This window comes from Cupriavidus oxalaticus, assembly GCF_016894385.1.
GTDB classification, from domain to species: domain Bacteria; phylum Pseudomonadota; class Gammaproteobacteria; order Burkholderiales; family Burkholderiaceae; genus Cupriavidus; species Cupriavidus oxalaticus.
In genome coordinates, this window is the sequence record NZ_CP069812.1 from 2,309,924 (window position 1) to 2,367,594 (window position 57,671).

General features: G+C 66.4%; 48 protein-coding genes, 1 tRNA gene and 2 pseudogenes (2 of these 51 running past the window's edge). 7 read left to right on the forward strand and 44 right to left on the reverse strand.

Annotation, left to right across the window (positions count from 1 at the left end; genetic code table 11):
- On the forward strand, positions 1-243 hold the final stretch of the coding sequence (gene fnr, locus JTE92_RS23070; RefSeq protein ID WP_063238060.1) for a fumarate/nitrate reduction transcriptional regulator Fnr. It extends 483 nt beyond the left edge of the window; only the last 243 of its 726 coding nucleotides appear in the window; its start codon lies off the left edge, out of view; it ends in the stop codon at positions 241-243.
- Between the two features lie 60 nt (positions 244-303).
- Here the strand turns inward: fnr and JTE92_RS23075 are convergent, their stop codons facing one another.
- From JTE92_RS23075 to ugpB, 18 genes are all read right to left on the reverse strand, one after another.
- Positions 304-549, reverse strand: coding sequence for a hypothetical protein (locus JTE92_RS23075; protein ID WP_063238061.1), 246 nt, complete (start codon positions 547-549; stop codon positions 304-306).
- Complete coding sequence (locus tag JTE92_RS23080) at positions 546-755, reverse strand: FixH family protein (RefSeq protein ID WP_063238092.1); 210 nt, start codon at positions 753-755, stop codon at positions 546-548. The genes JTE92_RS23075 and JTE92_RS23080 overlap by 4 nt, the downstream gene beginning before the upstream one ends.
- A 35-nt stretch (positions 756-790) precedes the next feature.
- A complete protein-coding gene (gene ccoG, locus JTE92_RS23085) occupies positions 791-2,263 on the reverse strand; it encodes a cytochrome c oxidase accessory protein CcoG (RefSeq protein ID WP_063238062.1) in 1,473 nt (490 codons plus the stop codon).
- Positions 2,264-2,312: 49 nt separating this feature from the next.
- Entirely contained in the window at positions 2,313-3,230 is a 918-nt protein-coding gene (gene ccoP / locus JTE92_RS23090; protein WP_063238063.1) for a cytochrome-c oxidase, cbb3-type subunit III, read from the reverse strand.
- 2 nt (positions 3,231-3,232) lie between these two features.
- Positions 3,233-3,397: a cbb3-type cytochrome oxidase subunit 3 gene (locus JTE92_RS23095; protein WP_010809472.1), complete on the reverse strand. Its 165-nt coding sequence runs from the start codon at positions 3,395-3,397 to the stop codon at positions 3,233-3,235.
- Positions 3,398-3,400: 3 nt separating this feature from the next.
- Positions 3,401-4,072 carry a cytochrome-c oxidase, cbb3-type subunit II gene (gene ccoO, locus JTE92_RS23100; protein ID WP_063238064.1) on the reverse strand — a complete coding sequence of 224 codons (672 nt, stop codon included), beginning with the start codon at positions 4,070-4,072 and terminating at the stop codon, positions 3,401-3,403.
- Positions 4,073-4,090: 18 nt separating this feature from the next.
- Positions 4,091-5,539: a cytochrome-c oxidase, cbb3-type subunit I gene (ccoN, locus tag JTE92_RS23105; protein ID WP_063238065.1), complete on the reverse strand. Its 1,449-nt coding sequence runs from the start codon at positions 5,537-5,539 to the stop codon at positions 4,091-4,093.
- 164 nt (positions 5,540-5,703) lie between these two features.
- Positions 5,704-5,850, reverse strand: coding sequence for a cbb3-type cytochrome oxidase assembly protein CcoS (ccoS, locus tag JTE92_RS23110; protein ID WP_063238066.1), 147 nt, complete (start codon positions 5,848-5,850; stop codon positions 5,704-5,706).
- 7 nt (positions 5,851-5,857) lie between these two features.
- Positions 5,858-8,413 (reverse strand): heavy metal translocating P-type ATPase, encoded by a 2,556-nt coding sequence (locus JTE92_RS23115; RefSeq protein WP_063238067.1) that lies wholly within the window; start codon positions 8,411-8,413, stop codon positions 5,858-5,860.
- 115 nt (positions 8,414-8,528) lie between these two features.
- Entirely contained in the window at positions 8,529-9,626 is a 1,098-nt protein-coding gene (gene zapE, locus JTE92_RS23120; protein WP_063238068.1) for a cell division protein ZapE, read from the reverse strand.
- Positions 9,627-9,717: 91 nt separating this feature from the next.
- Positions 9,718-11,142: a dihydrolipoyl dehydrogenase gene (lpdA, locus tag JTE92_RS23125; protein ID WP_063238069.1), complete on the reverse strand. Its 1,425-nt coding sequence runs from the start codon at positions 11,140-11,142 to the stop codon at positions 9,718-9,720.
- A gap of 153 nt (positions 11,143-11,295) precedes the next feature.
- The gene (odhB, locus tag JTE92_RS23130; protein ID WP_063238070.1) at positions 11,296-12,543 is read right to left on the reverse strand and encodes a 2-oxoglutarate dehydrogenase complex dihydrolipoyllysine-residue succinyltransferase; all 1,248 of its coding nucleotides are present in this window, start codon (positions 12,541-12,543) and stop codon (positions 11,296-11,298) included.
- An 87-nt stretch (positions 12,544-12,630) separates the two neighbouring features.
- Complete coding sequence (locus JTE92_RS23135; protein WP_063238071.1) at positions 12,631-15,483, reverse strand: 2-oxoglutarate dehydrogenase E1 component; 2,853 nt, start codon at positions 15,481-15,483, stop codon at positions 12,631-12,633.
- Positions 15,484-15,804: 321 nt separating this feature from the next.
- Positions 15,805-16,560, reverse strand: coding sequence for a glycerophosphodiester phosphodiesterase (gene ugpQ, locus JTE92_RS23140; protein ID WP_063238072.1), 756 nt, complete (start codon positions 16,558-16,560; stop codon positions 15,805-15,807).
- 1 nt (position 16,561) lies between these two features.
- Complete coding sequence (locus JTE92_RS23145) at positions 16,562-17,677, reverse strand: sn-glycerol-3-phosphate import ATP-binding protein UgpC (RefSeq protein WP_063238073.1); 1,116 nt, start codon at positions 17,675-17,677, stop codon at positions 16,562-16,564.
- Between the two features lie 39 nt (positions 17,678-17,716).
- Complete coding sequence (ugpE, locus tag JTE92_RS23150) at positions 17,717-18,565, reverse strand: sn-glycerol-3-phosphate ABC transporter permease UgpE (protein ID WP_063238074.1); 849 nt, start codon at positions 18,563-18,565, stop codon at positions 17,717-17,719.
- Positions 18,566-18,576: 11 nt separating this feature from the next.
- Complete coding sequence (gene ugpA, locus JTE92_RS23155) at positions 18,577-19,458, reverse strand: sn-glycerol-3-phosphate ABC transporter permease UgpA (protein WP_063238093.1); 882 nt, start codon at positions 19,456-19,458, stop codon at positions 18,577-18,579.
- 132 nt (positions 19,459-19,590) lie between these two features.
- Positions 19,591-20,907: a sn-glycerol-3-phosphate ABC transporter substrate-binding protein UgpB gene (gene ugpB, locus JTE92_RS23160; RefSeq protein ID WP_063238075.1), complete on the reverse strand. Its 1,317-nt coding sequence runs from the start codon at positions 20,905-20,907 to the stop codon at positions 19,591-19,593.
- A 181-nt stretch (positions 20,908-21,088) separates the two neighbouring features.
- Between ugpB and JTE92_RS23165 the strand changes: the two genes are divergently transcribed.
- Positions 21,089-21,880 carry an HAD-IIB family hydrolase gene (locus JTE92_RS23165; RefSeq protein ID WP_063238076.1) on the forward strand — a complete coding sequence of 264 codons (792 nt, stop codon included), beginning with the start codon at positions 21,089-21,091 and terminating at the stop codon, positions 21,878-21,880.
- 191 nt (positions 21,881-22,071) lie between these two features.
- Here the strand turns inward: JTE92_RS23165 and JTE92_RS30855 are convergent.
- The 5 genes and pseudogenes from JTE92_RS30855 to JTE92_RS23185 form a co-directional block, all read right to left on the reverse strand.
- Positions 22,072-22,287: pseudogene (locus tag JTE92_RS30855) on the reverse strand (helix-turn-helix domain-containing protein); the annotation flags it as partial.
- 194 nt (positions 22,288-22,481) lie between these two features.
- A pseudogene (ntrC, locus tag JTE92_RS23170) lies at positions 22,482-23,619 on the reverse strand (nitrogen regulation protein NR(I)); the annotation flags it as partial.
- Positions 23,620-23,693: 74 nt separating this feature from the next.
- Positions 23,694-24,872 carry a nitrogen regulation protein NR(II) gene (gene glnL, locus JTE92_RS23175; protein WP_063238095.1) on the reverse strand — a complete coding sequence of 393 codons (1,179 nt, stop codon included), beginning with the start codon at positions 24,870-24,872 and terminating at the stop codon, positions 23,694-23,696.
- A gap of 3 nt (positions 24,873-24,875) precedes the next feature.
- On the reverse strand, positions 24,876-25,433 hold the full coding sequence (locus JTE92_RS23180) for a hypothetical protein (protein WP_063238096.1): 558 nt from the start codon (positions 25,431-25,433) through the stop codon (positions 24,876-24,878).
- A gap of 151 nt (positions 25,434-25,584) precedes the next feature.
- Positions 25,585-27,000 (reverse strand): 3-hydroxylaminophenol mutase, encoded by a 1,416-nt coding sequence (locus JTE92_RS23185; RefSeq protein WP_063238097.1) that lies wholly within the window; start codon positions 26,998-27,000, stop codon positions 25,585-25,587.
- A gap of 490 nt (positions 27,001-27,490) precedes the next feature.
- Here JTE92_RS23185 and JTE92_RS23190 point away from each other — a divergent pair, with 490 nt between their 5' ends.
- Positions 27,491-27,955, forward strand: a complete 465-nt coding sequence (locus tag JTE92_RS23190; RefSeq protein WP_063238098.1) for a rhodanese-like domain-containing protein — start codon at positions 27,491-27,493, stop codon at positions 27,953-27,955.
- Between the two features lie 81 nt (positions 27,956-28,036).
- Here the strand turns inward: JTE92_RS23190 and JTE92_RS23195 are convergent, their stop codons facing one another.
- The 6 genes from JTE92_RS23195 to hrpA all read right to left on the reverse strand — a co-directional run bounded on the left by JTE92_RS23195 (position 28,037) and on the right by hrpA (position 37,031).
- Positions 28,037-28,861, reverse strand: coding sequence for a competence/damage-inducible protein A (locus JTE92_RS23195; RefSeq protein ID WP_063238099.1), 825 nt, complete (start codon positions 28,859-28,861; stop codon positions 28,037-28,039).
- A gap of 12 nt (positions 28,862-28,873) precedes the next feature.
- Complete coding sequence (locus tag JTE92_RS23200; protein WP_063238100.1) at positions 28,874-29,764, reverse strand: EI24 domain-containing protein; 891 nt, start codon at positions 29,762-29,764, stop codon at positions 28,874-28,876.
- Positions 29,765-29,927: 163 nt separating this feature from the next.
- Entirely contained in the window at positions 29,928-30,902 is a 975-nt protein-coding gene (locus tag JTE92_RS23205; protein ID WP_063238101.1) for a sterol desaturase family protein, read from the reverse strand.
- Complete coding sequence (locus JTE92_RS23210; protein WP_063238102.1) at positions 30,902-31,768, reverse strand: polysaccharide deacetylase family protein; 867 nt, start codon at positions 31,766-31,768, stop codon at positions 30,902-30,904. Before JTE92_RS23210 ends, JTE92_RS23205 begins: the two co-directional genes overlap by 1 nt.
- A gap of 18 nt (positions 31,769-31,786) precedes the next feature.
- Positions 31,787-32,773 (reverse strand): YVTN family beta-propeller repeat protein, encoded by a 987-nt coding sequence (locus tag JTE92_RS23215; protein WP_063238103.1) that lies wholly within the window; start codon positions 32,771-32,773, stop codon positions 31,787-31,789.
- A 142-nt stretch (positions 32,774-32,915) separates the two neighbouring features.
- Positions 32,916-37,031: an ATP-dependent RNA helicase HrpA gene (hrpA, locus tag JTE92_RS23220; protein WP_063238104.1), complete on the reverse strand. Its 4,116-nt coding sequence runs from the start codon at positions 37,029-37,031 to the stop codon at positions 32,916-32,918.
- A gap of 23 nt (positions 37,032-37,054) precedes the next feature.
- Between hrpA and argA the strand changes: the two genes are divergently transcribed.
- Both argA and JTE92_RS23230 read left to right on the forward strand, forming a co-directional pair.
- Positions 37,055-38,530, forward strand: coding sequence for an amino-acid N-acetyltransferase (gene argA / locus JTE92_RS23225; protein ID WP_063238105.1), 1,476 nt, complete (start codon positions 37,055-37,057; stop codon positions 38,528-38,530).
- 104 nt (positions 38,531-38,634) lie between these two features.
- Positions 38,635-38,907, forward strand: a complete 273-nt coding sequence (locus JTE92_RS23230) for an oxidative damage protection protein (RefSeq protein ID WP_029046163.1) — start codon at positions 38,635-38,637, stop codon at positions 38,905-38,907.
- Between the two features lie 88 nt (positions 38,908-38,995).
- Here JTE92_RS23230 and rpiA read toward each other — a convergent pair whose 3' ends face one another.
- Positions 38,996-39,682 (reverse strand): ribose-5-phosphate isomerase RpiA, encoded by a 687-nt coding sequence (rpiA, locus tag JTE92_RS23235; protein ID WP_063238106.1) that lies wholly within the window; start codon positions 39,680-39,682, stop codon positions 38,996-38,998.
- Positions 39,683-39,838: 156 nt separating this feature from the next.
- On the opposite strand from rpiA, the gene tal reads away from it, so the two are divergent.
- A complete protein-coding gene (tal, locus tag JTE92_RS23240) occupies positions 39,839-40,795 on the forward strand; it encodes a transaldolase (RefSeq protein WP_063238107.1) in 957 nt (318 codons plus the stop codon).
- A gap of 26 nt (positions 40,796-40,821) precedes the next feature.
- Here tal and JTE92_RS23245 read toward each other — a convergent pair whose 3' ends face one another.
- The 3 genes from JTE92_RS23245 to rnr form a co-directional block, all read right to left on the reverse strand.
- Positions 40,822-41,598, reverse strand: coding sequence for an SIR2 family NAD-dependent protein deacylase (locus tag JTE92_RS23245; RefSeq protein ID WP_084254497.1), 777 nt, complete (start codon positions 41,596-41,598; stop codon positions 40,822-40,824).
- Between the two features lie 4 nt (positions 41,599-41,602).
- Positions 41,603-42,346 (reverse strand): 23S rRNA (guanosine(2251)-2'-O)-methyltransferase RlmB, encoded by a 744-nt coding sequence (gene rlmB / locus JTE92_RS23250; RefSeq protein ID WP_063238108.1) that lies wholly within the window; start codon positions 42,344-42,346, stop codon positions 41,603-41,605.
- A gap of 78 nt (positions 42,347-42,424) precedes the next feature.
- A complete protein-coding gene (rnr, locus tag JTE92_RS23255; RefSeq protein WP_063238109.1) occupies positions 42,425-45,022 on the reverse strand; it encodes a ribonuclease R in 2,598 nt (865 codons plus the stop codon).
- Positions 45,023-45,092: 70 nt separating this feature from the next.
- Here rnr and JTE92_RS23260 point away from each other — a divergent pair.
- Positions 45,093-45,179 (forward strand) — tRNA-Leu (locus tag JTE92_RS23260).
- Between the two features lie 324 nt (positions 45,180-45,503).
- Here JTE92_RS23260 and JTE92_RS23265 read toward each other — a convergent pair.
- From JTE92_RS23265 to hisS, 11 genes are all read right to left on the reverse strand, one after another.
- A complete protein-coding gene (locus tag JTE92_RS23265; RefSeq protein WP_063238153.1) occupies positions 45,504-46,073 on the reverse strand; it encodes a phosphoribosyltransferase in 570 nt (189 codons plus the stop codon).
- Between the two features lie 150 nt (positions 46,074-46,223).
- Positions 46,224-47,564 (reverse strand): adenylosuccinate synthase, encoded by a 1,341-nt coding sequence (locus tag JTE92_RS23270; RefSeq protein ID WP_063238110.1) that lies wholly within the window; start codon positions 47,562-47,564, stop codon positions 46,224-46,226.
- A gap of 85 nt (positions 47,565-47,649) precedes the next feature.
- A complete protein-coding gene (locus tag JTE92_RS23275; RefSeq protein ID WP_063238154.1) occupies positions 47,650-48,801 on the reverse strand; it encodes an ATP phosphoribosyltransferase regulatory subunit in 1,152 nt (383 codons plus the stop codon).
- A gap of 194 nt (positions 48,802-48,995) precedes the next feature.
- Positions 48,996-49,901 (reverse strand): protease modulator HflC, encoded by a 906-nt coding sequence (gene hflC / locus JTE92_RS23280; RefSeq protein WP_063238111.1) that lies wholly within the window; start codon positions 49,899-49,901, stop codon positions 48,996-48,998.
- A gap of 11 nt (positions 49,902-49,912) precedes the next feature.
- A complete protein-coding gene (gene hflK / locus JTE92_RS23285) occupies positions 49,913-51,268 on the reverse strand; it encodes an FtsH protease activity modulator HflK (RefSeq protein ID WP_063238112.1) in 1,356 nt (451 codons plus the stop codon).
- 163 nt (positions 51,269-51,431) lie between these two features.
- Positions 51,432-52,694 (reverse strand): GTPase HflX, encoded by a 1,263-nt coding sequence (hflX, locus tag JTE92_RS23290; RefSeq protein ID WP_063238113.1) that lies wholly within the window; start codon positions 52,692-52,694, stop codon positions 51,432-51,434.
- Positions 52,695-52,985: 291 nt separating this feature from the next.
- Positions 52,986-53,225: an RNA chaperone Hfq gene (gene hfq, locus JTE92_RS23295; RefSeq protein WP_029046151.1), complete on the reverse strand. Its 240-nt coding sequence runs from the start codon at positions 53,223-53,225 to the stop codon at positions 52,986-52,988.
- Between the two features lie 212 nt (positions 53,226-53,437).
- Entirely contained in the window at positions 53,438-54,781 is a 1,344-nt protein-coding gene (gene der, locus JTE92_RS23300; RefSeq protein ID WP_063238114.1) for a ribosome biogenesis GTPase Der, read from the reverse strand.
- Between the two features lie 224 nt (positions 54,782-55,005).
- Positions 55,006-56,181 (reverse strand): outer membrane protein assembly factor BamB, encoded by a 1,176-nt coding sequence (gene bamB / locus JTE92_RS23305; RefSeq protein ID WP_063238115.1) that lies wholly within the window; start codon positions 56,179-56,181, stop codon positions 55,006-55,008.
- Between the two features lie 47 nt (positions 56,182-56,228).
- Positions 56,229-56,861 (reverse strand): YfgM family protein, encoded by a 633-nt coding sequence (locus JTE92_RS23310; RefSeq protein WP_063238116.1) that lies wholly within the window; start codon positions 56,859-56,861, stop codon positions 56,229-56,231.
- Between the two features lie 65 nt (positions 56,862-56,926).
- Positions 56,927-57,671, reverse strand: the 3' portion of a protein-coding gene (gene hisS, locus JTE92_RS23315; RefSeq protein ID WP_063238117.1) for a histidine--tRNA ligase. Its footprint extends 650 nt past the window's final position; 745 of the gene's 1,395 nt are visible here — the last part of the coding sequence; the start codon falls outside the window, past its right edge; the stop codon is at positions 56,927-56,929.

Consider the following 57,671-nt stretch of genomic DNA (forward strand, 5'->3'; position numbering starts at 1 on the left):
GAGCGCCTGGCCGCGTTCCTGATCAACCTGTCCGAGCGCCTGTCGGCGCGCGGCTACTCGTCGACCGAATTCGTGATGCGCATGAGCCGCGAGGAAATCGGCAGCTACCTGGGCCTGAAACTGGAAACCGTCAGCCGCCTGTTCTCGCGTTTCGCCGAAGCCGGCCTGATCCAGATTCGCCAGCGCCATGTCAAGCTGGTGGATCTCGCCGGCATCAAGCAGCTCTACAGCCGCAGCTGCTGACCCTTCCCACCACCCCGCCGTTTTGCGCTTGCGCCGCGCGAGACGGCGCAAGCATGCCATTCACTCCAACTCGTCGGTATCGCTGAGCCGCGTCGGCATCGTGTACAGCGTCAACCCGCTGGACAGCGCGCAGAAGACCCACGCCAGCAGGAAGCTCACCGTATAGATCGATTCGCGCGACGCCTCGATCGGATGCCCGAAGAACTTCAGGTCACCGGGATCCACGACGGAGAACACCGTCGCGGTGGCGAAGCCGGCCATCAGGAACCCCGGCCACAAGACCCACATCAGCCAGCGCAACCTCATGGCTGCCTCGCTGCGCTCGGCCGAGGCCGAGCCGCCTCGGCCTTCTCGACCACCAGTCCATGGCGCGTTGCACCCTGCACCGGCACGTCAGGTTGCGACGACGCCAGCCAGATCGTGACGCCGCACGCCACCATCGCGACCAGCGGGCCGCTCATCAACAGCCACGGCCACGGCTCTTTCCACCACGGATTGCCTTGCTGATTCATCATGCCCCCTTGAATTCTGTACCGAGCGCCTGACGTCACAGGTCGCGCGGCACGATAAAGCTGGTGCTTTGCCGGATCTCGGCGTTGCCCCGCCCAGTTCCTTCGCTGGTCACCGTCACGCTGATCTTGTGCGTGCCCTGCGCCGCGTCTTCGATCGGCACGCGTATGCGGATCGGCAACAGCCGGTTAGACGTCGGCGCCAGCGACTCGGCCTGCTTGTCGTATTCGACGGTCAGGTTCTTCAGCTCGTCGCTGTCGGCTCGCACGCTGATATGCATCGGCCCTTCGGTCGTGTTGATCAGCTGCAGGCGATAGACGTTCTCGATCCAGCGGCCTTCGACTTCCCGGCCCAGCGCGCCACGGTCGCGGATGATGTCCACCTTCAGCGGCGTGCGCAGCGCGATCGAAACCACAAAGCCGGCAAGCAGCGCGCCCCAGATCACGGAATAGATGATGACACGCGGGCGCAGCAGGCGCTTGCGCGACGCAGCCGCCGACAGCGCCTTGCGCATGGCATTTTCCGAGGTGTACCGGATCAGGCCGCGCGGATAGGACATCTTGTCCATCACCTGGTTGCAGGCGTCGATGCACGCGCCGCAGCCGATGCATTCATACTGCAGGCCATCGCGGATGTCGATGCCGGTCGGGCATACCTGTACGCAGATGCTGCAGTTGACGCAATCGCCCAGGCCCGCCTGGTGATGGTCGGTCTTGCGCGAACGGCTGCCGCGCGGCTCGCCCCGGCCGATGTCGTAGGTCACGACGTAGGTGTCACGGTCGACCATCACGCCCTGGAAACGCGCATACGGGCACATGTACTTGCACACCTGCTCGCGCATGAAGCCCGCGTTGCCCCAGGTGGCGAACGCATAGAACAGCATCCAGAACGTCTGCCACGGGCCCAGCGACAGGCTCGCCAGCTCGCCACCCAGCTCACGGATCGGCGCGAAGTAGCCGATGAAGGTGAAGCCGGTCCACAGCGCGATCAGTACCCACAGGAAGTGCTTGGTGGCCTTGATACGCAGTTTGCGCAGGCTCCAGGGGTCGCCGTCAAGACGGATGCGGGCGATCCGGTCGCCTTCGATCCGCCGCTCGATCCACATGAAGATCTCGGTATAGACCGTCTGTGGACAGGCGTAACCGCAGAACAGCCGCCCGGCGATCGCCGTGAACAGGAACAGCGCCAGCGCCGAAATGACCAGCAGCACGGCAAGATAGATGACATCCTGCGGCCACAAGACCAGCCCGAAGATGTAGAACTTGCGTTCGCCAAGGTCGAACAGCACGGCCTGGCGTCCGTTCCACTGGAGCCAGGGCGTGCCGTAGTAGATCAGCTGCGTGAAGAGGACCAGCCAGACGCGCCAGCTGGAGAAAGCGCCCGTAACGGAGCGCGGATAGATCTTGCGGCGGACCTCGTACAGCGTTTCATCCGAGGTCTCGGCAGGCGCAGCGGCCGACCGCTGGCGGTCGGCCGCCCGGGCCACTTCTTCGGTCCCGGGTGCGTTCATGGATGGTTTCTCCTGCGGGCGGCCCGCGCCCGCTCAGATGAGTCGCCTGTCATTGGCCGGCACCCCCGCCGGCATTCGACAGACCCCAGACATAGGCCGTCAGCATGCGGATCCGCTCTGGCGTCAGGATCTCTTCATGTGCCGGCATATGGTTGTTATGCCCCTTCAGGATGGCGTCGACGATGCTGCCTTCCGAACTGCCATACAGCCACACGTTATCGGACAGGTTCGGCGCGCCCAGTGCCTGGTTGCCCTTGCCGCCGGCACCGTGGCAAGCCGCGCAGGTCGACTTGAAGGTGCTCTCGCCACGCGAGGCGCGGATGGGGTCCGAAGACAGTCCCGACAGCGAGCGGACATACTGCGCCACGTCGCCTGCCAGCTTGCCGTCGATGGTGGATGCGAACGGCGGCATCACGCCATTGCGGCCCTTGGCAATGGTCTGCCGGATGGTCTCGGGTTCGCCGCCATACAGCCAGTCGCCGTCCGTCAGGTTGGGAAAGCCGCGGCTGCCGCGCGCATCCGAGCCATGGCATTGCGCGCAGTAGTTCAGGAACAGCCGCTGGCCAATTTCGCGCGCCTGCGGATCCCCCGCCACCTGCTTGACATCCATCTTCAGGTACTTGGCATAGATCTCGTTCTGCATCTGCTCCTGCGCGGCACGATGCGCCGCCAGTTCGCCCTGCGTCGAGAAGTTCAGCACGCCTGCGTACTTGCCCAGACCCGGATACAACACCAGGTAGACCAGGCCGAAGATGCAGGCCAGCAGGAACATCCACATCCACCAGCGCGGCAGCGGATTGTTCAGTTCGCGCAGGTCGTCGTCCCAGACGTGGCCGGTGTCGTCGCCCGCATTGGCGGTCTTGGTGATCTTGCGTTGCGAGAACAGCAGCCATACGCACCAGACGATGCCGACGAGCGCGATCGCGGCAATGTAGTAACTCCAGAAATCGGAAAAGAAATCGCTCATGGCTAGGTGTTCCGGCTCGATGTTGTCGTGGTTTCGTCAGGCAGCGCGAACGGCAGCATGGCGGATTCCCGGTTGGCGGCCTGCCGGCCGGCCGACCAGGCCCACCAGCAGATGCCAAGGAAGACGACCATCGACACGACGGTCGCAATGGCGGTGATCATGGCCATGGCTTACTCCTTCGCCGGTGCAGCCGCTTCCGCTGCGGCGGTATCCACGCGGACATTGCGGCGGTTGGTGCCCAGGCCCTGCAGGTAGGCCACCATCGCGTCTTCCTCGGTCTTGCCCTTGAGCTCGTCCGGTGCCCTGGCGATATCGGCCTCGGTGTACGGCACGCCCAGCTTCACCAGCGCCCGCATGCGGGCCTGGATATCGTTGGTCGGCAGCGCGGCCTTCTCCAGCCAGGGGTAGGAAGGCATCACGGACTCGGGCACCACGTCGCGCGGATTGCGCAGGTGGATGCGCTGCCAGTCGTCCGAGTAGCGGCCGCCGACGCGTGCCAGGTCGGGGCCGGTACGCTTCGAGCCCCACAGGAACGGGTGGTCGTAGACGGACTCGCCCGCGGTCGAGAAGTGGCCGTAACGCTCGGTTTCGGCCTGCAGCGTACGCACCTGCTGCGAGTGGCAGCCGACGCAGCCTTCGCGGATATAGACATCCCGGCCCATCAGCCGCAGCGGCGAATACGGCGTGATACCCGGATCCGGCTTGGTCGTGGAGTGCTGGAAGAACAGCGGCACGATCTGCACCAGACCCGCGATGCTGACCACGAGAATCGTGCAGATGATCAGCCAGCCGATGTTCTTCTCCAGCGTTTCGTGGGAAAAGAATCTTTGTTTTTCCGACATCTTTCTATCCTGGAATGATCAGTGTGCGGAGGCGGGGATGCTGACCGGAATCGGCGCATCCACGGCACGCTTGCCGGCGATGGTCTTGGCGATGTTGTAGGCCATCAGCAGCATGCCGGACAGGAAGCAGATGCCACCCAGCAGACGGATCAGGTAGAACGGGTACTTGGCCTTGACCGCTTCGACGAAGGCATAGGTCAGCGTGCCGTCAGGTTGCGTGGCGCGCCACATCAGGCCTTCCATCACGCCGGCGATCCACATCGAGGCGATGTACAGCACCACGCCGATGGTCGCGATCCAGAAATGCCATTCGATCAGGCGCACGCTGTACATCTGTTTCTCGCCGAACAGCCGCGGGATCAGGTAGTACAGCGAACCGATCGAGATCATTGCGACCCAGCCCAGCGCGCCGGAGTGTACGTGGCCGATGGTCCAGTCCGTGTAGTGCGACAGCGCGTTGACGGTCTTGATCGACATCATCGAGCCTTCGAACGTGGACATGCCGTAGAACGACAGCGCCACCACCAGGAACTTCAGGATCGGGTCGGTGCGCAGCTTGTGCCAGGCGCCCGACAGGGTCATGATGCCGTTGATCATGCCGCCCCACGAAGGCGCCAGCAGGATCAGCGAGAACACCATGCCGAGCGACTGCGCCCAATCCGGCAGCGCGGTGTACTGCAGGTGGTGCGGGCCGGCCCACATGTAGGTGAAGTTCAACGCCCAGAAGTGGACGATGGACAGGCGGTAGGAAAAGATCGGGCGCTCGGCCTGCTTGGGAATGAAGTAGTACATCATCCCGAGGAAGCTGGTGGTCAGGAAGAAGCCCACCGCGTTATGGCCATACCACCACTGGATCATCGCGTCCTGCACGCCGGCATAGGCCGAGTAGGACTTCCACAGCGACACCGGGATCTCGATGTTGTTGACGATGTGCAGCAGCGCGATGGTCAGGATGTAGGCGCCGAAGAACCAGTTGGCGACGTAGATATGCCGCGTCTTGCGCTTGACGATGGTGCCGAAGAACACGATCGCGTAGGCCACCCAGACCGCGGTGATCAGCAGGTCGATCGGCCATTCCAGCTCGGCGTATTCCTTCGAGGTGGTGATGCCCAGCGGCAGAGTGATGGCCGCGGCGACGATGACCAGTTGCCAGCCCCAGAACGTGAACGCCGCGAGCGGGCCGCAGAACAGGCGGGCCTGGCAGGTGCGCTGGACCACGTAGTACGACGTTGCGAACAGCGCGCTGCCGCCGAAGGCGAAGATCACCGCATTGGTATGCAGCGGCCGCAGGCGGCCGAACGACAGCCAGGGCGTGTTGAAGTTGAGTTCAGGCCAGATCAGCTGTGCTGCCAGCAGCACGCCGACGGCCATGCCGACGATCCCCCAGACTACCGTCATGACAGCGAACTGTCTTACGACGCCGTAATTGAAGGTGTCGACGCGTGAAGACGCGGCAGTGACATCCATTCAGACCCCCAAAGCTTAGAGAAGAGAAAAAACCTACTGACGTTGTGACTTTAGAAAAACCCTGCCACCGGTGCGTTGATCTTTATCAAGTCGATCAGGACCGGCAATGAACCTCGCGGCGTGGCCCCGGTCCGAGGCCGATGGCATGCCAACACAAGCGCGCATCAAGGCTTGTCGTTGTCCAGCAGGATCGATTCCGCGGGCCGGTCGAGATCGTCGTACTGGCCCGCATGCAATGCCCACCACAGTGCGGCGGCAATCACGACGACCAGCACCAGGCTCATCGGCACGAGCAGGTAAAGCGTTTCCATGCGGCTCCTAGACGGTCTTGCGGCCGGCGCGCAGCAGGCGCCAGGCGTTGGCCACCACCAGCAGCGACGACAGCGACATGCCGATGCCGGCCATCCACGCCGTCACCAGCCCGGTCGCCGCCAGCGGGATCGCCACCACGTTGTAGAAGAAGGACCAGCCCAGGTTCTGCCTCACCACGCGCCGCGCCTTGCGCGACACCGCCAGCGCGGTCGCGATCTCGTCGATGCCGCCGTGCGTGAGCACGGCGTCGGCGCCGGCCTGCGCCAGCGGCGCGCCGCTGCCGATCGCAATCGAGACCTGCGCCTGCGCCAGCACCGGGGCGTCGTTGATGCCGTCGCCCACGGCCAGCACCACCGCCCCGCCCTGCTGCAGCCGCGCGACGTAGTCGCGCTTGCCCTCGGGCGTCACTTCGCCGGCGGCATGGCCGATGCCGAAGTGCTCTGCCCACCAGCGCACGGCCGCGGCGTTATCGCCGGAGACGAGGTGGCAGCGCACGCCCAGCGCACCGAGCCGCGCCAGCAGCGCGGACGTCTGCGCGCGCTCGACATCGGCCAGCACAAAGCTGGCGAGCACGCCGTCCTGTGCCGCCAGCCACACGACCGTGGCGCCCGGATGGGCCGGGCCCGCAACCGCCGGCACTGGCACGGATGAGCCACCGCCAACTAGCCCGCGCGCGAAATCCAGCCGGCCGAGCCGCAGGCGGCGTCCGTCGACCGTGGCTTCAAGGCCCTGTCCGGGCACGTTGCGGATGCCGGTGACCGCCACGGCATGGCCCCCTCCATCAGGCACGGCCGCGAGCAGTGCGCGTGCGATGGGATGTTCGCCGCCACGCTCCATCGCCGCGGCCAGCGCCAGGCATTGGGCCGTATCCAGATCGGCCAGCGGCTGCACTGCGGCCACGGCAAAGCGCCCTTCGGTCAGCGTGCCGGTCTTGTCCAGCACCACGTCGGTCACGCGCGCCAGCGTCTCCAGCGCGTGGCCGCGCGTCAGCAGCACGCCGCGCCGCGACAGCGCGGCGCCCGCGGCGGCCAGCGCGGCCGGCGTGGCCAGCGACAGCGCGCACGGGCAACTGACCACCAGCACCGCAATCGTCACCAGCAGAGCCCGCGATGGATCGATCCAGAGTCCCCACACCAGGCCGGTCAGCGCCGCCAGCACCAGCAGCGTCGCCACGAACCAGCCGGCGACCCGATCGGCCAGCGTGGCCAGGCGAGGCTTCTCCGCCAGCGCGCGATCGAGCACCGCGACGATCTCGGCCAGGCGGGTCCCGGCGCCCACGCGCGACACGCGCAGTTCCAGCGGGCTGGCGGTATTGAAACAGCCGGCCAGCACGGTGTCGCCGGCACTGCGGCGCACCGGCCGGCTTTCGCCGGTCAGCATGGACTCGTCCAGTTCGCTGACGCCGGCGACGACGGTGCCATCGGCAGGAACGATCTCGCCTGCCTTCACGCGGATCAGGTCGTCCTGGCGCAACCGTGCCACCGGGATGCGTTCACCCGTGGCCCCGACTCCGGCAAGCCGCTCGCAGGTGGCAGGCAGCTGGCGGGCGAGCATCTCGGCGCCGCTGCGCGATGCCTGCCGCACGCGCAGCTCGAGGTAACGGGCCAGCAGCAGGAAGGCGACAAACATCGTCACCGAATCGAAATAAACCTCGCCGATGCCGCGCACGGTGGCCAGCGCGCTGGCGATGAATCCCGCGCCGACGCCGATGGCGACCGGCACGTCCATGCCCATATGGCGCTGGCGCAGGCTGCGCCAGGCGCCGGCAAAGATCGGCGATGCGGAATAGAGAACCACCGGCAACGTCAGCGCAAAGCTGGCCCAGCGCATCAGCTGCAGCTGGCCGGGGTCGATGGTGGCCTCGTGGGTGTAGATCGGCCACGCGTACATCATCACCTGCATCATCCCGAGCATGGCCACGGCCATGCGCATCAGCAGGCCGCGGCGCGCGCGGCGGTCCTGCTGGTCGGTGCGCGAGACCTCGAACGGCCACGCCATGTAGCCGATGCCCGCGAGCGCGGCCAGCAATCCGGCCACGGACTGCGTGCCCTCGCGCCAGCGCACCACCACGCGCCGCGTGGCGACATTGGCAACCGCGGACTCCACGCCGGGCTGGCGCGCCAGGTGCTGCTCGATCAGCCAGGCGCAGGCGGCGCAACGGATGTTCTCCGGCGCCAGCGTGATCTCGGCGCGGCCGTTGTCGAGCGGGCGCACGAACTGGGTGCGCAATTCGGGGGTGTCGTAGGCGGCCCAGATCGGTTCGGCTTCGCGCCGCGCGGCGTCGTCGATCGGGCGGGCAAAGCGGGCTTCGTCACCATAGAGATGGGCAAAGCCGGCCGCATGGAGTGTCTGCGCCAGCGCCTGGCAGCCGCCACAGCAGAAGACCCTGCGTGCGCCGTCCAGTTCGGCTGCCAGCGGCTCGGCCTGCGTGACCGGCAGGCCGCAATGGAAGCAGGCGAGTTGCGCCCCGGCAGTGGCCGCGCCCGCGTTGGCGGCAGGCGCCGCGGACGCTGCATGCAAGGCCAGCAGGCTGGCGGAGGGGATGGTGGCTGGGGACGACATGGGGACCTTTTTCTACACCCTGCAGGGTATAGGGCGGTCCCGGCATCGACCTTGATCTAAGTCAATGCGGCCCGGCTATCGTCGCGCCAGGCCGAAATACAACACTCGGCAACCCTCAGGTGAGCGAGGTGTCCATGGTGCGGCGCTCGGATTCCAGGTACTCGCGCGACTGCATCTCGATGATGCGCGACACGGTCCGGTGGAACTCGTTGGCCATCTGCCCCTCTGTGTAGAGTTCGTCCGCCGGCACTTCTGCCGACATCAGCAGCTTGACCTTGTGATCGTAGAAGACGTCGATCAGCCAGGTAAAGCGCCGTGCTTCCGACGACATGCGCGGCGTCATGTGCGGCACGTCGGACAGGATCACGGTATGGAACTGCGAAGCCAGTTCCAGGTAGTCGTTCTGCGAGCGTGGCCCGCCGCACAGCGTGGCGAAGTCGAACCACACCACGCCGTTGGCCTTGCGCAGCGAGCGCAGCTCGCGGTGCTCGATATGCAGCAGCGGCGACTCGTCGGCCACGCCGGCAATCGACGTGAAGGCATCGCGCAGCGCCGAGTTGGCGCGGGCGTCGAGCGGCGTGTGGTAAGCCTGCACCTGTTCCAGCGCGCGCTTGCGGTAGTCGATGCCGGCGTCGACGTTGAGCACGTCCATCTTCTGCTGGATCAGCGCGATGGCGGGCAGCACGCGGTCGCGGTGCAGGCCGTCCGTGTAAAGCAGGTCGGGCCGGTAATTCGAAGTCATCACGAACTGCACGCCGTTGTCGAACAGCTGCTGCAGCAGGCGATGCAGGATCATCGCGTCGGCGACGTCGCTGACATGGAATTCATCGAAGCAGATCAGCCGGAACCGGCGCGCAATGCGCCTGGCGAGCTCGTCCAGCGGATCGGGGCGCCCGCGCAGCTCTTCCAGCTGGCGATGGACCTCGCGCATGAATTCGTGGAAGTGCAGCCGCGTCTTGCGCACCACCGGCACGCAGGTATAGAAGCTGTCCATCAGGAAGGACTTGCCGCGCCCCACCCCACCCCACATGTAGACGCCCTTGGGCACGTCGGGCCGGACCAGCAGCTTCTTCAGCGCGTTGTTGCGGCGGCTCTTGTAGGCGACCCATTCGTCGTAGCATTGCTGCAGCCGCGCCACGGCACGCAACTGCGCCTCGTCGGACGTGTAGCCGCGCTCCTTCAGTTCCTTCTCGTAGTACTCAGTGACGTTCATGCTGGGGGCTCACGCGGCACACGCGCCGCAAGTGAAAACGGCGCGCCGCTGATGCGGCGCGCCGGTACTCAAGCTATGCGAGGCATGCGCCTTACATATTGAGCTGACGCTTGTCGACAGCCAGCGCGGCTTCGCGCATGACTTCCGACATCGACGGGTGCGGATGGCAGACGCGGCCGATATCTTCGCTGGCGGCCTTGAACTCCATCGCCACGACGGCTTCGGCGATCAGGTCCGACGCGTTGGCAGCCACGATGTGCACGCCCAGGATCTCGTCGGTCTTGGCGTCGGCCAGCATCTTGACGAAGCCATCGGCGTGACCCATGCCCAGTGCACGGCCATTGGCCATGAACGGGAACTGGCCGGCCTTGAACTCGCGGCCTTCGGCCTTGAGCTGGGCCTCGGTCTTGCCCACCCATGCGATTTCCGGGAAGGTGTAGATCACCCACGGCACGCAGTTGTAGTCGATATGCGGCTTCTGGCCGGCGATGCGCTCGGCCACGGCCACGCCTTCGTCCTCGGCCTTGTGCGCCAGCATCGGGCCGCGCACCACGTCGCCGATGGCCCACAGGCCCGGCACCTTGGTGGCGCAGTGGTCGTCCACCTCGATGAAGCCGCGCTGGTCGGCGGCCAGGCCGACAGCGTCCAGGCCCAGGTTGTCGGTGTTGGGCACGCGGCCGACCGACACGATCAGGCGATCGACTTCCAGGGTCTGGGCAGCGCCGTCCTTGTCGGTGTACTTGACGGTGACGCCGTTCTTGCCGGTGGTCACTTCGTTCACGTTCACGCCGAGGCTGAACTTCAGGCCCTGCTTGGTCAGCTGCTTCTGCGCTTCCTTGGCCACGCCTTCGTCGGCGGCGCCCAGGAACGCCGGCAGCGCTTCCAGCACGGTCACGTCCGAACCCAGCCGGCGCCACACCGAGCCCAGTTCCAGGCCGATCACGCCGGCGCCGATCACGCCCAGCTTCTTCGGCACTGCGGGGAACTTGAGCGCGCCTTCGTTATCGCTGACCAGGTCGTTGTCGACCTTGATGCCCGGCAGGTGGCGAGCCTTGGAACCGGTGGCGATGATGACCTGCTTGGCGGTCACGACTTCACCGGCGACCTCGACCTGGAAGCCCTCGGCGGTCTTGCCGACGAACTTGCCGTAGCCCTTGAGCAGCGTCACCTTGTTCTTGCGGAACAGGAACTCGATGCCCTTGGTCATCTTGCCGACGATATCGTCCTTGCGCTTGAGCATCTTGGCCACGTCGACCTTGACGTCGCCCACGGTGATGCCGTGGTCGGCCAGGTGGTGCTGGGCGTTCTCGAACTCTTCCGAGGAAGCCAGCAGTGCCTTGGACGGGATGCAGCCCACGTTCAGGCAGGTGCCGCCCAGGCGCGGTTCGTTCTTGGGATCGTCGTAGGCATTGCCTTCGCAGCAGGCCACGTTCAGGCCGAGCTGGCCGGCACGGATCGCGGCGATATAGCCGCCGGGGCCGGCGCCGATCACCAGCACGTCGAATTGTTTGCTCATGGAGATTCCTTTCGATGCCCGCGCGGCCCGGTATAGGTCATGGGCCGCATGCGGGGTCAACCGTCATCCCCGCGCAGGCGGGGATCCAGTGACTGTCCCCCGAAGGGGGCGAATAAGACGCTGGGTTCCCGCCTGCGCGGGAACGACAGGCGATTACAGGTCCAGCAGCAGGCGGGCCGGATCTTCCAGCGCGTCCTTCATGGCGACCAGGCCCAGCACGGCTTCGCGGCCGTCGATGATGCGGTGGTCGTAGGACATGGCCAGGTAGTTCATCGGGCGGATCACGATCTGGCCGTCTTCCACCACCGGGCGGTCCTTGGTGGCGTGCACGCCCAGGATGGCCGATTGCGGCGGGTTGATGATCGGGGTCGACAGCATCGAGCCGAACACGCCGCCGTTGGAGATCGAGAAGGTACCGCCGCTCAGCTCGTCCAGCGACAGCTTGCCGTCACGGGCCTTGACGCCGAACTCGGCGATCTTCTTTTCGATGTCGGCCAAGCTCATCTGGTCGGCATTGCGCAGGATGGGCACCACCAGGCCGCGCGGCGAGCCCACGGCGATACCGATGTCGAAGTAGCCGTGGTAGACGATGTCGTTGCCGTCGATCGAGGCGTTGATCAGCGGGAACTTCTTCAGCGCATGCACCGCGGCCTTGACGAAGAACGACATGAAGCCCAGCTTCACGCCGTGTTCCTTCTCGAAGCGGTCCTTGTACTTGTTGCGCAGGTCCATCACCGGCTTCATGTTGACTTCATTGAAGGTGGTGAGGATGGCGTTGGTGGCTTGCGACTGCAGCAGGCGCTCGGCGATACGGGCGCGCAGGCGGCTCATCGGCACGCGCTCTTCCGGGCGGTCGCCCAGTGCGGCGAAGTCGACCGGAGCCGAAACCTGCTGCAGCGCCGGCTTGGCGGCGGCCGGAGCCGGGGCGGCCTTGGCGGCCGGAGCAGCAGCAGCGGCCAGCGCGTCACCCTTGGTGATGCGGCCGTCCTTGCCGGTGCCGGCAACCTGGCCAGCCGACAGGCCGGCTTCGGCCATCAGCTTGGCAGCCGACGGCATCGCCACGGCGCCAGCGGCGGCGGCCGGAGCGGCGGCGGCCGGTGCCGGAGCGGCAGCAGCCGGGGCCGGGGCAGCGGCCGCGGGGGCAGCGGCGCCAGCGGTGGCTTCGGTGTCGATCTTGGCGATGATTTCCTCGGCGACGACAGTATCGCCGTCGTTCTTGACGATCTGCGACAGGACGCCTGCCGACGGGGCCGGCACTTCCAGCACGACCTTGTCGGTTTCGATCTCGATCAGGATCTCGTCCTGGGCAACGGCTTCGCCCGGCTTCTTCTTCCAGTTGAGCATGGTCGCTTCGGCGACCGATTCGGACAGCTGCGGAACCTTGACGTCAACAATAGCCATGGTTGTGAATTCCTCGTGTTATGCGTGTTGTCTTTATATTGGCAGGCCACGGCGCACCTGCGCGCGCCGCCGTGGCTGCCACTTGATTTACTTGGTCAGAACAAAGCCCTTGAGCTTGGCGAAGGCAGCCTCCAGCAGCGCCTTCTGTTGCTCGTTGTGCTTTGCGTAGTAGCCCACCGCCGGCGAAGCCGAGGCGGGACGACCGGCATAACCGAGCTTCTGGCCATCCGTCATGTTTTCCATGATGTAGTGCTGCACGAAGAACCAGGCGCCCTGGTTCTGCGGCTCGTCCTGGCACCACACGATTTCGGTGGCGTTCGGATACTTCTTCAGTTCCCCGGCAACAGCCTTGTGCGGGAACGGGTACAGCTGTTCCAGGCGGATGATCGCGGTGTCGTTGGCCTCGCGTTCCTTGCGCGTGTTGACCAGGTCGTAATAGACCTTGCCCGAGCACATGATGACGCGCTTGACCTTGCCGGCGTTCAGTTCTTCCTGGTCGGCGATCACGGTCTCGAAATGGCCCTTGGCCAGTTCCGACAGCGACGACACGGCGTCCTTGTTACGCAGCAGCGACTTCGGCGTCATGATCACCAGCGGCTTGCGGAACAGGCGGATCATCTGGCGGCGCAGCAGGTGGAAGATCTGGGCCGGCGTGGTCGGCTGGCAGACCTGCATGTTGTGGTCCGCGCAGAGCTGCAGGAAACGCTCGATACGGGCCGAGCTGTGTTCCGGGCCCTGGCCTTCGTAGCCGTGCGGCAGCATCAGCGTCAGGCCCGAGGCGCGGCCCCACTTCACTTCACCCGACGAGATGAACTGGTCGATCACCACCTGGGCGCCGTTGACGAAGTCGCCGAACTGGGCTTCCCAGATCACCAGCGCGTTCGGTTCGGCGGCCGAGTAGCCGTATTCGAAGCCGAGCACGGCTTCTTCCGACAGCACCGAGTCGATCACCGTGAACGGTGCCTGGTTTTCCGACACGTTCTGCAGCGGCACATACGAGCCGGCATCCCAGCGCTCGCGCGCCTGGTCGTGCAGCACGGCGTGGCGGTGGGTAAAGGTGCCGCGGCCGGCGTCCTGGCCGGTGATGCGCACCGGGTAGCCCGACGACACCAGCGAGGCGAAGGCCAGGTGCTCACCCATGCCCCAGTCCAGCGGCTGGTCGCCACGGCCCATGTTGGCGCGGTCCTTGACGACCTTCTCGACCAGCGGGTGCAGCTTCAGCGTTTCAGGCGTGGTGGTGATGCGCTCGGCCAGGCGCTTCAGTTCGGTCACCGGCACCGCGGTGTCCGCGGCGTCGGTCCACTTGCGGTTCAGGAACGGCATCCAGTCCACGGCGAACTTGTTCTTGAAGTTCGACAGGACGGGGTCGGCGGTGTGCTTGCCGGCGTCCATCGCGGCGCGGTATTCCTTGACCTTCTCGTCGCCGAAGCTGGCGGCGACCAGGTTCTGCGCGGCCAGCTTGTCGGCGTACAGCTTGCGCGTGCCGGGGTGCTGGCTGATCTTCTTGTACATCAGCGGCTGCGTGACCGCCGGGGTGTCCTGCTCGTTGTGGCCCAGCTTGCGGAAGCAGATGATGTCGACCACGACGTCCTTGTTGAATTCCATGCGGAAATCAACGGCCAGCTGCATGGCGTACACCACGGCTTCGGGATCGTCGCCGTTCACGTGCAGCACCGGGGCCTCGATCATCTTGACCACGTCCGTGCAGTACAGCGTCGAGCGGGCGTCGCGCGGGTCGGAGGTGGTGAAGCCGATCTGGTTATTGATGACGATGTGCATCGTGCCGCCCGTGCCGTAGCCGCGGGTCTGCGCGAGGTTCAGCGTCTCCATGACCACGCCCTGGCCGGCAAAGGCCGCGTCGCCGTGCACCTGCACCGGCAGCACTTCCTTGTGGCCGACTTCGCCGCGGCGTTCCTGGCGGGCCTTGGCCGAGCCTTCCACTACCGGGTTGACGATTTCCAGGTGCGACGGGTTGAACGCCAGCGACAGGTGGACCGGGCCGCCTTCGGTCGAGACATCGCTCGAGAAGCCCTTGTGGTACTTGACGTCACCGGCCGGCAGGTCGTCGACGTGCTTGCCTTCGAATTCGGCGAACAGGTCGGCGGGCATCTTGCCCAGCGTGTTGACCAGCACGTTCAGGCGGCCGCGGTGAGCCATGCCGATCACGATTTCCTGCACGCCCTTGGTGCCGGCGCGCTGGATCAGTTCGTCCATCGCGGCGATGAAGCTTTCACCGCCTTCCAGCGAGAAGCGCTTCTGGCCGACGTACTTGGTGTGGAGGAAGCGCTCCAGGCCTTCGGCCGCGGTCAGGCGGTCCAGGATGTGCTTCTTCTTCTCCAGCGTGAAGACCGGCTTGGAACGCGTGGTTTCCAGGCGCTCCTGCCACCAGCGCTTCTGCGCCTGGTCGCTCACGTACATGAATTCGGCGCCGATGGTGCCGCAGTAGGTCTCGCGCAGGTTGTTCAGCAGCTCGCGCAGGCTCATCGACTCCTTGCCAAAGTACGTATTGCTGGCATTGAAGACGATGTCGAGGTCAGCTTCGGAAAAACCGTAGAACGCGGGGTCCAGATCCGGCAGGGGCGGACGCTCCTGGCGCTTCAGCGGATCCAGCTCGGCCCAGTGCGAACCGATGTTGCGGTAAGCGGCAATCAGCTGGGTGGCAGCGACGCGCTTGCGGCCCATGTCGGAATCGGCCGAGGCAACGATGGTCCTGATGGGGCCAGCTTTGGCGCGCTCGGCGAACGAGGCAACGATGGGAGCGTGGGCGACATCCCGGCCGTTCGAGCCGTCGACGGCGGGAACGTTCTGCATGGCGTCGAAGTACGAACGCCAGTTGTCGGGAACCGAGGCGGGATTCTGGAGGTAGGCTTCGTACAGTTCTTCGACATACGGGGCGTTGCCGCCGAAGAGGTACGAATTGCTCTGGTACTGCTGCATCATGGGACGCTCACTATTCTCCGGGTATGCCGGAGTTCAGCGGGTTATTCAACCTTCCGCGACACGGCTTGACCGGTTAGCGGATCGCAAACAACTCTTGGGAGCCCAACTGAGGCACCTACGCAAACGGCACCACTGGGGTGCCGCATGTGCCGGCTTCCTCACAAGGCCCGAAAGGGCAAGTTGTGCGGGGAAGGACCTAAGTCTTCACGGCGGTAAGCATAGCACGTTTGCTTTTAAGCAATATGGACTTTTCGCGATGCGGAACCCTTTCGCACGACAATTCGAATTGCCATCGGTTTTTTAGCAACAGCCGCACAACAATCAGAGGCGCGGCGCTATCTGGTCGACGGCATCGGTGATCAGCCCGTCCAGCCCCCAGCCCAGCAGTTGCGCGGCCTTTGCCCGGTCGTTCACGGTATAGCTGAGGACGCGGTAGCCGGCCGCATGCGCGGCCGCAATGACGCCCTCGTCCAGCTCACGGAAATTCGCATCGAGTGCCACGCAGCCAAGCCGGTGCAGCCGCGCGAGCCAGTCGCCCGGCAGCTTGTCGAGCAGCAGCGCACGCGGCAGGTCGGGTGCCACGCTTGCGGCCGCGGCCAGCGCCTCTTCCGAGAACGACGACAGCAGCGGCGGCACCGCGGCGCCGGCCCACAGCGCCGCGGCATCGAGCGCCACTGCCGCGCCGGTGCGGACTTCGGTGCCGGGCACCGGCTTGATCTCGATATTGACCAGGAAGCCGTTGGCCTGCGTATAGCGGGCGATGGCAGCCAGCGTCGGCACCGGCTCGCCGGCCCATGCCGGGCCGTGCCAGCTGCCGGCATCGAGTTGCGCCAGCTCGCCCAGCGTCAGCGCATCGACCCTGCCCTTGCCGCTGGTGGTGCGGTCGAGCGTCGCGTCGTGCATCAGCACCGGCTTGCCATCGGCAGACAGCTTGACGTCGAACTCGAACATCCGGTACCCGAAGCCGGCACCGTGGCGGAAGGCGGCGAGCGTGTTCTCGGGCGCCAGCTTGCCCGCGCCGCGGTGCGCGATATGGCGCGGATACGGCCAGGCCCTGGGGTCTGCGATGGCTGCCATGTCAGGCCTCGATGCGCTTGCCGGTATCCGGCGCGAAGAAATGCAGGTGATCGGGCGACGAAGTCACTGGCAGACGGTCGCCGGCGCTCACCCTGGCATGGCTCTCCAGCCGCACCACCACCGGCTGGCCGCCGAGCGAGCCGTAGGCGAAGGAGTCGGCGCCGAGCGCCTCCACCACGCGCACATCGACTTCGGCGATGGCTTCTTGCGCGGTACACGGCTCGATATGTTCCGGCCGCAGCCCCAGCAACGCCTGTGCGGGCAGGTGCAGCCCCATCGGCAGGTGGCCGAGCGTGGCGGTGACGCCATCGGCGCCCTCCTTCGCCACCACCCGCATCTGCGCGCCGCCATTGCCTGAGCCATTGCCTGAGCCATTGCGCACCACCGGGATCAGGTTCATCGGCGGCGAGCCGATGAAGCCTGCCACGAAGGTGCTGGCCGGCCTGGAATAGACTTCCAGCGGCGTGCCGATCTGCTCCACGCGGCCGGCGTTGAGCACCATCATGCGGTCGGCCAGCGTCATCGCCTCGACCTGGTCGTGGGTCACGTACAGGCTGGTGGTGCCGAGGCGGCGATGCAGTTCCTTCAGTTCCAGCCGCATCTGCACGCGCAGCTTGGCGTCGAGGTTGGACAACGGCTCGTCGAACAGGAACACCGCCGGCTCGCGCACGATCGCGCGGCCCATGGCCACGCGCTGGCGCTGCCCGCCCGACAGCTGGCGCGGCTTGCGCTCCAGCAGCGGCGACAGCTCCAGGATGCCGGCGGCATGCTCCACGCGCTGCCGGATCTCGGCCTTGGCCATGCCGCGGATCTTCAGGCCGTAGGCCATGTTGTCGTACACGCTCATGTGCGGATAGAGCGCGTAGTTCTGGAACACCATGGCGATGTCCCGCTCGGCCGGCTCCAGGTTGTTGACGACCTTGTCGCCGATATGGATCTCGCCGCCGGTGATGGTTTCCAGCCCCGCCACCATGCGCAGCAGCGTGGACTTGCCGCAGCCCGAAGGGCCGACGATGACGATGAACTCGCCGTCGGCGATTTCCATGTCGATGCCGTGCACCACCTGGGTGCCGCCGGCGTAGGTTTTCTGAACGTTGCGAAGCGACAGTTTTGCCATTGCTGTTGTCCTGCTGTGCGCGCGGGTAGCGCGCCCGCGTCATTTTTCGGTTTCGACCAGGCCCTTGACGAACCACTTCTGCATCAGCACCACCACCACCGCCGGCGGGACCATGGCCAGCATCACCGTGGCCATCACCAGGTTCCAGTCGGTGGCGGCATCCCCTGAGCGCGAGATCATCTGCGTCACGCCCACCACCACCGGCGTCATCGACTTCTGCGTGGTGATCAAGAGCGGCCACAGGTATTGGTTCCAGCCGTAGATGAACTGGATCACGAACAAAGCGGCGATGCTGGTGCGCGACAGCGGCAGCACCACGTCCCAGAAGAAGCGCAGCGGCCCGGCGCCGTCGATGCGCGCGGCCTCGGCCAGTTCATCGGGAATGGTCAGGAAGAACTGGCGGAACAGGAAGGTGGCCGTCGCCGACGCGATGATCGGAACGGTCAGCCCGAAGTAGCTGTCGAGCAGCCCGAGGTCCGACACCACCTTGTAGGTCGGCAGGATCCGCACCTCGACCGGCAGCATCAGCGTGATGAAGATCAGCCAGAAGAAGGTCTTGCGCAGCGGGAACCTGAAATAGACGATGGCAAAGGCCGAGATGATCGAAATCGCAATCTTGCCCAGCGCGATGCCCAAGGCCATGATCAGGCTGTTCTTCATCATGGTCGAAACCGGCGACGCGGCCTCGCCCACGCCCTGGAACAGCACCGTGCGATAGTTATCGATCAGGTGGCTGCCGGGGATCAGCGTCATCGGCGCGTCCAGCACTTCTTCCGCGGTCAGCGTCGACGCGACGAAGGTCAGGTACACCGGGAACACCACCACCACGATGCCGAGGATCAGCACCGCGTGGGTCAGGAAATCAAGGAAGGGGCGACGTTCTACCATGGCTGCCTCCGTCAGTACTGGACCTTGCGTTCCACGTAGCGGAACTGCACCACGGTCAGCGCGATCACGATCACCATCAGCACCACCGACTGCGCGGCCGAGCCACCGATATCCATGCCGCGGAAGCCATCATGGAAGACCTTGTACACCAGCGTGTTGGTCGAGTTGAACGGTCCGCCGTGCGTGACCGCATCGATGATCGCGAAGGTGTCGAAGAACGCGTAGACGACGTTGATCACCATCAGGAAGAAGGTGGTCGGCGACAGCAGCGGGAAGATGATCGACCAGAAGCGGCGCCACGGCCCGGCGCCATCGATGGCGGCGGCTTCTATCAGCGAGCGCGGGATGCTCTGCAGCCCGGCCAGGAAGAACAGGAAGTTGTAGCTGATCTGCTTCCATGCAGCGGCCAGCACCACCAGCAGCAGCGCCTGGTTGCCGTTGAGCAGGAAGTTCCATTCCACGCCCATCTTGCGCAGCGCGAAGGACACCACGCCCAGCGTCGGGTTGAACATGAACATCCACAGCACGCCCGCCACCGCCGGCGCGACCGCGTACGGCCAGATCAGCAAGGTCTTGTAGCCGACCGCGGCGCGGATCACACGGTCGGCAAAATAGGCCAGCGCCAGCGCAGTGGTCAGGCCCACCACGGTGACGCCGATGGCGAAGATCGCGGTGGTCTGGAACGACTCCACGTACAGCGGGTCGTTCCACAGCATGCGGAAGTTGTCGAGGCCGACGAATTCCAGGTTGATGCCGAAGGCATCCTGCTGCAGCATCGACTGGTACAGCGCCTGCCCCGCGGGCAGGAAGAAAAAGATCAGCGTGATCGCGATCTGCGGCAGGACCAGCAGATACGGCAGCCACGGCGAGCGGAAAACGACGCGTTTTTCCATGAACGGATTCCGGCGGATGCCGCGGGTCGCGGCATCGTTCCAGGTACGGCCGGATGCGGCCGGCCACAATGCAAGCGGGCGGAGGTTTCGCCGCCGCCCGCCCTTTCCTATCAGCTTGCTGTCAGCTCGCGCTTACTCGCGCGCGGTCTTCTGGAAGCGCTCCAGCAGGTCGTTGCCACGGGCCACGGCCGAGTCCAGCGCGGCCTTGGGCTCCTTCTTGCCGGCCCAGACGGCTTCCAGCTCCTCGTCGACCACGGTGCGGATCTGCACCATGTTGCCCAGGCGCACGCCGCGCGACTTGTCGGTGGTCTTGACGACCATCTGCTGCACCGACACATCGGCGCCCGGGTTCTTGTCGTAGTAGCCGGACTTCCTGGTCATCTCGTAGGCGGCCATCGTCACCGGCAGGTAGCCGGTGGCCTGGTGCCAGTCGGACTGGATCTCCGGGCGCGACAGGAAGTTGAAGAACTTGGCCACGCCCTTGTACTCGTCCGGCTTCTTGCCGCCCATCACCCACAGCGAGGCGCCGCCGATGATGGTGTTCTGCGGCGCGCCCTGCACGTCCGGATAGTACGGCAGTTGGGCCACCGCGAACGCGAACTTGGCGTTCTTGCGGATATTGGCCAGCGAGGCCGACGAGCCGGTGAACATCGCGCACTCGCCGTTATAGAACTTGGCCTGCGATTCCGCCTTGCGGCCGCCATAGCTGAAGTAGCCCTTCTTCACCATGTCCTGCAGGTTGGTGACGTGCTTGACGTGCAGCGGGCTGTTGAAGACCAGGCGCGTGTCGGTGCCGCCGAAGCCGTTGTTCTTGGTGGCATACAGCGTGTTGTGCCAGGCCGAGAAGCTTTCCAGGTGGACCCAGCCCTGCCAGTCGGTGGTGTACGCGCAGTTGGTGCCCGATGCCTTCAGCTTGGCCGAGTACTGCATCACCTCGGGCCAGGTCTTGGGCGCCTTCTCCGGGTCCAGGCCGGCCTTCTTGAAGGCGTCCTTGTTGTAGTAGAAGACCGTGGTCGAGCTGTTGAACGGGAACGACAGCATCTCGCCCTTGGACGAGGTGTAGTAGCCCGCCACCGCCGGGATGTAGGCCTTCTGGTCGAATGTCTCGCCGGCATCCTTCATCACCGTCGACACCGGCTTGATCGCGCCCTTGGCGCTCATCATGGTGGCGGTGCCGACTTCAAAGACCTGCAGGATCGCCGGGGCGCCGCCGGCACGGAACGCGGCGATGCCGGCCGCCATGGTTTCGTCGTAGTTGCCCTTGTTGACCGGCACGATCTTGTATTCGGCCTGGCTCGCGTTGAACTTGTTGGCGATCTCGTTCACCTTGTCGTTCAGCGCGCCCTGCATGGCGTGCCACCACTGGATTTCAACGGCGGCATGCGCGCTGCCGGCCCCGGTCAGGGCGGCCAGCGCGACGAGTTTGAGCGCGGTACGGGATACGGACATCGATGCTCTCCTTGGTCTGCTTCTGTGCGGTCGAAAACCCGACAGCATGTGATTATTTTGTGACAGCGGCATGTTACGCCGGTCGCACCCGGGCAAGCAAATCAGCAACTTCACCGAGTCCGGCCGTTTTGCAGTGCAATAACCGACGAAGGCGGCAGGACGGCAGTTACAATGGCCCGCCATGCAATCCCTGAACAAGCTCTCTAATTCCGTGCTGCAGCGCGTGCGCGGCGTGCTGACCGATATCGACGGCACGCTGACGACCGACGGACGGCTGCCCGCCTCAACTTATCTGGCGCTGGACGGGCTGCGCCAGGTCGGCCTGCACGTCATCCCGGTGACGGGGCGCTGCATTGCGTGGGCCGAGATCCTGACCCGCCTGTGGCCGGTGGACGCGATCATCGGCGAAAACGGTGCCTTCTATTCACACTTGCGCGATGGCCGGCTGCATACACGCTTCCTGGACGATGCGCCCACTAGGGCGCGCAACCTCGAGCGCATCCATGCGCTTGGCCAGCGCATACTGCTTGAGGTGCCGGGCTGCGCGCTGGCGTCGGACCAGGCCTGGCACGCCGCCGACCTGGCGATCGACCATGCCGAAGACGTGCCGCCGCTGCCGCAGGAAGCGGTGGACCGCATCGCTGCGATGATGCGCGAGGCCGGCATGACCGCCACGGTCAGTTCCATCCATGTCAACGGCTGGTTCGGACAGCATGACAAGCTGTCGATGAGCAAGCTGTGCGTGGCGGAGCTGCTGGGGGAAGACCTGGATGCGTGCCGGGACGAATGGCTGTTTATCGGCGATTCGGCCAACGATGCCAGCATGTTCGCGCATTTTCCGCTGTCGGTGGGGGTGGCCAATGTGCGGGATATCCTGCCGCAATTGCCGGTGCCGCCGGCTTATATTACGGCGGCGGCGGGTGGGGAGGGATTTGCGGAGATGGCGCGGCGGGTGGTGGAGGCGCGGGGCTGAGGCCGCGCGCATGAGGGGCCGCCGGTTTGCTCCCCTCTCCCGCCAGCGGGAGAGGGGCCGGGGGTGAGGGCGAGCGGTGGCCTGGCCGGAAGCCCTTGACTTCGTTGAGGCGCCCGCCCTCACCCCAACCCTCTCCCAGAGGGAGAGGGAGAACCCAATCGGCAACGAAATGCGTCGGAGCGGATCCGCGCTCAGTCGAATCCCAATTCCTGCAGCTTGCGCGTAATGGTATTTCGCCCGATGCCCAGCCGCGTCGCGGCCTCGACCCGGCGCCCGCGCGTGACACCTAGCGCGGCCTCCAGCACCGCTTTCTCGAACCGGCGCGTCAGCACATCCATGACCTCCGGCTGCCCGGCCTCGAGCATGGCGCGCGCTTCGCCGGCCAGCAGGTGCTCCCAGCCGGCGGCGGTGCCGGCCGGCGCGGTGCTGACGGCCGGCGCCGGCCGCACCACGGTAGCCGTATCCCCCTCCGCCACCGGCATGGCAAAGCCGCCGTAGTCGGCCAGTTCGTGACCGGTTTCGTACTCTGCCGCACGCGCCTCGATCACGCGTTCGGGCCGCGGCGCATTGATCGGCTCGCTGGTGCCCGCCTCCAGCATCTCGCGCGGCAGGTCCTTGACCTCGATGGTCTGGGCCGGTGCCATCACCGTCAGCCAGTTGCACAGGTTCTCGAGCTGGCGCACGTTGCCCGGGAACGGCAGCGTGCTGACATAGGCCAGCGCCTCGTCCGACATGCGCTTGGGCTCGACGCCCAGTTCCTTGGCGCTCTTCTGCAGGAAATGGCGGGCCAGCAGCGTGATGTCCTCGGGCCGCTCGCGCAGCGGCGGCAGGCGCAGCCGGATCACGTTCAGGCGGTGGAACAAGTCCTCGCGGAACAGGCCTTCCTTGACGCGCAGCTCCAGGTTCTGGTGGGTTGCGGCGATGACCCGCACATTGGCGCGCAACGGGTTGTGGCCGCCGACGCGATAGAAATTGCCGTCGGACAGCACGCGCAGCAGGCGGGTCTGCAAATCGAACGGCATGTCGCCGATTTCATCGAGGAACAGCGTGCCGCCCTCGGCCTGCTCGAAGCGGCCGCGCCGCATGGTCTGCGCGCCGGTGAAGGCGCCGCGCTCGTGGCCGAACAGTTCGGATTCGAGCAGGTCCTTGGGAATGGCCGCGGTATTGAGCGCGATGAACGGGCCGTTGGCACGCGGGCTGTGCTTGTGCAGCGCGCGCGCAACCAGCTCCTTGCCGGTGCCGGACTCGCCGGTGATCATCACCGTCACGTTCGACTGCGACAACCGGCCGATGGCGCGGAACACGTCCTGCATCGCCGGCGCCTGGCCGAGGATCTCGGGCGCGTCGACCAGCCGGTCGTCCATCTCCTCTTCGCGCAGGCTTTCTTCGAGCGCGCGGCGGATCAGCTCGACCGCCTTGTCGACATCGAACGGCTTGGCCAGGTATTCGAAGGCGCCCCCCTGGAACGCCGCCACGGCGCTGTCCAGGTCGGAGTACGCGGTCATCACGATGACCGGCAAACCCGGATGCCGCGCCTTGATGGCCTGCAGCAGGTCCAGCCCTGAGCCGCCGGGCATGCGGATATCGGAAATCAGCACCTGCGGCTGGTCTTCTTCCAGCGCGGCCAGCACGTCTCGCACATTGGTGAAGCTGCGCGAGAGCAGGCTTTCACGGGCAAGGGCCTTTTCCAGGACCCAGCGGATTGATTGATCGTCGTCGACTATCCAGATCGGCTTCATGTGCGTCGCTTGTCTGCTCGGTGTCATTTGGTCTTCCACATGCCCGGCACTGCGGCGCGATCGCTCGCGGACAGCTAGTGCAACGGCAGCAGGATGCGGAAGTCGGTACAGCCCGGCCGGCTCTCGCATTCGATCAAGCCCTCGTGCTGCTGCACGAAGGTTTGAGCGAGTGTGAGACCGAGACCGCTGCCGCCATCCCTACCCGATACCAGCGGATAGAAGATGCGCTCGCGAATGTCTTCGGGGATTCCCGGGCCGTTGTCGATTACATGCAAGTCCAATGCCAGCTTGAACAGGCGCTTGGCGATGGTGACCTGTCGCGCTACGCGCGTGCGCAGCACGATCTGCGCGTCGCCGCGTGCCATGCGATCGGCCAGCGCCTGCGCGGCGTTGTGCACGATGTTCAGCACCGCCTGGATCAGCTGCTCCATGTCCCCCTGCAGCTCCGGCAGGCTGGCGTCGTAGTCGCGCACGATCTCCAGGCCGTTGGGAAACTCCGCCAGCACCACCGAACGCACCCGCTCCAGCACCTCGTGGATATTCAGGCTCGACACGATATGCGGATGGCGATGCGGCTCCAGCAGCCGGTCCACCAGCGTCTGCAGACGGTCCGATTCCTTGATGATGACCTGCGTGTACTCGCGCAGCGAGCGCTCCGGCAGTTCGAACTCCAGCAGTTGCGCGGCGCCGCGGATGCCGCCGAGCGGATTCTTGATCTCGTGCGCCAGGTTGCGGATCAGTTCCTTGTTGGCCGAGGTCAGGTCGAGGATGCGCTCCTCGCGGTCGCTGCGCACCTTCTGTTCGTTGGGGAGGATTTCAACCACCACGGTATCGCCGGCCGCTTCCAATGCAGCGATCACTACGTGCGCATGGATGGGTTCCTGCAGCGGCGGTTGCAGCACCAGGTCCTGGCGGCGCACGTCGAACTGGCGCGCGACCACGGTGTCGAGCATGTTGTGCAGCTCGTTCGAGTGGCCGAACAGGTCCGGCAGCGACAGCTCCACCATGCCCCGGCGCGACACGCCGAAGGTCGCCTCGGCGGCGGGGTTGGCGTAGACCACGCGCAGGCCGGGCTGGCGCACCAGCAGCACCGGGTTGGCGACCACGTCAAGGCCGGCATGGAAGGCCACCACGCCCATGGGCAACACCTGGGCGCTGCCGCCCGATTGCACGAGGTCCGGCGCGGCGGTCTCGCCACGGGCGCTGTCGGCACCACCGACCTTGCGCGACACACCGCGAATCAGGCGACGCATGACTTAGTCCTTCAGGTTGCCCAGCTCGCGCCGCAGCGATGCCGCATTGGCCTCGCTGCGCGCGATGTCGTCGCGCAGCGCCGCGGTGCGATCCAGGTATTTCTGATAGTTGCGCTCATTGCCCTGGCGCTCGGGCTGGCCGTTGTTGTATTCGGTGCGCAGCGCCTGCAGCTTGGCCTCTTCGGCCTGCAGCTCCTGCGTGAGCACGGTGCGGCGCTCGCTGTCGCGGCTGCGCTGCGTGGCACTGTCCACGCGCGGGAAGCTGGCGTTGCTGGCCGTTGCCGCACTGCCCCTGGCCGGCGCGGGAGCGCTGCGCCCGCCGGGCACGGTCACCACATCGGGCAGGTTCAGCTTCTTGCATCCCTTGCCGGCGTTGCCGTTGCGATATTCGGGGATGCCGTTGGGACCGGTGCAAACATAGACGTCGGAAGACGACTGCGCCTGCGACAGCCCGGCCCAGGCACCCAGCGTCAATGCCACGGCACTCACCAGAACAGGGAATCGAACACGAAATTGGTGCGGCGATGCGGCCCGGCCGGCATTGTGCGAAGAAGCGTCCATGGACATGGCGTCAGGTGCGAACAGGGATGGATCGGGATGGGATCGGGTTCCCCATTCTAGCGAGCAAAGCAAAAAGGGACAGCCGAAGCCGCCCCTTTCTGGTGCAACTGTTGCCCGGTCACAACCTGCGTCATGCACGGGCAAGGGCCGCTTACAGCGAGTAGTACATCTCGAACTCGACCGGGTGCGTGGTCATGCGGAAACGCGTGACCTCTTCCATCTTCAGTTCGATGTATGCATCGATCATCGAGTTCGAGAACACGCCGCCGCGGGTCAGGAACTCGCGGTCGTTGTCCAGGTACTCCAGCGACTGGTCGAGGCTCGAGCAGACGGTCGGGATCTTTGCATCCTCTTCCGGCGGCAGGTCGTACAGGTTCTTGTCGGCGGCTTCGCCCGGGTGGATCTTGTTCATCACGCCATCCAGGCCGGCCATCAGCAGCGCCGAGAAGCCCAGGTACGGGTTCATCAGCGGATCCGGGAAGCGGGTCTCGATGCGGCGGCCCTTCGGGTTGGCCACATACGGGATGCGGATCGACGCCGAACGGTTGCGGGCCGAGTAGGCCAGCTTGACCGGCGCCTCGAAGCCCGGCACCAGGCGCTTGTACGAGTTCGTGCCCGGGTTGGTGATGGCGTTCAGCGCGCGGGCGTGCTTGATGATGCCGCCGATGTAGTACAGCGCGAATTCCGACAGGCCGGCGTAGCCGTTGCCGGCGAACAGGTTCTGGCCGTCCTTCCACACGGACTGGTGCACGTGCATGCCCGAGCCGTTGTCGCCAACGACCGGCTTCGGCATGAACGTAGCGGTCTTGCCGTAGGTGTGGGCGACGTTCTGGATCACGTACTTCTGCAGCTGGGTCCAGTCGGCGCGCTGCACCAGCGTGCTGAACTTGGTGCCGATTTCGTTCTGGCCCTGGCCTGCCACTTCGTGGTGGTGGACTTCAACGGGAATGCCCAGCGATTCCAGGATCAGGCACATTTCCGAACGCATGTCCTGGAAGGTGTCGATCGGGGCGACCGGGAAATAGCCGCCCTTCTTGCCCGGACGGTGGCCGGCGTTGCCGTGCTCGAATTCCTTGCCCGACGACCACGGGGCTTCTTCGGAATGGATCTTCACGAAGCAGCCCTGCATGTCGACGTTCCAGGTCACGCCGTCGAAGATGAAGAATTCGGGTTCCGGACCGAAGAAGGCGGTGTCGCCCAGGCCGGTGCTCTTCAGGTAGGCTTCGGCGCGCTTGGCGATCGAACGCGGGTCGCGGTCATAGCCCTTGCCGTCCGACGGCTCGATCACGTCGCACGACAGCACCAGGGTCGGCTCTTCATAGAACGGGTCGATGTGAGCCGTGTTCGAATCCGGCATCAGCAGCATGTCCGAAGCTTCGATACCCTTCCAGCCGGCGATCGACGAGCCGTCGAAAGCGTGGCCGCTTTCGAACTTGTCTTCATCGAAGTGCGACACGGGCACGGACACGTGTTGCTCCTTGCCTTTGGTATCGGTGAAACGGAAGTCGACGAACTTGACGTCGTTTTCCTTCACCAGCTTCATCACGTCTGCAACGCTGTGGGCCATGCCAATCTCCTGGGTATTCGGCAAATGTCTGAGGTCTGAGAAAGCCAATGCTTGGGCCTGTCGCCGGCGGCGCCGCTGCATGTTGCCGCGCTTGCCGACCTTGCCACGAAAGGACGAGGAATGTTAGCAGAAAGCGTGCCAAGCAAACGCCCCACTATCCTCCCCGGCCCGAAAAATGTGCAACTCCGGCGAACCGCGCACCGTCGCGGGGTAGGCGCCGTCCGGATCGTCGCGCCACGGCGCGACCGGGTGGCGCACCATCGACATGCACGTTCGCAGACCGCTCACCAATAAAACACCACAATGGTGCAATGAGCAAGTTATCGCACCACATTAGTGCCACAGCACCAAAAACGGTAATTTCTTGCCCGGTCGTGGCGCCATCCAGCCAGCACGGCGTGCGTTCCGGCCGCCGGGTTGCCGCGGCGCTATAGAATACCGGGTTACGGCCTTCGCGCCCTCTATTCCATCCATTTCCTTTGTCACGCAGATGACCACCCGAGACGATCTCCTCCAGGCCGCCCAGCAGCGCCAGCAACAGAACCAGCTTCCGTACTTCGGTGCGCTGTCGCCGCAGGAAGCCTATGCCCTGCTGCAGAACGACCCCGCCGCGGTCCTGGTCGACGTGCGCACGCAGGCCGAACTGGACTGGGTCGGCGGCGTCGATGTGCCCGACGCGCAGTTCGCCCATGTCGAATGGATGTCCTACCCCGGCGGCGCGCAGAACGCCCGCTTCATCGAGGAACTGAAGGCGCGCGTCCCGGCCGACGTGCCGGTGCTGTTCCTGTGCCGCAGCGCGGCCCGCTCCAAGCACGCCGCGCGCGTGGCGACCGACGCCGGCTACCACTTCGCCATGGACGTGCTGGAAGGTTTCGAGGGCAATCGCGACGAACACCACCACCGCAAGACGGTCGAAGGCTGGTGCGTGCGCGGCCTGCCATGGCACGGCGCCTGAGCGCTACCGCACCACCGCGCCAGCACGACGAAAGGGGCAGCCAGGCTGCCCCTTTTTGTTTGCTCCCCCGCCCGCGAAAGCTCAGGCCTGCGCCGACTCCCGCGCCGGCTGCTCGACGACCTCAAACCCCATCGCGCGCACCCCGTCCAGCAGCATGGCATAGGCGGGCGCCACCAGGTCGGCTGGCCCCTTGACCCCGAGGTCGATATGCCGGCGCGCGAAGCGGTCGCCGCGCTGCACGTCGCCGACCGAAGGCAGGCTGAACACGCGGATGCCGGCAAAGGCGGCTTCGACCTTCTCCATCAGCGGCGTCAGCGTGGACTCGGGCGCCTCGAACACATAGAAGGCGCGCTCCTGGTGCTGCACCTGGTGGAACAGGTGCGCATACTCATGGTCGAGCACCCATTCCATCATCGGCCATGCCATCACCGGGAAGCCGGGCATGAAGTGGTGATGTCCCACGGAAAAGCCCGGGATGCGGTTGTAGCTGTTGGGGATGATGCGCGCGCCCTCGGGGAACTCGCCCATCTTGAACCGGTGCTGGTTTTCCGGCTGGTTCAGGTCGGCCTTGACGGGATCGCCGCCGGCGGTCTCCGCGATGCGCAGCGCGATCTGCTCGCGCGCGTCGGGATGCAGCTGGAGCGCCACGCCCAGCGCCGCGGCCGCGCACTGGCGCGTATGGTCGTCGGGCGTTGCGCCGATGCCGCCGGTGCAGAACACCACGTCAGGCCCGGCGAGGGTGCGCGCGAGCGTGGCGGTGATGCGTTCGCGGTCGTCGCCGACATATTGCGCCCAGTCCAGGACCAGGCCGCGCGCGCCCAGCAGTTCGATGGTGCGGCGCAGGTGCTTGTCTTCGCGCCGCCCCGACAGAATCTCGTCGCCGATGATGATCAGGCCGAAACCCATGTTGCCCTCGCTTCAGGAATGTTCGATGCGCCGCACGTCGGAGGGCGCCAGGTCGATGATGTCGCCGCCCGCGGACGGGCCGGCGGGCTGCTGCGCCGGGGGCTGTGCGGCGCGTTCGGCGCGCAGCTGCGCCAGCGCGCGCAGGCAGAAGTGGCCGAACCACAGCGCAGAAAAGATAAAAATCAGCACGTACAGCCACAGCATGCCGGCCAGCACGAACGGGAACAGGAAGATCACCGCCGCGGACGACACCCACAGCAGCGTCGGCGCCGAGCCCAGCAGACCCACGGCCACGCCGATCACCAGCAGCGGCGTGCGATGGCGCTGCATCAGCGTCTTGCGTTCCTCCGCGCTGGCATGGTCGGACAGCGCGTCATAGGTCATCACCCGGTAGGTCAGCCAGCCCCACAGCACCGGCGGGATCAGCGCGAAGAAAGGCGGCACCAGCCACAGCGGCAGCGTCACCAGCACCAGCAACAGGAATACGACGGTGCTGGCCAGCGACTGGAACACGCTGCCGAGCAAGCTGCCGCCGTGAGACTTGGCCAGGTCCGGGTAGCTGCGCTCCAGGTGGCGCACCACCGCCGGCACCGAGAACACGCCGATAAACATCAGCATCGATGCGATCACCAGCGGGACCGCCAGCGCCGCGACGAACAGCGGCGCCACCACGGCGCGCATCGATTGCAGGCTGAGCCAGTCCAGTGCGCTGTAGATCCAGCTGGTCAGCACCGAGGTTTCGAGGAAACCGCGCGTGGCGGTCATGATGGGATCCCAGCCCCACCAGAGCAGCCCGCCCCAGAAGAGCGTGGACAGGACGAAAGGCAGCACGGTCAGCAGCAGCATGCGGGGATGCAGCTGGCTGACAAGCGCGCGGCCAAACGAGCGGAAGATATCGTTCATGCAGCGTGGGGCCGAGCGTGGACTCGGCGTTTATGCAGTGGAAGAGGCGAAAAAGAGGCGGAAACAGCCGGCGTTGGAGCCGGGGCCGGCGGCAAACCGGAACACTAGCATACGCCACTTGCCGCCGCCGCGCGGCCTGCGGCGCCGGCGGTAGAGGTTCGCTTCAGCGCAGCCGCAGCAGGCGCTTGATGCCGTACCACTGGTGGGCGAGGAAACCCACCCCGTAGTCGTGGCCCTTGCCCAGCGGCGGCGGCAGCTGGTCGCGGATACCGGTGGGATGGTAGGTCCCGGTGAAGACCGCGGTGCCGAACAGCATGTCCCACCACGGGAAGATCACGCCGTAGTTGCAGCCGCCCAGCCGCGCCGGGGCGCCGTCGGCCTCATGGCCGATGCCGACCGCATGATGGGTGCGATGGAAGCGCGGCGAGATCAGCAGGCGTTCGCCGAGGGCGCCGAAATGCAGCCGCACGTTGGCATGCTGCAGGCTCTGCAGCAGCTGCGACAGCGCCACCAGCAACACGTATTGCGAAGGCTCGACGCCGACGCCCAGCGCCACCAGCGCGAACACCAGGTCGCGCAGCGTGTCGTCGAGCAGGTGGTTGCGGTTGTCGCTCCACAGCGTCATCTGGCGCTGGCTGTGGTGCACCGCGTGCAGGTGCCACCACCAGCGGAACGTATGCGACAGGCGGTGGTACCAGTAGTCGAGCAGGTCGAACAGCAGCAGGTAGACGAAGAAGCTGACCAGCGGCACCGAGGTCACGCCCGGCCACCAGTCCTCGACATTGATCCGGTGCCAGCCCATCAGCCGCAGGTGCCCCTCGAGCGAGTCGGTCAGCGGCGCCAGCAGGAAGAACATGGCAAGCCGGAACAGTCCGAGGCGGTGGATCGCCGTGTAGAGCATGTCGGTGCGGATCGCGGCGCGGTCGGCCACCGGCTCGACCGGACGCCATTTTTCCAGCGGCCCCAGGATCAGGAACATCACGGCGATCTGCACCAGCCCGACCAGCAGCCACTCGGTGCCGGTGAATGCCTCTTCGGCATAGCGGCCAAACCCGAGGTCATAGACCACCGGCAGCACCACGTCCTGGAACAGCGTGCCTTCGACCTGTCCGATCCAGCCGTTGAGCGACTCCCACATTACCGCCTGCCCTCCTGTTGTCCGCTGGCATGCCGGGCAATCCAGCCGCGGTAGGCCGGATGCTCGCGCAGCGTCGCGAAGCAGAAGCCCTTGCGTTCCAGCCCGGACAGCAGCGGCTCCAGCACGCCCGGCGCCCACGGATCCTTGCGCGACCAGATGCCCAGGTGCGCCATGGTGATGTCGCCATCGCGCAGCTTGCCGAGCGCGCGCTCGAGCAGCATCGCATTCGGGTAGCGGTCCGACGCCAGCTCATCGCCCAGGAAGCCGGCCGGCGCCCAGCCGACGTGGCGGAAGCCGCACTGCTCGGCCCATTGCAGCGTCTGCGGCGCGGTGCGGCCGCCCGGGGCGCGCCAGAGCGGCATCATCTCGGCGCCCGTCATGTCACGAAAGGCGTCGGCGCTGCGGCGCAGTTCGCGGCAGAAGCCGGCGGCATCCATCACGGTGTCCTTGCCCGCCTGCGCGCCGAACTGCGGCCGCATGGTCACCTGCCCGCCGCGCACGCTGCGCAGGTAGACATGGTCGAATGTATGCGTGCCAAAGGCATGGCCGTCCGCGGCCAGCGCCTTCCAGTACGGCGCCCAGGACGGGTCGAGCGAACTGTCCTGCCGCACCGTCGGTTCGTTGGCCAGGAAGAAGGTCGCGCGGATCTTGTGCCGGCGCAGGGTGTCGGCGATCAACTGCGCCTGGCTCATGCTGCCGGTATCGAAGGTCAGGTAGAGCGTGCCGGCCGGGCAGGCCTTCGCCGTGGCGCCGGTGGCATCCGCGGCATGCAGCGCGGAGGGCAAGGCGCCGGCAAGCGCGAGCCCCGCCAGCATCCTGCCGAGTCGCCTGAATCGTCCGAATCGCGAAGCCCTGGTATCGCGCATGATCCTGCCCCGCTTCGTTCAGTACAGCGGCGCGCGCGTGCGGAAGTAGATGCCGTGCGGCGAGCGGCCGACGCGCACGGTCTTGACCAGCTTGCGGCTCGGCACGTCGATCAGCCCGACCGAGCGCGCCCAGCGGAACGTCACCCACAGCGTCTTGCCGTCGGCGGTCAGCTCCATGTCGTCCGGCCCGGGCGGCAGTCCGGTAATGTCGCCGATCTTGGCCAGCGTCTGCTGGTCGATGATGCTGATGCTGCCGGTCACGCGGTTGCTCAGGAACAGGTGGCGCCTGTCTCCCACCGCGCGGAAGTTGTGCGCGCCCTTGCCGGTCTGGATCTGCTTGACCACCGTGCGGGCGCGCCAGTCGATCACCGCAATGTAGTCCGCGCCGGTCATGCCAACCAGCAGGTATTTCTGGTCCGGCGTGACCCAGATGCCGGCCGGCGCGGAGCCGGCCTCCATGCGCCACAACACGTTCTGCGTGATCAGGTCGATCGCGGCGATCTCATTGGAGTCCTGCAGCGTGATAAAGGCGATGCGGCTGTCGGCGGTAAACGCGATATGGCTGGGGGTCTTGGCCAGCGGGTATTGCCTGGCCAGCTTCAGCGCCTTGCCGTCCCAGCGGTAGACGTCGACGCGGTCGAGCCGGTTGCCGGTGGCGACGAACCACTTCTGGTCGGGCGAGAAGCCGATCTGGTAGGGGTCGTCGATATTGGGCACGCGCTGCTGCACCTTGCCGGTTACCGGGTCCAGGAACACCAGGTCGTTGCCGACCGCGTTGGCAACGATCAGCGACTTGTCGTCGGGCGTCGCGATCAGGTGATGCGGCTCCTTGCCAACCGGGAAGGTCTCCAGCACCTTCTGCGTGTCCTTGTCGATCAGCGTGACGGTTGCATCACCCGAATTGAGGATCACCACCACTTCCGCCGATGCCGGCGCGGCCATCAGGCCCAGCGCGAGCGCGCCCACCGTGATCCCACCAGCCACCCACCGACGCAATGCAAACATAAGACCCGCTACAAGAAGAACTGAATCGGCGATTCTAACGTTCGGGCGACTAATTCCGCTGACGTCCCGGCTGACGGCGGAGAAGAATTTGGCAGATTGTTGCGCCGGCACGACCATTCGCGGCCGTACCAGCGCCCGCGCGTCAGCGCTGCATCGATTCCCACACCTTCTGCAGCCGCTTCACCGACATCGGCACGGGCGTGCGCAGTTCCTGCGCGAACAGCGCGATGCGCAGCTCCTCCAGCATCCAGCGGAACTCCTCCAGCCGCGCGTCCTCGCCGCCGCGGCCTTGCGTGCGCAGTTGCTTTTCGGCGCGCTGCCATTGCTGCACCAGCGGCGCCATCTCCTGAATGCGCTGGGTATCGCGCGCCGGATCTCCCTTGAGCTTGTCGATGCGCATGGCGATGCCCTTCAGGTAGCGCGGGAAGTGGACCAGCTGCATGTACGGCGTCTCGTCGATAAAGCGCTTGCCCATCAGCCGGCCGAGCTGCGCTTCCATGTCGGCGTAGGCGGCGGCGAACGGCCTGGCCTGCAGCAGCTTGCGCGGCAGTCCGGCGTATTCGGCAAGGATCGCGCCGGCCAGCCGTGCGATCTCCTGCGCCAGCAGCGACAGCCGCGTGCGGCCTTCGTCCTTGCGGGCGTTGAACTCGGCCTCGTTGCGCGGCAGCGGCGGCTGCATGCAGGCGCGTTCCAGCGCCAGCATCACGATCTGGTCGCGCAGCATTTCCTGCGTCCCCAGCGTCATGTACTGCATCGCCATCTGCTGCAGCCCGGGGATGTTCTTTTCGATGAACTTGACCTGCTCGCGCAGCTGCAGCGCGAACAGCCGGCGCAGCCCCAGATAGTGGATGCGCGCGGCTTCCTGCGGATCGTCGAAGACCTCGACGTCGCAGTGCGTGCCGCGGTCGACCAGCGCCGGGTAGCCGAACAGCGTCTGGCTGCCCTTGCGGATCTCCAGCAGCTCGGGCAGCTCGCCGAAGGTCCAGCCGGTCAGGTTCTCGTACTGGCCAGGCTCGGCGGCCGGCAGCTGCGCGGCCTGCTCGGGCGAGCCGGCTTGCGCAGCGGCTTGAGCGGCCGCCTGCGCGGCAACGCGCTGGAACGACTGCTGCGCCTGGCCGCCCAGCTCGGCGCGCAGTTGCGCCAGGTTGCGGCCCATGTCGAGCTGGCGGCCATGCTCGTCGATGACCTTGAAGTTCATCGCATGGTGCGCCGGCAGCGTTTCCAGCTTGAAGTCGGCGCGCTTGACCATGGTGCCGGTCTCTTCACGGATATCGGCGATCAGCACGTCCAGCAACTCGCCCTCGCCGAACGGCTGGCGCGAGACAAAGCCGGCGGCAAAGTCCGGCAACGGCACGCAATGGCGGCGCAGCTTCTGCGGCAGCGACTTCAGCAGCAGGTGGACCTTTTCCTTGATCATGCCTGGCACCAGCCAGTCGGCACGCTCCTGCCGCACCTGGTTGAGCGCGTACAGCGGCACGGTCAGCGTCACGCCGTCGCGGTGGCTGCCGGGCTCGAAATGGTAGGTCAGCCCCATGTCCACCCCGGCCACGTTCATGGTCTTGGGAAACAGGTCGGTGGTGATGCCGGCCGCCTCGTGCCGCATCAGCTCGTCGCGGTTGAGGTAGAGCAGCTTGCGGTCCCGGGCGCTTTCCGCCTGGTACCACTGCTCGAAGGTCGTCTGCTGGTTGATCTCCGCCGGGATGGCGCGATCGTAGAAGGCGTAGATCAGCTCGTCGTCGACCAGCACGTCCTGCCGGCGCGACTTGTGCTCCAGGTTTTCGATCTCGCGCACCAGGCGCTGGTTGTGCGCGAAGAACGGCAGGCGCGTATCGAATTCGCCCTCGACCAGCGCGCGGCGGATAAAGAGCTCGCGCGCTTCCTGCGGGTTCATCGGACCGTAGTGGACGCGGCGGTGCTGGTAGACCACCAGGCCATACAGCGTGGCCCGTTCCAGCGCCAGCACCTGGCCGGCCTTCTTTTCCCAGTGCGGATCGCTCCAGCTCACCTTGAGCAGGTGGCCGCCGACCTGCTCCAGCCACTCCGGCTCGATCCGCGCCAGCGTGCGCGCGAACAGGCGGCTGGTCTCGACCAGCTCGGCCGCCACGATCCAGCGGCCGACCTTGCGCGCGATCAGCGAGCCCGGCCACAGGTGGAACTTGATGCCGCGCGCGCCCAGGTACTCGCGGCCCTTGCCGTCGCCATCCTCGATACGCACGCCGACGTTGCCGAGCAGGCCGGTCAGCAGCGCCTTGTGCACCTGCTCGTAGGTCGGCTCGCTTTCGTTCAGGCGCCAGCCCTGCTCGGCGACCGTGGTCAGCAGTTGCGAATGGACGTCGCGCCATTCGCGCAGGCGCAGATGCGACAGGAAGTGGGCGCGGCACTGGTCCTGCAGCTGGCGGTTGGACTTCTTGTGCGCGACCGCGTCCTCGAACCACTTCCACAGCTTGACCCAGCCCAGGAACTCGGACTTCTCGTCCATGAACTTGCGGTGCGCCTGGTCGGCGGCTTCCTGCGCCTCCTGCGGACGGTCGCGCGGATCCTGCACCGACAGCGCGCTGGCGATGACCAGCACCTCGCGCAGGCAGTGGTGCTCGCGCGCGGCCAGGATCATGCGGCCCACGCGCGGGTCCAGCGGCAGCTTGGCCAGTTGCCGCCCGGTCGGCGTGAGCTGGTTGGCGTCGTCGACCGCGCCCAGCTCCTGCAGCAGCTGGTAGCCGTCGGCAACGGCGCGGCCCAGCGGCGGCTCGATAAACGGGAACGATTCGATATCGGTCAGCCGCAGCGCCTTCATGCGCAGGATCACCGCCGCCAGCGACGAGCGCAGGATTTCCGGATCGGTGAAGCGCGGGCGGCCGGTGAAATCCGACTCTTCGTATAGCCGGATGCACACGCCGTTGGCCACGCGGCCGCAACGGCCAGCGCGCTGGTTGGCAGCGGCCTGCGAGATCGATTCGACCTGCAGCTGCTCGACCTTGTTGCGGTACGAATAGCGCTTGACGCGCGCCATCCCGGTATCGACCACGTAGCGGATGCCCGGCACCGTCAGCGAGGTCTCGGCGACGTTGGTCGCCAGCACGATGCGGCGCGTGTTGGACGGCTTGAACACCCGCTCCTGCTCCTGCACCGACAGCCGCGCGAACAGCGGCAGGATCTCGGTATGCGGCGGATGGTGCTTGCGCAGCGCCTCGGCCGCCTCGCGGATCTCGCGTTCGCCCGGCAGGAACACCAGCACGTCGCCCGGGCCGACGCGGCACAGTTCATCGACGGCATCGACAATGCCGTCGTAGAGGTCGCGCTCGCGCGCCTGCGCGCTGCGCGGCGCGGCGCCCGGCGGCGCGTCGTCGGTAATCGGGCGATAGCGCACTTCCACCGGATACAGCCGGCCGCTGACCTCGATCACCGGCGCGGGCTTGCCGTTGAGCGTGAAATGCTCGGCAAAGCGCTGCGCATCGATGGTGGCCGAGGTGATGATCACCTTCAGGTCGGGCCGCTTCGGCAGGATCTGGCGCAGGTAGCCGATCAGGAAGTCGATGTTCAGGCTGCGCTCGTGCGCCTCGTCGATGATGAGCGTGTCGTACGCGCGCAGCAGCGGGTCGTTCTGGGTCTCGGCCAGCAGGATGCCGTCGGTCATCAGCTTGACCGACGCGCCCGCCGACATGGTGTCGTTGAAGCGCACCTGGTAGCCGACATGCTCGCCCACCGGCGACCCCAGCTCCTGCGCGATGCGCTTGGCGGTGGAGGTCGCGGCGATGCGGCGCGGCTGGGTGTGGCCGATCAGTCCCCCGCCCTCGCGCCCCGGCCCGCGTCCGATCGACAGGCAGATCTTGGGCAGCTGCGTGGTCTTGCCCGAGCCGGTCTCGCCCGAGACGATCACGACCTGGTTCGCCAGCAGCGCCGCGGCGATCTCGTCGCGGCGGGCCGAGACCGGCAGGGCCTCGGGGAATGTGATCGGGGGCAGCGGGTTGACCGCCCGCGGTGGCCGCGGCGGGCGCTCCTGGCGCGGGCCGCGCGGCGGGCGCTGGCCGGGTTCATCGGCCGGACGGGCAGCAGCTGGCTCCGTGCGGCCAGCGGGCGGCCGGGGCTGGCCACGGGTCGGCCCTGGGGCCTGCCCTTTGGACGGCCGGGGCGGCCGGGGCGGCCGGGGCGGCCGGGACGGATTGGATGGCGTGGACTGGCCGGCACCGGCCGGCGTCTGCGCGACGGCGGATTGGCCTGGCCTGGCGGGCTTTGCAGCCTTGAAGGGGCGTTGTTCTGACATTGGCCGGGATTATAATCCGCGGGATGAACGCCAGAACCGACGCGCCTCAGCCGGCGCCCACTCCCGATACGACAGCCGACACGGCAGTGGAGCCTCCCGCCACGGCCGAGCTGCCCCCGCCTGCCCCGATTTCCCCAGTGCCCGCCACCGCGCCGCTGCCGGCGGGTGCCGACGCCATCGAACGCGGCGGCCCCGACCACCAGCAGTTCGTCGACTGGCTGCGCATGGTGGCGCCGTACATCCACGCCTTCCGCGGCAAGACCTTCGTGATCGCCTTCGCGGGCGAACTGGTCAAGTCGGGCGTGCTCGACGCGCTGGTCAACGACGTGGCGCTGCTGCATGCGATGGGCATGCAGATCGTGCTGGTGCATGGCTCGCGCCCGCAGGTGGAAGAGCAGCTGGCGCTGCGCCATGTCGAGTCGCAATTCGTCGACGGCGTGCGCATCACCGACAACGCCGCGCTCGAATGCGCCAAGGAGGCCGCCGGCGAGCTGCGCCTCGATATCGAGGCCGCCTTCAGCCAGGGCTTGCCGAATACGCCGATGGCCGGCGCGCAGCTGTCGGTGATTTCCGGCAACTTCGTCACCGCACGCCCGGTCGGCATCGTCAACGGCACCGACTACCAGCACACCGGGCTGGTGCGCAAGATCGATGCCGAGTCGGTGCGCATGTCGCTGTCCCACGGCAAGGTGGTGCTGCTGTCGCCGCTGGGCTTCTCGCCGACCGGCCAGGCCTTCAACCTGTCGATGGAAGACGTGGCCAGCGCCACCGCCACGGCGCTCAAGGCCGATAAGCTGATCTTCATCACCGAGGTGCCGGGCGTGCCCGACCCGGTCGGCAAGCTGATGCCGGAAATGTCGCTGCGCACGGCCGTGGAGCGCCTGCAGAACAACCACCTGCCGCCCGACGTGGCCGACTACCTGCGCCACCTGGTCAAGGCGCTCAAGGGCGGCGTGCCGCGCGCGCACCTGATTCCCTATGCGCTGGACGGCTCGGTGCTGCTGGAACTGTTCCTGCACGACGGGGTCGGCACCATGCTGTCCGATACCGACCTCGAAAGCCTGCGCGAAGCCACGCTGGACGATGTCGGCGGCATCCTGCAGCTGATCGCGCCGCTGGAGGCGGACGGCACGCTGGTGCCGCGCGGACGCCACCTGATCGAGCGCGATATCGCCAACTTCTCGGTGATCGAGCACGATGGCGTGCTGTTCGGCTGCGCCGCGCTCTATGACTACCCGCGCGAGAACATGGGCGAAATGGCCTGCCTGACCGTCTCCGCCGAGGCCCAGGGCACCGGCGACGGCGAGCGCCTGCTCAAGCGCATCGAGCGCCGCGCCCGCGCGCTCGGACTTGAGCGCCTGTTCGTGCTCACCACGCGCACCGAGCACTGGTTCCTCAAGCGCGGCTTCGTCCACGCCACGGTCGACGACCTGCCCGAAGACAAGCGCAAGCTCTACAACTGGCAGCGCAAGTCGATGGTGCTGATGAAAAAACTGTGACGGCGTAGGGTCAATGGCCACCCGGGCGCGGCCTGCCGCCCTGCTTGGCTACAATAGCGCCAGCGCCCCGAGCCCAGTCTAACGAACGTACAAGGAGTCCCCCCATGGCCCGCATGGTCCATTGCATCAAGCTGAACAAGGAAGCCGAAGGCCTCGACTTCCCGCCGCTGCCCGGCGAACTGGGCAAGAAGATCTGGCAAAGCGTGTCGAAGGAAGCCTGGGCCGGCTGGCTCAAGCACCAGACCATGCTGATCAATGAAAACCGCCTCAACATGGCGGACACGCGCGCGCGCCAGTACCTGATCAAGCAGACCGAAAAGTACTTCTTCGGCGAAGGCGCCGACCAGGCGCAGGGCTACGTGCCGCCGCAGTCCTGATTTCCGGACGGCCTCAAACGACAAAGGGGTGCCCGAGGCACCCCTTTTTGCTGGGCCGTTTTAGCGGCGTCACGGCGCAGACGGCGGATCAGTAGTCCGTACGCTGCACACCGTCGCCGGTGCCAAGCAGCAGCACGTCCGCGCCGCGCAGCGCGAACAGGCCCACGGTGACCACGCCCGGCACCTGGTTGACGGTTTGCTCCAGGCCACGCGGATCGTCGATCTTCAGGCCGACCACGTCGAGGATCACATTGCCGTTGTCGGTCTTGTAGATGCCGCCTTCCTTCGTCATGCGCAGCTTCGGCTGGCCGCCCAGTGCCTGCAGCTTGCGCGCCACCGCCGCACGTGCCATCGGAATCACCTCGACCGGCAGCGGGAAGGCACCCATGGTGCCGACCAGCTTGCTGCCGTCCGCGATGCAGACAAAGCGCTTCGCCACCGAGGCAACGATCTTCTCGCGCGTCAGCGCGCCGCCGCCGCCCTTGACCATGGCGCCGCTGGCATCGATCTCGTCGGCGCCGTCGACGTACACGGGAATCTCATCGACCTCGTTCAGGTCCAGTACCTTGAACCCGTGCTGCTGCAGGCGGCGCGTGGAAGCCTCGGAGCTCGACACCGCACCCTCGAAACGCTCCTTGAACGCCGCCACGGCATCAATGAAGAGGTTGGCGGTGGAGCCGGTGCCCACGCCCAGCACGGCACCTTCGGGAACTTCCTGCTTCACATAGTCGGCGGCGGCCTGCGCCACCAACGCCTTGAGTTCATCCTGAGTCATGACAACAGCCAGATCGCGTTGGGGGAAACGCATAGTGTAGCGGATTGAGCGGCATACCCCGCCACCGGCGGTACAATGGTCCGGCCGGGGCCAGCGCTTGCCGCCCCGCCATCGCAAACCGAATCGCCCACGATTCAGCGCCAACGACTAAGCGACATGAACCAGCTCGAACAACTCAGGCAGTTCACCACGGTAGTGGCCGATACCGGCGACTTCCAGCTGATGAAGCAATACACCCCGCAGGACGCGACCACCAACCCCTCGCTGATCCTGAAGGCCGTGCAGAAGCCGGAATACCGGCACCTGCTGGAGAAGGCGGTGCAGGATCACCATGGCAACGGCGGCGTCGATGCGGTGATGGACGAAGTGCTGATCGCCTTCGGCTGCGAGATCCTGGCGATCGTGCCGGGCCGCGTCTCGACCGAAGTCGACGCGCGCCTGTCGTTCGACACCACCGCCACCGTCAACAAGGCCCGCCACCTGATCCAGCTGTACGAGCAGCGCGGCATCGCGCGCGAGCGCGTGCTGATCAAGATTGCGTCGACCTGGGAAGGCATCCGCGCGGCCGAGATCCTGCAGCGCGACGGCATCCGCTGCAACATGACGCTGCTGTTCTCGCTGGTGCAGGCGGTGGCCTGCGCCGAGGCGGGCGCGCAGCTGATCTCGCCCTTCGTCGGCCGCATCTTCGACTGGTACAAGAAGCAGGCCGGCGAGCAGTGGGACCCGGTCGCCAACGGCGGCGACAACGATCCCGGCGTGCGCTCGGTGCGGCAGATCTACGACTACTACAAGAAGTTCGGCTACCCGACCGAGGTGATGGGCGCCAGCTTCCGCAGCACCGCGCAGATCCTGTCGCTGGCCGGCTGCGACCTGCTGACCATCAGCCCGGAGCTGCTCGAGCAACTGGCCGCCGGCCAGGGTGCGCCAGAGCGCAAGCTGTCGGTCGACCAGGCACAGGCCGCCAATATCGCCCGCATCACGGCGGACGAGCCGGCATTCCGCTGGCAGCTGAATGAAGACGCGATGGCCACCGAGAAGCTGGCCGAAGGCATCCGCCTGTTCGCCGCGGATGCGGTCAAGCTGGAAAAGTTGATCGGCGAGATTGCCAAATAAGCGCCAAATAAGCCGACAGTGCCGGCTCAGTCGGGCTCCATGCCCGGCTGCGGCCACAGCAGCGGCAGCAAGGCGCCTGCCGCTGCCGGCACCACCAGGTCCGCGGTCTGGTCCAGCGCGGACGGCAGCGGGTTGATCACGATGACAGGCGCGCCGTGCTCCTTCGCCAGCCCCGGCAGCGCGGCTGCGGGATAGACCAGTCCCGACGTCCCCACCACCAGGCACAGGTCCGAAGTCTGCGCCGCATGCTCGGCGCGGAAGCGCGCCACGCGCGGCAGGTCTTCGCCGAACCACACCACGCCCGGGCGCATCAGCGCCCCGCACAAGTGGCAGCGCGGCGGCATGCCGGGCAATGCGCTGGCTTCGTCGCAGCGCCCGCACCCGTCCAGCCATTTGTTGGCGAACAGGTTGCCGTGCAGTTCGATCACATGCTGGCTGCCGGCACGCTGGTGCAGGCCGTCGACGTTCTGCGTCACCAGCGTGACGTGCTTTTGCGCGGCCAGCGCCGCCAGCGCGTGGTGCGCCGGATTGGGATGGGCGGCCGCGACCAGCGCGCGCCGGTGCAGGTACCACTCCCACACCAGTTCGGGCTGGCGCCGGTAAGCCTCTTCGCTGGCCAGTTCCTCAGGATTGAACCGTTCCCACAGGCCAGTCATTGCATCGCGGAAGGTCGGCACGCCCGACTCGGCCGAAATGCCGGCGCCCGTCAGCACGAAGATGCTGCGCGCCTGCGCGATCAGCCGACGCACCGCTTCCATCCCGGGCCAGGGCTCGGACGTGGGGCGCAGCGGATCGGCCACCATGGCGTCAGCGCGGCAGGCGCCGCTGGCGCACCGCTTCGTACAGGCAGACGCCGCTGGCCACCGAGACGTTGAGGCTCTCGACACCGCCGGCCATCGGGATGCCGACCAGTTCGTCGCAGGTCTCGCGCGTCAGGCGGCGCATGCCCTCGCCTTCGGCGCCCATCACGATCGCGGTCGGGCCCTTGAAGTCGATGTCATAGAGGGATTTCTCGGTACCGTCGGCGGTGCCGATCACCCAGACGCCGCGTTCCTGCAGCTCGCGCAGCGTGCGCGCCAGGTTGGTCACGGTGATATACGGCACGGTCTCGGCCGCGCCGCTGGCCACCTTGGCCACGGTTGCGTTCAGGCCGACGCTGCGGTCCTTGGGCGCGATCACCGCGTGCGCGCCGGCGCCATCGGCCACGCGCAGGCAGGCACCGAGATTATGCGGATCGGTGACGCCGTCGAGCACCAGCAGCAGCGGCGTGCCTTCGATGCCATCCAGCAGTTCGTCGAGGTTCAACGCCAGCGCAACGTCCTCGGCGCGTGCTACCACGCCCTGGTGCCGGTCGGTGCCGGCCATGCCGCGCAGGCGCTCGGCGTCGACGGGATGCAGGCGCACGCCCAGGCTTTCGGCCAGGCGGACGAAGTCTTGCATGCGCCGGTCGCGGCGGGCGGATTCGATGTAGATATCCGACACGCCCTTGGGATCTTGCCGCAGGCGCGCGGTCACGGCGTGGAAGCCGATCAGGAGTTTTTGTTTAGCCATGGGCGCGATTGTACTCGCCCCTGCGCCGTCCCCGCGCAGGCGGGGACGGCGGTTGGCCCTAACCCGGCTTGCCTCGCCTTAGTGCTTGCGCGGGGTGCGCTTGGCAGCAGACTTGCCGGCGGTCTTCGCAGGACGCGACTTCGAAGCCGGCTTGCGCGGCTTCTCAAGGTGCGCGGGCTTGGGCTTGGCCGCGCGCTTGGCCGGCTTGCCGCCGGTACTGATGTGCGGCTTGAGCGGCGTGATCACCGCTTCGAATACCGGCTGCTCCTCGATGACACGGTCGAGCGTCTCGTCGAACGACTCTTCCGGCTTGGACGATCCGCCCAGCAGCGCCGCCAGCTGGCGGCCCTTCTTGCGCGCCGGCACCGCGTGGGCGGCCGGAACGCGCGGCTGGGTGTCGGTGCCCGTTGCGCGCGCGCGCAACGTCTTGGCCGACGGTTCCTGAACCAGGCGGAAGTCGATCTTGCGTGCATCGAGATCCACACGCGACACCTGCACGCGCACGCGGTCGGTCAGGCGATAACGGATGCCGGTACGCTCGCCGCGCAGTTCGTTGCGGGCCTCGTCGTACTGGAAGTAATCGCTGCCCAGTTCGGTCACGTGCACCAGCCCTTCGACATACAGCTCGTCGAGCTGCACGAAGATGCCGAACGACGTCACGGCGCTGACGGTGCCGGCAAAATCGCTGCCCAGCTTGTCGCGCATGAAGTAGCACTTGAGCCAGGCCTCGACATCGCGCGACGCCTCGTCGGCACGGCGCTCGTTGGCCGAGCAATGCAGGCCGAGCTCGTCCCAGATGGCCTCGTTGCGCCTGGCCCGCGCCGCGGCCAGTTCCGCCTTCTGCTCGGCGTCCTTGGCCTGCAGGCGGCGCGCCTTGGGCGAGATCGCGGTGTTTAGCTCGGTGCCGTGGGCAAACGCCGGCTGGTACTTGGTATGCGCGAGCACCGCCTTGATCGCGCGGTGCACCAGCAGGTCGGGATAGCGGCGGATCGGGCTGGTGAAGTGCGCGTAGGCCCCATACGCCAGGCCGAAATGGCCGATATTGTCGGGGCTGTAGACGGCCTGCTGCATCGAGCGCAGCAGCATGGTCTGCAGCATCGGCGCATCCGGGCGGGACTTGATCTTGTCCATCACCTCGGCATAGTCGGACGCCTGCGGCTTGTCGCCGCCGCCCAGCGACAGGCCGGCGGTCTTCAGGAACTCGCGCAGGTTCTTCAGCTTCTCTTCGCTCGGGCCGGCATGGATGCGGTACAGCGCCGGGTGCTTGAAGCGCTCGAGGAAATCCGCCGCGCACACGTTGGCGGTCAGCATGCATTCCTCGATCAGCCGGTGCGCATCGTTGCGGGTGCGCGGCAGGATCTGCTCGATCTTGCCCTGCGCATTGCAGACGATATAGGTCTCGGTGGTGTCGAAGTCGATCGCCCCGCGCTCGCGCCGCGCCTTCAGCAGGACCTGGAACAGTTCGTACAGGTTCTGCAGGTGCGGCACCAGCTCGGCGCGCTTGTGCGCCTCCGGGCCCTTGGTGTTGGACAGGACCGACCAGACCTCGTTGTAGGTCAGGCGCGCGGTCGAGTGCATCACCGCGGGATAGAACTGGTAGCCCTTGAGTTCACCCTTGGCCGTGAGCACCGCATCGCAGACCATGCACAGCCGGTCGACGCTGGGATTGAGCGAGCACAGCCCGTTGGACAGCTTCTCCGGCAGCATCGGAATCACGCGGCGCGGGAAGTAGACCGAGGTGGCGCGGTCCAGCGCATCGGCATCCAGCGGCGTGCCGGGGCGCACGTAATGCGACACGTCGGCGATCGCCACGATCAGGCGCCAGCCTTTGGCACGGCCGATCTTGACCGGCTCGCAGTAGACCGCGTCGTCGAAGTCGCGCGCGTCTTCGCCGTCGATGGTCACCAGCGGGATGTCGCGCAGGTCGATGCGGTGGTCCAGGTCGGCCTGGCGCACCTCGTCCGGCAACGCAGTGGCTTCCTTGGCCGCCGCCGGGGAGAAGGCATGCGGCACGCCATACTTGCGCACCGCGATCTCGATCTCCATGCCGGGGTCGTCGATCTCGCCGAGGATCTCCACCACGCGGCCGACCGGCTGCACATAGCGGTCCGGATATTCGATCAGCTCGACGCTGACCACCTGCCCCACGCGCGCCTTGCCCTGCGCCTTGGGCGGGATCAGGATGTCCTGGCTGATGCGCTTGTCCTCGGGTGCGACCACCAGCACGCCGCCCTCGCTGAGCAGCCGCCCGATCACGTAGCGGTTGGCGCGCTCGATGATCTCGACGATCTGCCCCTCGGGCCGGCCGCGGCGGTCGTAGCCCATCACGCGCACTTGCGCGCGGTCGTTGTGCATGGCCTTCTGCAGCTCACGCTCGGGCAGGAAGATATCGTCCTCGCCATCGTCGCGGATCAGGAAGCCGAAGCCGTCGCGGTGGCCCTGCACGCGGCCGGTGACGAAGTTGGGCTGGTGGGCCAGTTCATAGCGGCCCTTGCGGTTCAGTTCGATCTGGCCGTCGCGTTCCATCGCCGCCAGGCGCTTCTGGAAGCCGTCATGCTCCTTGCGCGTGACCGACAGGGCCTTGGCGATATCGCCTGCCGACTGCGGAGATCCCGACGTTCTCAGCACGCCCAGGATTTCTTCCCGGCTGGGGATCGGATAGTTATTCTGATTCAATTTTTTCTGGAAACTATTTGACAAAATTCTCGCGCTCTCTATAATGAGCGCTTCGGTTGTTTCGACACCTGCCCAGGTGGCGGAATTGGTAGACGCACTAGGTTCAGGTCCTAGCGGTGGCAACACTGTGGAGGTTCGAGTCCTCTCCTGGGCACCAGATCACCGGGAAACCCGCAGCGCTTTCGAGCCCTGCGGGTTTTTTGTTTTCGGCGCTTTGTTGGCGTACCAGATCCGGCAACTTCCACTCCTTGCTGGCGGCAACTTGCCGCGGTGTCATACGTCAGCGTACGGGTTTTTTCCCGCCCTTGGAACCGCGCACAATGCCTTGCGCGGCAACCGAACCACATCGGTCCGGCAATGTCGAGGAGTGTAACAGCTTCAGTGGCGATTCCGGCATTCCGCGGGCAAGCACTGGATCTTGACGCCACCGATACCCGTGCCGCGCGGCGGGCACCGCGGGCACAGGTGCGACAGCGCGCGCTCAGGCGTTCGCGTCGTCGTCGAGCAGGCTGGCGCGCTTGCCGCGCTTGAGCCAGGCGCCCAGGTTGTGCGGGCGCAGCGTGTCGTACTCTTCGAACGGCTGGTGGATCCAGGGGTTCGACGGCAGGAAGGTCACATGGTAATCCGGCTCGATCTTCGAGCAGGCCTTGTACCACAGTACCGCCGAGCGCACCTCGGTCACCGCCGGATAGCGCTCCTTCAGGTGGCGGCCCACGCGTTCCAGCGTGATGCCCGAATCGACCAGGTCATCGACCAGCAGGATCCTGCCCGACAGCTCGCCGCGCGTCATGGTGATGTACTGCGCGATATCGAGGTCGCCCTGCTGCGTGCCGGCAGCTTCGCGATAGCTGCTGGTCGCCAGGATCGCCAGGGGCACGTCGAAGATGCGCGACATCTGGTCGCCCACGCGCAGGCCGCCGCGCGCCAGGCACAGGATCTTGTCGAATTTCCAGCCCGACTCATGCACGTTCAGCGACAGTCGTGCGATCAGGCGGTGGTATTCATCCCACGAGACCCACAGGTTCTCTTCATCGTTGGTTGGCAGGTTCATCGTTTTGCTCTTGATATCTTCGTGGCCGGTCGGCCCGGATGGCCCGGATGGCAAATAAGGCTCGGCCCGCTTGCGCGGGCCGATGGTCTGTTGCAGGCCGCGGCGTTCGTGGCGCCGCGGCACTACTACGTCATGCTTCTGGTTGCCGGGTCAGGCCTTGTACGGATGACGCAGCAGGATGGTCTCGTCGCGGTCCGGGCCGGTCGAGATCATGTCGATCGGGATGCCGACCACTTCCTCCACACGCTTCAGGTAGACGCGGGCCGCCTCGGGCAGCGCGTCCCACGACTTCACGCCGAAGGTCGACTCGTTCCAGCCAGGGAACTCTTCATAGACCGGCTCGCAGCGCGCCACCGCGTCAGAGCCGCGCGGCAGGATGTCGACGGTCTGCCCGTCCAGCGTGTAGCCGACGCACAGCTTGATGCTGTCCAGGCCATCCAGCACGTCCAGCTTGGTCAGGCACAGGCCCGACACGCCGTTGATCTGCACCGAGCGCTTGAGCGCGGCGGCATCCAGCCAGCCGGTGCGGCGCGGACGGCCGGTGACGGAACCGAATTCCTTGCCGACGTTGGCCAGGCGCACGCCGACCTGGTCCTGGCGCTGCGGGTTGTCGTTGTCGTACAGCTCGCTCGGGAACGGGCCCGAGCCCACGCGCGTGCAGTAGGCCTTGGTGATGCCCAGGATGTAGTTCAGGCGGCCCGGACCGACGCCGGCACCCGCGGCGGCAGCACCGGCCACGCAGTTGCTCGAAGTCACGAACGGATAGGTGCCGTGGTCGACGTCGAGCAGCGTGCCTTGCGCGCCTTCGAACATCAGGTTGCCACCGGCGGCGTTGACCGCATACAGCTCGGCCGAGACGTCGGCCACCATCGGGGCCAGGCGCGGCGCGAAGGCCAGCGCGTCGTCCAGCGTCTGCTGGAAGTCCACGGCTTCGGCGCCCAGGTACTGGGTCAGCATGAAGTTGTGGTAGTCCAGGTTCTCGCGCAGGCGCTCGGCAAACTGCTCGGGATCGAACAGGTCCTGCACGCGCAGCGCGCGGCGGGCCACCTTGTCTTCGTACGCCGGGCCGATGCCGCGGCCGGTGGTGCCGATCTTGGCCGCGCCGCGACGGGCTTCGCGGGCCTTGTCGATCGCGACGTGGTACGGCAGGATCAGCGTTGCCGCTTCGGAGATGCGCAGGCGGCTCTGCACCTGCAGGCCGGCGGCTTCGAGTTCTTCGATTTCACGGAACAGCGCCTCGGGCGACAGCACCACACCGTTGCCGATGTAGCAGATCGTGCCTTCGCGCATGATGCCCGACGGGATCAGGCGGAGAATGGTCTTCTTGCCGCCGATGATCAGGGTGTGGCCAGCGTTGTGGCCTCCCTGGAACCGCACCACGCCCTTTGCATGGTCGGTAAGCCAATCGACGATTTTTCCTTTGCCTTCGTCACCCCACTGGGTGCCGATCACGACGACATTGCGTCCCTGGCCTACTGCGGATGCGGACATATTGCTTTGGTCAATAGGTTAAAAACGTATTCTACTCTTGTTGCAGGGCGATTCCCGATTTTTGGGCGGGATTGCTCGCCCGGCGTCAGCGCGGCACCACGGCCCAGCCGGAATCCTGGCGCACCAGCTGGCGATCGCAGTTGAATTCGTCGAGCTCGTGGGTATGGCCGGGCAGCGACTGGATCACGATCTCGCCGGCCGCGCGCAGTGCGGAAATTGCCGCACGCAGTGCCGGATCCGCGTCCCAGGGCGCGAAAATCGCCTGGGCGCGCACTTCCACCGGTGACAGCGACGCCACTTCACGCAGGTCGAGCGAGAAGCCTGTCGCCGGGCGGGCGCGGCCGAAGGCTTCGCCCACCTTGTCATAGCGGCCGCCTCGGGCCACGTAGTTGGGCAAACCAGCCACGTAGGCCGCGAACATCACGCCACTGTGATAGTGGTAACCGCGCAGGTCCGACAGGTCGACATTGACGCTGGCGCCACGCACCTGCACCGCCAGCGCGGCCAGTTCGTCCAGCGCGCGGCCGATCGCCGGGCTCGCCGGCAGCGTGGCGCGGGCGCGGTCCAGCACTTCCACCCCTCCGTACAGCGTCGGCAGCGCCAGCAGCGCATCGCGTTCGGTCTGCGGCATGCCCACGGTCAGCTCGCGCAGCGCGGGCACGTCCTTGGTCTCGAGCGCGGCAAAGAGCGCGTCCTCGATCTTGCGGATCGACGGCAGCCCCGCCAGCAGCGCTTCCAGGATGCCGGCATGGCACAGGTCGATGCGGATCTCCGACAAGCCCGCAGCCTGCAGCGCAGCCAGCATCAGTTCCTGGATCTCGACGTCGGCTTCGAGGCCGGCGTGGCCGTAGATTTCGGCGCCGATCTGGATCGGCTCGCGCGTGGCATGAAAGCCCGCCGGCCGGGCGTGCAACACGTTGCCGGCATAGCACAGGCGGGTCACGCCGGGCCGGTTCAGCAGGTGGGCGTCGATGCGCGCGACCTGCGGCGTGATATCGGCACGCAGGCCCATGGTGCGGCCCGACAGCTGGTCCACCAGCTTGAGCGTGCGCAGATCGAGGTCATGGCCGGTACCGGTCAGCAGCGACTCCAGGTACTCCAGCATCGGCGGCATCACCAGCTCGTAGCCGTAGGTGCGGAACAGGTCCAGCATGCGGCGGCGCAGTTCTTCGATCTTGCGCGCTTCCGACGGCAGCACGTCGGCAATGTTTTCTGGCAGCAGCCAATGGTTGGACATGGTGAATCTCTTCTCGGTCATTCGGTTACCCCGCGGGCTCCGCGCCCGCGGTGCCGGGCCACGCCCGGGCACATTGTTGCCGCAGCCTTGCCTCGCCGCGCGCCCGGTCCATCACTCGGCAATGATGGCTCCAGCCGGACAAAACCCCGGCAAGCCGGGGTTTCGTCAATTCGCCACACGGACTAGCGGACGTTCTAGCGGTTGCCTCCGGACCCGCCGGACGCCGCCGCGGCGCCGCCGCTGGAACGCATGTAGCGGAAGAACTCGGAATTGGGCTCCAGCACCAGCACGTCGCGCTTGTCGCGGAAGGTGTTGCGATACGCTTCCATGCTGCGCCAGAACTGCGCGAACTGCGGGTCGCGGCCAAAGGCATCGCCGTAGATCTGCGATGCCTTGGCATCGCCATTGCCCTTGATCACCTGGGCGTCGCGATAGGCCTCGGCCAGCACCACTTCACGCTGGCGGTCGGCGTCGGCGCGGATCTTTTCGCCCTCGGCGGCACCGGTGGAGCGCAGCTCGTTGGCCACGCGCTTGCGCTCTGCCTCCATGCGGCGGTACACCGATTCACTGATCGCCGGCAGCAGGTCGACGCGCTTCAGGCGCACGTCCAGGATCTCCACGCCCACCGACTTGGCGTATTCGACCATGCCGTTGCGGATAGCCTGCATCACCTGCTCGCGCTCGCCCGCGACCACGTCGGCCACGGTGCGCCTGCCGAACTCCTCGCGCGCCACCGCGTCGATACGCTGGGTCATGCGGTCCTGGGCGCCGCGCAGGTTGCCGCCGAAGGCAACGAAGAACTTGCGCGGATCGGTGATGCGCCATTTGACGAACCAGTCCACCACCATGCTCTTCTTCTCGGCGGTCAGGAAGCGCTCGTTGGCGGCCACGTCGATAGTCTGCAGGCGGCGGTCCATGAAGACCACGTTCTGGAACGGCGGCGGCAGCTTGAAATGCAGGCCGGGCTCGCGCACCACCTGCTTGATCTCGCCGAAGGCGAACACCACGGCGAACTGGCGCTGGTCGACCACGAACAGCATCGACGACAGCACGGCCAGCAGGATGAAAAAGCCGATCGAGAAGGAAATCAGTCGGTTCATGACGGGTCTCCTCAGCGCGAGTCGCGGTCACGGTTGCGCAGCGATTCGCGCGACCGGGTATCCGGCGAAGTCTCGGGAGCCGGCGCCGGCGTGCCGGCGGCGCCCGGGCCAGGGGTGGCCCCACGGCCATCGCCGCCTTGCGCCATCAGCTTGTCCAGCGGCAGGTAGAGAAGGTTGTTGCCCTGGCGCGCGTCCACCAGCACCTTGGTCGAATTGGCGTAGATCTGCTGCATGGTTTCGAGATAAATCCGGTCGCGCGTCACCTGCGGCGCCTTGGCGTACTCGGCCTGGACCGAGCGGAAGCGCGAGGAATCGCCCTCGGCCTGTGCCACCACGCGGGAGCGGTAGGCCTCGGCCTCTTCCTTCAGGCGCGCCGCGGTACCCTTGGCGCGGGGGATGATGTCATTGGCATAAGCCTGGCCTTCGCTGATCGCGCGCTCGCGGTCCTGGCTGGCCTTGTTGACGTCATCGAAGGCCGCCTGCACCTGCTCGGGGGGCTGCACGCTCTGCACGTTGACCGACAGCACGCGGATGCCGGTCTTGTAGGCCGACAGGATGCCCTGAATCGACTTGGCCAGGCCCTGCGCGATCTGCTCGCGGTTCTCGTACAGCACCGCGTCCATCTTGTTGCGGCCGACGATCTCGCGCACCGAGGTCTCGGCGGCCTGGGTCACCAGTTCCTCGTCGCCGCCGCGATCGGTCTTGTTGAAGAACAGGAACTCGGTCGCGTCCTGGATGACGTACTGCACGGTGAAGCGCACGTCGATGATGTTCTCGTCCTGCGTCAGCATCGACGAGTCTTTCAGGTTGCTGTCCTTGATCGACGTGGTACGACCCACTTCGACCGAGCGCACCGCCGACAGGTTGACGATCTCGCCCGACTGGATCGGCCAGGGCGCCCGCCAGTTGATGCCGGGACCGGTCGAATACTTGAACTTGCCGAACTGCAGGATCACGGCGGTCTGGCCTTCCTGCACCATGAAGAAGCCGCTGGCCAGCCAGATGCCGACCACCGCGGCCACGACCACTCCGACGCCAACGCCCGAGCCCTTGCCCGGGGTGCGCGGGCCGCCGAAGCCCTGGTTGCCGCCACCGCCGTTTTCCTTGCGGCCGAGCAGGCCGTTCAGGCGGCGGTTGAAGTCGCGCCACAGTTCGTCCAGATCGGGTGGGCCGCCATCCTGCTGCGGGCGCTGGTTCTGCTGGCGGTTGTCGTCGCGGCCGTCCTTCTTCTCGTCGTCGTCGCCGTTGCGACCCCAGCGCGGATCGTTCAGCGAGAAGATGGCGCGCAGGCGCTGCCAGCCCGCGCGTGGCGCGAAGCGGCTGCCTGGTGTCAGGCTCGAATCAGCATTCCGGGGAAACTGGGGCATGAAGTGCACGGGTCCGGGGAAGTTTGTAACAGGGGGATTCTAGCAGTCATCTGCGCCACATTTGCCCAAATCGCGGCCAATCGGTGGAAAGACGCTCTGAACCGGGGCTGCAGAAGCACTGCCGCGGCACCTGAGTCGCGCAAAACCGCCGCGCGACCGCGGCTCAGGAGCTGCGCCCGGCCCCCGCCTGGGCGCCCTCGCTTCCGTCACCGCCACCGGCGCCGGCCGAGTCGTCGCTGTCGCTGCCGTCTTCATACAGATGAGCCTCGCCCAGCCGCGGATCGTATGCGGCGGGTTCCGGCGGACGGCTGGCCAGCCACTGGGCCACCTCGACCACCGATTCACGCAGGGCATCCAGGCCGATCCCTTCGCGGGCGCTCAGGAACACCCGCGTGGGAACGCCATCTTCATCCCGCTCGATGCGCGGGCCCTGCTCCAGCAGTTCGGGCGCCGCATCGATCTTGTTCATCACCACGATCTGCGGGATGTCGGACGCGTCAATCTCGGCCAGCACGCGGTTGACCTGTTCGATCTGCTCATGGCGCACCGGGCTGGATGCATCGACCACATGAAGCAGCAGGTCGGCGTGGACCGTTTCCTCGAGCGTGGCACGGAACGCCGCCACCAGCTGCGTGGGCAGGTCGCGGATAAATCCGACCGTGTCGGACAGCACCACGTTGCCGAGCCCGTCCAGGAACAGCCGGCGCGAGGTGGTATCGAGCGTGGCGAAGAGCTGGTCGGCCGCATAGGCACGCGCCTTGGTCAGCGCATTGAACAGCGTCGACTTGCCGGCGTTGGTATAGCCCACCAGCGAAATGCTGAGCGTATCGTTGCGCGCGCGTGCACGCCGCTGCGTGCTGTGCTGGCGCTGCAGCCGCGACAGGTCCGATTTGAGCCGCTTGGCGCGGTCGTCCAGCATGCGTCGGTCCAGTTCGAGCTGGCGCTCGCCGGGGCCGCCGCGCACGCCGATACCGCCCTTCTGCCGCTCCAGGTGGCTCCACGCGCGCACCAGCCGCGAGGCCCGGTACTGCACCTGCGCCAGCTCGACCTGCACCTTGCCGACGTGGCTCTGTGCACGCTGCCCGAAGATATCCAGGATCAGGCCGGTACGGTCGATCACGTGGCGGTTCAGGAAGCGCTCGAGGTTGCGCTGCTGCGCCGGGCTGAGTGCGTGGTTGAACACGACCACGTCGGCATCGAGCGCGTCGGCGGCTTCCTTCAGTTCCTCGGCCTTGCCCGAGCCGATGAACAGCGCCGGGTCCGGCCGCGAGCGGCGGCCCGTCAGCGTATGCACCGGCAGCGAGCCGGCGGTGGAGGTCAGCAAGGCAAGCTCGCTGAGGCTTTCCTCGAAGTCGTGCTTGCCGAAATCGACGCCGACGAGGATGGCGCGCGACGGGGCAGTGTTGGAAGTAGCTCTGGGATCCAAGGGATGGCGCGAATGCGCTGGGAGAATGCGCTGGGAATTAGGAATAGCCAGGAATAGCGAAATGCTTTCCGATGGTTTCAGGGGGATGGCCGGCGGAAGTCCCGCCCTGCCCTGTCCCCAGCCGGGGCGGCTACCCGCACCGGGCGGGAGGCCGCGGCGACGAGATGTGCCGCCACTCCGGCAGGCACCGGCCGCGCTGGCGCACCGGTACCGGGCATCGGTGCAGCCCTGTGGGGCGCCAGGCCGATGCCTTGGGTCGGCGACCGCAGGTTTCCGCGGCCGCGAGGCAGATCAGTTCTCGGAGGAATCATCCACGCGGAAGTTGACTGCGCGCGCCGGAACGACGGTGGAAATCGCATGCTTGTAGACCATCTGCGTCACGGTGTTACGCAGCAGCACGACGTACTGATCGAACGATTCGATATTGCCTTGCAGCTTGATGCCATTGACGAGGTAGATGGACACCGGCACGTGCTCTTTGCGCAGCGCGTTCAGGAACGGGTCTTGTAGCAGTTGCCCTTTGTTGCTCATGGCACACTCCAAATTTATAGGTTTAGTGGTGAATGATGGGGATGGAAATCCCCGGTTCAAGTCAGTCGGCGCAAAAACGCGCCAGAAAAAAGATCAAAAAACGGTACCAAGTCGGCGTCAATGCACAGGGAACCCCCTGCTACCGTGAATTTAGCCGCAGTTCCAAACGAACGCAAACGAAAACTGGCCCCGCCAAGGATCCTATTCCGGACTCAATCCTTCGAGTCCGCGTACGGATTTTTGTTCGTACGGAATTCGATGCGCAGAGGGGTGCCCTTGAGCTTGAATGCCGCACGGAAACGGTTTTCCAGGTAGCGCCGATAGGTCTCCGCAACCCCCGACAGCGCGTTGCCATGGACCACGATGATCGGCGGGTTCGAGCCACCCTGGTGCGCATAGCGCAGCTTGGGGCGCGACGCGCCGACGCGCTTGGGCTGCTGGAATTCCACGGCTTCCTGCAGCACGCGCGTCAGCTGCGGCGTCGGCAGCTTGACCATGGCCGCGGCATAGGCGTCGTCGACGGAACGCATCAGCGCGCCGATGCCGGTGCGCTCGCGCGCCGACACAAAGTGGAAATTCGCGAAACTCAGGAATTGCAGCTTGCGCTCGAGGTCATGCTTGATGCGGTCGCGGGCATGGCCGTCCAGCCCGTCCCATTTATTGACGCCGACCACCAGCGCGCGTCCGGATTCAACGATAAAGCCGGCAATATGCGCGTCCTGGTCGGAAATGTCCTGTTGCGCATCCAGCAGCAGGATCACGACGTTGGCATCGGCGATCGATTGCAGCGTCTTGACCACTGAAAATTTTTCAATCGCCTCGAACACCTTGCCGCGCCGGCGCAGGCCCGCCGTATCGATCAGCGTATAAGGCTTGCCGCCGCGTTCGAATTCCACGTAGATGGCGTCGCGGGTCGTGCCCGGCATGTCGAACGCGATCACGCGCTCTTCGCCGATCAGCGTGTTGACCAGCGTGGACTTCCCCACATTGGGGCGCCCGACGATGGCGATCTTGACGCCCTTGCCGTCCTGGGGCTCTTCCGCGGCCAGTTCCGGGCGCTCCTGCACCGCCAGCTCGATCGCTTCGTCGACCAGTTCGCGCACGCCATCGCCGTGGGCAGCGGAGATCGCGTACGGATCGCCCATGCCGAGCTCGTAGAAATCCGCGGCGACCGAGGTGTACTTCATGCCCTCGGCCTTGTTGACCGCCAGCATGATGCGCCGGCCGGTCTTGCGCAGGTAGTCGGCAATGGCGCGGTCCTGCGGCGCCAGGCCGAGGCGGCCGTCGACGATGAAGATCACCACGTCGGCCTCGACCACCGCCTGCTTGGTCTGCTTGGCCATCTCGGCGACGATGCCTTCCTTGACCACCGGCTCGAAGCCGCCGGTGTCGATGGCAATGAACGGACGCTCGCCGACGCGGCCCTCGCCATAGTGGCGGTCGCGCGTCAGGCCCGGCAGGTCGGCGACGAGGGCGTCGCGCGAGCGGGTCATGCGGTTGAATAGCGTCGACTTCCCCACATTGGGACGGCCGACAAGTGCGATAACTGGTTTCATGCAATAAACGGAAACGGGGGCCGGCACCTGCCGCCCCCCGGTTACTCCGGAGTCAATGGATCCGACGGCACGCGCACCCGGTGGGCGCGCCTGCCGCTTGTCCTGTCGGGGCGCGGCGCCGGTCAGCGACCCGCTGCGCAAATTGCCGCACGACCAGGGATCATGCTACCGGATTCGGCGCGCACCGTACCGACAGGTGTACGGCAGCGCGCACTGCTTGCTGGTCAGCCCGGCTGGAACCCGAAGACGTCGCCGTCGCGGGTCTGGATCACCAGCGTCTGCCCCGCCACCACCGGCGCGGCGGTAATGGCGCTGCCATCGGTCTTCATGCGGGCGACGACCTGGCCGTCCTCGCGCGACAGGAAGTGGACATAGCCTTCGAAGTCGCCCATCACCACCGAGCGACCAAGTGCCAGCGGCGCACCCAGGCGGCGGTTGCGCATCTGGTCGTTCTTCCAGCGCTCGCTGCCGTTCTGGCGGTCGAAGGCATGCACGACCGACCGCTCGTCACTGGCGTAGATCGCATTGTCATCCTGCGCGGGGCCGCTCGGCGACGAGAAATCCTTGCCCCACTGCGGCTGGCCGGTGGCCAGCTCCAGGCAGGCCACGCGCCCCTGGAAAGTGGTGGCGCAGACCTGGCGGCCGCTGATCATCGGCTGGCCGGTGACATCGTTCAGGCGCTCGATCTCGGACACGCCCTTGGGATAGGAGATCGTGCTTTCCCAACGCAGCACGCCGTTGCCCGGCGTCAGCACGCCCAGCTTGCCGCCGGGAAAGCCCATCACGATGCCGTCGCCGGCAAACGCCATGCCCATTGCGGCACGCAGGTTCAGCGGCGTCTGCGAGCGCTGGTAGATCCAGCGGCGCTCGCCGGTCTCGGCGTCGAGGCCGAACACGCGCGTGTCGGTGGTGCGCACCACCACCAGGCCGTTGCCGACCAGCGGCGCGGACAGCACCTCGCCGTTGACCTGCTTCTTCCAGATCTGCTTGCCGCTGGCGTCAAAGGCGTAGATCGCGCCCTTCTCGCCGGCGACCGCGGTCACGGAGCCATCGCTGCCGGGGCCGGAGGTCAGGTCGAGGTCGGTCTTGGCCTTCCACAGCACGCGCCCGGAGGCGCCTTCCAGCGCCATCACGTTGCCGTTGTTGGACGACACATAGACATTGTTGCCCGCCGCGGCCGGCTGCATCGAATACGGGCCGCTCTTGCCCACATCGGCCTTCCACGCCTGGCGCACCGTCAGCGTGGCCGAAACCGGCTTCAGTTCGGCGGGCGGGTGCTTGTTTTCCTTGCTGAACAGCGCGCAGCCGCCCAGCGCGGCCAGGCAGGCTGCCGCCACCAGCGCGCGGGTCATGGTGCGGACGGGCTGGCGATGTACGGCACGGGAAAGCACTGACGTCATAAGGTTACGGTCCTGGTTTTGCGTGATGCCACAAAGCGCGCGCGGCATCAGGCCGCGCCCAGCGCATCGAGCTTGAACTGGATGATCTGGCGCGTGGCCGGCTCGGCCTCGCCCAGCTTGTCCAGCGCCTTGCGATAGGCCGCACGCGCGTCATCGCGCTTGTCCTGCGCGGCGAGCAGGTCGCCGCGGCGGTCGGCGTACAGCGACGCGAACGCTGCCGGCGGTTCGTCCTTCAGCAGCGCCAGGCCCTGGTCATAGGCCTTTTCGTCGAGCAGCACGCCGGCCAGGCGCACCCGCGCCAGGTGCGCGTATTCTTCGTCGCCGTGGTCGACGGCCCACTGCAGCTGGGTCTTGGCCGCGGCCAGGTCGCCCGCGTCGTACAGCACGCGGCCGGCGACCAGCGCACTCATCTGGCCATAGGCGGTACGCCCGAACTTGTCTTCGAGGTCGGTTGCGGCGCGCTTGATGCGTTCGATATCGCGCGCCTCGGCGGCCTTGAGCACCTGCTCGTACAGCACCGCGGCCTCGCCGGCCTGCTTGCGCTCCCAGTATTTCCAGCCATTCCAGCCGGCGAATGCCAGCAGCGCGATGATGAGCGCCCAGGTCAGGGCGTTGCCGTACTGGCGCCACCACGCCTTCAGATTCTCAAGCTGTTCCTGTTCTTCTAGATCGTAAGCCATGTCGAGGCAATCACCTGCGTTGGTTAGATACGGGCGTCGTGGATGACGGTGCGGCCGATGTGCGCTTATTCGCTGGCGCCGACCATGGCGTCGATCAGGTAGTCGACCAGGCCCTCGGCCTGCACGGTGGCCTGTTGCCCACCGCCTTCGGCCTGATCGCGCTGGCGAAGTTCCTTGACCTGGACCACGCCAGCGGCCACTTCGTCGTCGCCAATGATAACGGCATAGGCTGCGCCACTTTGGTCGGCGCGCTTCATCTGCGACTTGAAGCTGCCGCCCTTGCCGTCGGGGCTGGCATGCAGCACCACGTCGAGGCCGGCGTCGCGCAGCCGCTCGGCCGCGACCATGGCCTGCTGCGCGGCGGCTTCGCCCTGGTGCACGAGGTAGACATCGCACCCCACGGCGTCGGGCACCACGCCCTCTTCGCGGATCAGTTCGATGATGCGCTCGACGCCCATGGCCCAGCCGCAGGCCGGAGCCGGCTTGCCGCCCATCTGCGCGATCAGCGGGTCATAGCGGCCACCGCCGGCAATGGTGCCCTGCGCGCCAAGCTTGTCGGTGATCCACTCGAACACCGTCAGGTTGTAGTAATCCAGCCCGCGCACCAGGCGCGGATTGATCTTGAACGGGATATTGTTGGCCTTGAGCAGGCGCTGCACGCCCTCGAAGTGAGCCAGCGACTCTTCGCCCAGGAAATCGATCAGCTTGGGCGCGTTGGCCGCCATTTCCTGCAGCGCCGGATTCTTGGTGTCCAGCACGCGCAGCGGGTTGGTGTACAGGCGGCGCTTGCTGTCCTCGTCCAGGATGTCC

Coding starts and splice junctions, on each gene's coding strand:
- argA (WP_063238105.1), top strand. CDS start 37,055: ATGAACGCCAGAACCGACGCGCCTCAGCCGGCGCCCACTCCCGATACG.
- lpdA (WP_063238069.1), bottom strand. CDS start 11,142: ATGAGCAAACAATTCGACGTGCTGGTGATCGGCGCCGGCCCCGGCGGC.
- glnL (WP_063238095.1), bottom strand. CDS start 24,872: ATGCGTCGCCTGATTCGCGGTGTGTCGCGCAAGGTCGGTGGTGCCGAC.
- JTE92_RS23075 (WP_063238061.1), bottom strand. CDS start 549: ATGAGGTTGCGCTGGCTGATGTGGGTCTTGTGGCCGGGGTTCCTGATG.
- JTE92_RS23165 (WP_063238076.1), top strand. CDS start 21,089: ATGCAATCCCTGAACAAGCTCTCTAATTCCGTGCTGCAGCGCGTGCGC.
- ugpQ (WP_063238072.1), bottom strand. CDS start 16,560: ATGGCAGCCATCGCAGACCCCAGGGCCTGGCCGTATCCGCGCCATATC.
- JTE92_RS23115 (WP_063238067.1), bottom strand. CDS start 8,413: ATGTCGTCCCCAGCCACCATCCCCTCCGCCAGCCTGCTGGCCTTGCAT.
- tal (WP_063238107.1), top strand. CDS start 39,839: ATGAACCAGCTCGAACAACTCAGGCAGTTCACCACGGTAGTGGCCGAT.
- odhB (WP_063238070.1), bottom strand. CDS start 12,543: ATGGCTATTGTTGACGTCAAGGTTCCGCAGCTGTCCGAATCGGTCGCC.
- JTE92_RS23145 (WP_063238073.1), bottom strand. CDS start 17,677: ATGGCAAAACTGTCGCTTCGCAACGTTCAGAAAACCTACGCCGGCGGC.
- ugpE (WP_063238074.1), bottom strand. CDS start 18,565: ATGGTAGAACGTCGCCCCTTCCTTGATTTCCTGACCCACGCGGTGCTG.
- JTE92_RS23135 (WP_063238071.1), bottom strand. CDS start 15,483: ATGATGCAGCAGTACCAGAGCAATTCGTACCTCTTCGGCGGCAACGCC.
- JTE92_RS23185 (WP_063238097.1), bottom strand. CDS start 27,000: ATGGCCCACAGCGTTGCAGACGTGATGAAGCTGGTGAAGGAAAACGAC.
- bamB (WP_063238115.1), bottom strand. CDS start 56,181: ATGACGTCAGTGCTTTCCCGTGCCGTACATCGCCAGCCCGTCCGCACC.
- ccoP (WP_063238063.1), bottom strand. CDS start 3,230: ATGAGCGATTTCTTTTCCGATTTCTGGAGTTACTACATTGCCGCGATC.
- JTE92_RS23210 (WP_063238102.1), bottom strand. CDS start 31,768: ATGCGCGATACCAGGGCTTCGCGATTCGGACGATTCAGGCGACTCGGC.
- zapE (WP_063238068.1), bottom strand. CDS start 9,626: ATGAACGTCACTGAGTACTACGAGAAGGAACTGAAGGAGCGCGGCTAC.
- JTE92_RS23310 (WP_063238116.1), bottom strand. CDS start 56,861: ATGGCTTACGATCTAGAAGAACAGGAACAGCTTGAGAATCTGAAGGCG.
- JTE92_RS23265 (WP_063238153.1), bottom strand. CDS start 46,073: ATGAACCTGCCAACCAACGATGAAGAGAACCTGTGGGTCTCGTGGGAT.
- ccoN (WP_063238065.1), bottom strand. CDS start 5,539: ATGGATGTCACTGCCGCGTCTTCACGCGTCGACACCTTCAATTACGGC.
- JTE92_RS23200 (WP_063238100.1), bottom strand. CDS start 29,764: ATGAACGATATCTTCCGCTCGTTTGGCCGCGCGCTTGTCAGCCAGCTG.
- hflC (WP_063238111.1), bottom strand. CDS start 49,901: ATGAACCGACTGATTTCCTTCTCGATCGGCTTTTTCATCCTGCTGGCC.
- ugpA (WP_063238093.1), bottom strand. CDS start 19,458: ATGGAAAAACGCGTCGTTTTCCGCTCGCCGTGGCTGCCGTATCTGCTG.
- JTE92_RS23275 (WP_063238154.1), bottom strand. CDS start 48,801: ATGTCCAACCATTGGCTGCTGCCAGAAAACATTGCCGACGTGCTGCCG.
- JTE92_RS23270 (WP_063238110.1), bottom strand. CDS start 47,564: ATGTCCGCATCCGCAGTAGGCCAGGGACGCAATGTCGTCGTGATCGGC.
- rlmB (WP_063238108.1), bottom strand. CDS start 42,346: ATGGCTAAACAAAAACTCCTGATCGGCTTCCACGCCGTGACCGCGCGC.
- JTE92_RS23195 (WP_063238099.1), bottom strand. CDS start 28,861: ATGGGTTTCGGCCTGATCATCATCGGCGACGAGATTCTGTCGGGGCGG.
- JTE92_RS23230 (WP_029046163.1), top strand. CDS start 38,635: ATGGCCCGCATGGTCCATTGCATCAAGCTGAACAAGGAAGCCGAAGGC.
- JTE92_RS23245 (WP_084254497.1), bottom strand. CDS start 41,598: ATGGTGGCCGATCCGCTGCGCCCCACGTCCGAGCCCTGGCCCGGGATG.
- rpiA (WP_063238106.1), bottom strand. CDS start 39,682: ATGACTCAGGATGAACTCAAGGCGTTGGTGGCGCAGGCCGCCGCCGAC.
- hrpA (WP_063238104.1), bottom strand. CDS start 37,031: ATGTCAGAACAACGCCCCTTCAAGGCTGCAAAGCCCGCCAGGCCAGGC.
- hflK (WP_063238112.1), bottom strand. CDS start 51,268: ATGCCCCAGTTTCCCCGGAATGCTGATTCGAGCCTGACACCAGGCAGC.
- ccoO (WP_063238064.1), bottom strand. CDS start 4,072: ATGTCGGAAAAACAAAGATTCTTTTCCCACGAAACGCTGGAGAAGAAC.
- JTE92_RS23180 (WP_063238096.1), bottom strand. CDS start 25,433: ATGGACGCTTCTTCGCACAATGCCGGCCGGGCCGCATCGCCGCACCAA.
- der (WP_063238114.1), bottom strand. CDS start 54,781: ATGAAACCAGTTATCGCACTTGTCGGCCGTCCCAATGTGGGGAAGTCG.
- JTE92_RS23095 (WP_010809472.1), bottom strand. CDS start 3,397: ATGGCCATGATCACCGCCATTGCGACCGTCGTGTCGATGGTCGTCTTC.
- JTE92_RS23080 (WP_063238092.1), bottom strand. CDS start 755: ATGAATCAGCAAGGCAATCCGTGGTGGAAAGAGCCGTGGCCGTGGCTG.
- ccoS (WP_063238066.1), bottom strand. CDS start 5,850: ATGGAAACGCTTTACCTGCTCGTGCCGATGAGCCTGGTGCTGGTCGTC.
- hfq (WP_029046151.1), bottom strand. CDS start 53,225: ATGAGCAACAAAGGGCAACTGCTACAAGACCCGTTCCTGAACGCGCTG.
- ccoG (WP_063238062.1), bottom strand. CDS start 2,263: ATGAACGCACCCGGGACCGAAGAAGTGGCCCGGGCGGCCGACCGCCAG.
- JTE92_RS23205 (WP_063238101.1), bottom strand. CDS start 30,902: ATGTGGGAGTCGCTCAACGGCTGGATCGGACAGGTCGAAGGCACGCTG.
- JTE92_RS23215 (WP_063238103.1), bottom strand. CDS start 32,773: ATGTTTGCATTGCGTCGGTGGGTGGCTGGTGGGATCACGGTGGGCGCG.
- JTE92_RS23190 (WP_063238098.1), top strand. CDS start 27,491: ATGACCACCCGAGACGATCTCCTCCAGGCCGCCCAGCAGCGCCAGCAA.
- ugpB (WP_063238075.1), bottom strand. CDS start 20,907: ATGTCCGTATCCCGTACCGCGCTCAAACTCGTCGCGCTGGCCGCCCTG.